We start from the raw sequence: 57,671 nt of genomic DNA on the forward strand, positions 1-57,671 counted from the left end.
CAACATTTATCGCTCCGTAGGAGCATAACATTTGTAGCTGATAGTAGCACAACAGCACAAGAGTGCGACGCAACCCGGATGCCATCCGCACCAGGGCCCGGATAAAAAATAAAGAACAAAAAATTAATGAATCATCTTATTTCAAAATTACAACCGATCGATTATGCTATAGTAGTGGTGTATCTGGTCGTGTTGTTGGTGATCGGCTACAGGGCCAGCTTTGGCAAAAAAAAGAAGCAGGACGAAACCCTGTTCCTGGCAGGCAAATCGCTGAACTGGTATAATATCGGGTTCAATATGTGGGGCACCAATGTGGGACCCTCGATGCTGCTGGCTTTTGCCAGTATCGGTTATGCCACGGGCATTGTAGCGGGTAATTTTGAATGGTATGCGTTTGTGTTCCTCATGCTGCTGGCGATGGTTTTTGCGCCAAGGTATCTGGCAAGCAATGTAACCACTATGCCGGAGTTTATGGGGCAGCGTTATGGGGAAGACACGCGTAGTATCCTGGCCTGGTATGCCATGGTGAAGATGCTCATCTCCTGGTTGTCGCTCGGTTTGTTTGCCGGGGGCTTCCTGGTCCGACAAATATTAGGTATTCCCATGTGGCAGTCGGTGATCGTGCTAGTATTGTTTGCCGCGTTGTTTGCCGTGGCCGGTGGATTAAAAGCCATCGCCCGCGTGAATGTGTTCCAGATGATCCTGCTCATTATTGTATCCTGTATCCTTTGTGTATTGGGTGTTCAAAAAGTGGGCGGACTTTCCGCCTTGTTTGCAAAAACACCGGGTTCTTATTGGAGCCTCGTGAAACCTGCGTCAGATGCGGGTTACCCGTGGCCGGCTATCTTGTTGGGTTACCCCGTTTCGGCGGTTGCCTTCTTTTGCACGGACCAGGCAATGGTGCAATCGGTACTGGGCGCGCGTAACCTGGAGCAGGGGCAGCTAGGTGTTAATTTTATCGGCTGGCTAAAAATATTTTCAATTCCGCTGTTTATTATTCCGGGAATTGTTTGCGCCGTGCTTTATCCAAACTTACCGAGCGCGGATGAAGCCTACATGACGATGGTCACCAATTTATTCCCGGCGGGATTGAATGGACTGGTGATCGTAGTGCTGATCGCGGTGCTGGTGGGCACTATCGGCTCTTCATTAAATGCATTGAGTACGGTGTTTACGACGGATATCTATGTAAAAAAGATGAACCCCACGGCAACCAATCGGCAGATTATTAAAGTAGGCCGGCTTACGGTGCTGGCGGGCTGCGGGTTTGCCATATTGATGGCTATTGCTATTGACAGCATTAAAGGTCTTAATTTGTTTGATGTGTTCCAGGCCGTGCTGGGCTTTATAGCACCGCCGTTGTCAGCGGTGTTCCTGTTGGCGGTGTTCTGGAAAAAGACGACGCGCCGGGCGGTCAACTTTACGCTTTCCTGGGGATCGGCCATTAGCCTGGGGATCGGCGTTATTTATTTGTGGGTGCTGCCGGTAAAAGAATATCATTTCTGGCCGCATTATTTGCTGTTGTCATTTTTCATTTTCCTGTTGCTGGTGGTACTGGCGGTATTGCTCTCCGTTACGGACCGGCAACCGGTGCGCACGGCAATCGCTGTACAGGAACTGGCAAAACCCACGCGCCGCGTAAAAATTGCCTGGACGGCTTTATGTATCGTAATGATTGTATTGTATTTAATATTTGGTTAATAGTATGAAAAATAGTTTTTTTTGTTGGCGGGCTGTAGTACAGGTATCATCTGCGTTGTGTCACTCACTTGTGCACCAGTGCAAGGGGCAGCTTTCTTTGCTTTCAGGTAATAAAAGGCACGTCGTCATTCCGAACGCAGTGAGGAATCTCGCCCTCAATGGAAACGTCGTTTCCCGGCTGATGTCTTCACACACCACCAAATCTGCCATGGCCCGTGTCCGCATGCGCCTTTCGCCATGGCCCGTGTCACCACGTGCCATCAAAACTTTCATTCTCCTTTGCGTCTTCGCGTCTTTGCGGTTAACCAGCGCTGCTCAAACCTGGATCTGGTATCCCGGCGATTACGAGATATGGCTGGCCAATCAAATGCAGAACCGGCGCACCGAACGGGGTACTTTCTTTCCGGTATTCTGGAAGGTGGATAGTCATTATCCGCTGATGGATTTTCATAAAATAGTGGAGCTCAATCAACCCGAAACGGTGCGTATTTATGCGGAAGGGAAATACAATATAAAACTAGATGGGAAACCCTTTGAGGGCACTCCGGCTATGATCACGGTTCCGGCAGGGAAACACAAGCTCAATGTGAAAGTGTTTAATCAGGCCACGCCGCCGGCAATTTATGTTGAGGGAAAAACAATTAAAAGTGACAGCACTTGGTTGGTAACTTTTGAAGATAAGGAATGGATCGATGAATCGGGAAAGACCTCTGATGTTTCTACCACCAAATGGCTGCAGGCCGGGCAATGGAATTTTAATACGCCGGCGCAAAGACCTTCGCTGTTTAAATTACCCACACAACCGGTCCAGGCAGTAACCTCTCAAAAAAACGGGAATAATCTGCTGGTAGACTTTGGAAAAGAAACTTTTGGTTTTGTAAAGTTAAAAGGCGTTCAGGGCAAAGGCAGACTGACTGTGTATTTCGGCGAAAGTAAAGAAGAAGCGCTGGACCCGGAGCATGCCGAAACCCTGGACCGGATTGATATAGATCAGAAAACTTCAAAAGATACCGTCCTGCAATTATCCAAAGCATTCCGGTATATCAATATTGTTCCCGGGGGGTCGGTAAAAGTCAAAGGCGCATCTATGTTATATGAATACAGTGATCTGCCGGATAAGGGAGGTTTTAAATGCAGTGATGAAGAAATTAATAAAATTTACGAGGTGGCAAAATATACGTTGCACCTGAGCACCCGCGAATTCTTTATCGACGGCATAAAACGCGACCGCTGGATCTGGAGCGGAGACGCATACCAGAGTTACCTGATGAATTATTATTTAATGAATGATAATGCTACGGTAACCCGCACCATGTATGCATTGCGTGGCAAAGATCCCGTTACCAGTCATATCAACACCATCATGGATTATACGTTCTATTGGTTCCTTGGTATCTATGATTATTATCTTTATTCAGGCGATAAAAGTTTCATAGTACAAAACTATGACCGTATGAAGAGTCTTATGGATTATGTGCTGGGCCGCAGGAATAAAGACGGATTACTGGAAGGGCTCCCCGGCGATTGGATCTTTATCGACTGGGCGACAGGGCTGAGCAAGAAAGGGGAGGTTAGTTTTGAGCAGTTGTTATTTGCGCGCAGCCTGGAAACAATGGCATTGTGTTCCGGACTAGTGAATGAAAAAGATGCTGCTGCAAAATATCAATCGCTGGCAGCAGACATAAAGAAAAAATTGTTTGACTATTACTGGAATGAGCAGAAGCAGGCCCTGGTGCACAGCCGGATCAATGGCAAGCCAACTGATAATGTAACCCGCTACGCCAATATGTTCGCGGTGTTCTTTGATTATTTTAATGGACAACAAAAAGCTGCTGTAAAAAACTCAGTGCTGCTCAACAAAAACGTGCCGAAGATCACAACGCCTTATATGCGCTTTTATGAGCTGGAAGCCTTGTGTGCGTTGGGTGATCAGGGTATTGTACTGAAAGAAATGAAGGATTACTGGGGTGGCATGCTGCGGTTGGGCGCTACGTCGTTCTGGGAAGAATATGATCCTTCTAAAAAAGGGGCGGAGCATTACGCCATGTACGGACGCAAATATGGGAAAAGTCTTTGTCATGCCTGGGGTGCCAGCCCCATCTATCTCCTGGGTAAATATTACCTCGGGATAAAGCCCACAGCGCCGGGTTATGTGCAATACACGGTGGCGCCGGTATTGGGCGGCTTGCAATGGATGGAGGGGGCGGTTCCTACTCCTGCGGGAAATATTAATATGTATTGCAGTACATCTGAGATCAGGATCAGCGCTCCGGTTGGAACAGGGAAACTGGTTATTACCAGCAAAACCCAGCCTGAATGTAAAGAGGGTACTATTGTGAGTAAAGGAAATAATGTGTATGAGTTAACAATAGAGAAAAATAAGGAATACAAGGTTTTGTATAAAGCGATTTAAAATAGAAAAAGTGAATGTAACGCTGTCCTGGATTGCTATCGGGATGAGAATGGGTGAGGATGTTGTGAAATCGTGGTTTGGCAAGCTCAGCACGGCGCATAAAATAATGTCGTCATTTCGACAAGTCCGCTGAAGGCGGATGAGGAGAAATCTCATAAGGCTGAAGATTTCTCTCTCCGTTCCACTGCGTTCAAAATGACGCTTAATTTAATAGAGAACATGAAAAAATTAATATTAATCATTACAATAGCCTGTTGTACTTCGGGCACGGTTGGGCTCTTCGCCCAGCAGGGTTTAATAAATACAACCCGCAGTCCCTATGCGGCTTTAACTACCCTGGGTCTGGGGGACGTCCATTTTACCAATGGCTTTTGGGCCGAGCGTTTTGCGGTTTGCCGGGAGTCGATGGTGCCCACACTTTGGCGTACTTATACCAGCGATACGATCTGCTACTCTTTTGAAAATTTCAAGATCGCAGCAGGGTTAGAAAAAGGCCGCTTCCGTGGACCTTCTTTCCATGATGGTGATTTTTATAAAACATTGGAGGCTGTCGCTGCGCTGTATGCATCTACTAAAGACCCGCAATTAAACAACTGGATGGAGATGGCCATAAATGTAATCGGTAAAGCTCAGCGTGCTGATGGCTATATCTATACCAAAAATATTATTGAACAAAAAACAACGGGGCAGTCAAAAATGTTTGATGACAAGCTCAGTTTTGAGGCTTATAATTTTGGGCACCTGATGACCGCTGCCTGTGTGCATTACCGGGCAACAGGCAAAACGGACCTGCTGAATATTGCAAAAAAAGCTGCGGATTTCCTGATTGGATTTTATACAAAAGCCACGCCGGAACAGGCCCGTAATGCCATCTGCCCATCGCATTATATGGGACTTGCAGAGTTATACCGCACCACCCGTGAAAAAAAATACCTGGATCTTTTAACAAAGCTGATTGACATCCGCGGCACTGTGGAAGGTACTGATGATAATAGCGATCGTGCTCCTTTCCGGGATATGAAGCAGGTGGTAGGACACGCCGTTCGAGCCAATTATCTGATGGCCGGCGTTGCCGATCTGTATGCGGAGGAGGGGGATAAAACTTTATTGAAGACATTGGACACTCTTTGGCACAATGTTATCCTGACCAAAATGTATGTAACCGGCGGCTGCGGCGCATTGTACGACGGTGTTTCCGTGGATGGTACTTCCTATAATCCGGATACGGTCCAGAAAATACACCAGGCCTATGGAAGAAGCTACCAATTGCCTAATTTCTCCGCGCATAATGAAACCTGTGCCAATATCGGGAATGTGCTATGGAACTACCGGATGTTTTTGCTGACAGGCGAAGAAAAATATTTCGATATTGTAGAGCTGGCTTTGTACAACAGCGTGCTGAGCGGGATCAGTATGGATGGCACCAAATTTTTTTATACCAATCCCCTGGCACATACGGCTACATACCCCTACCATCTGCGCTGGGAAGGGGGCCGCGTTCCATATATCAGCAAATCCAATTGCTGTCCGCCCAATGTGGTACGTACCATTGCAGAAGTAAGCAACTATATGTATAGCGTGGGGGATAATGGGTTGTATTTTAATATGTATGGCGGCAATGAACTGCATACAAAGCTAAAAGATGGCAGCGCCTTTTCCCTGCGCCAGACAAGCAATTATCCGTGGGATGGTGCGGTGTCCGTTGTGATCAACAAGGCGCCGGTTACCTCTGTGCCACTTCATTTCCGGATCCCCGGCTGGTGTAAAAAAGCGAGTGTAAAAATTAATGGTAAAATAATCAATGCAAATATCATCGGCGGAAAATTTTTTGTGCTTGACCGGAAATGGGAGAAGGGAGATAAGATAGACCTGGCGCTTGACATGCCTGCAACGCTGATCGAATCGAACCCGATGGTGGAAGCAACGCGCAACCAGGTAGCGGTGAAACGCGGTCCGGTCGTGTATTGTATGGAATCTGCCGATATGAGCAGGAAGAATATCTTTAATGTAGCCATACCATCGGGCATACAATTAAAACCGGTGCAGATGAAAATAGCGAACGGTAATGTTGTGGGGCTGACGGGCCAGGCGGCACTAATGGATCAGGGAGACTGGGCGAGCCAATTGTATAAAGAAGTTAATGATAAAGAAAAACCGGTAACGGTGAAGCTGATTCCCTATTACGCCTGGGCCAACAGGGGCGAAGGAGATATGACGGTGTGGATGCCGTTGATAAGAAAATAATATAATGCCAGGTTAAAGGTGCGGCTCTCACGTTTATCGTTTCACGATTAATGCTGCAGTAGTGTATTAAACAAACAATAATGAATTTAGATACAGGACACGATGCTTCATCGCTACGGGAAGCAGAACGCATAAAAGCGGTTTATTATATAGAGACGCCTTATGAGCCGGAAGCTGCTGCAGCAGTGCTGGCGGGGGAGCAGTCATCGGGGACTTTCGTGGCAGTGCCGGGAGAAACGGAAGCATTAAAGCAGCGTTTCGCGGCACGGGTGGAAAAAGTGACACTTTTGGAAACAGTGCAGCAGCCGGCTATTCCGGGAGCCATAAGTAAAACGGGTGTCTACAACCGGGCAAGGGTGGAGGTTTCCTGGAGCATTGAAAATTTTGGTTATAATCTGCCCGTAATGCTATCAACCCTGCAGGGGAATTTATACGAGATCACCCAGTTTACGGGGTTAAAGCTGATGGATATTGAATTACCGCCATCATTCGGTGCTCATTTCAAAGGGCCGGAATTTGGTGTGGAAGGATGCCGTAAGCTGACGGGTGTTGCCTCCCGGCCGTTGATCGGAACGATCATCAAACCCTCTGTCGGTTTATCGGTAACAGAAACGGCCGACCTGGTAAAGACCTTGGCGGCGGCCGGTATCGATTTTATAAAGGACGATGAATTATTATCCTCATCGGCCAATTCAAAATTTGAAGACCGGGTGGCCGGAATCATGAAGGTGATTAATAAGCATGCGGATAAAACGGGCAAAAAGATCATGTATGCCTTTAACCTTAGCGGGGAAATGGATGAGATGCTCCGGCGCTATGAAACAATTGTAAAACACGGGGGCACCTGTGCTATGATCAGCATTAACAGTGTGGGCTTAAGCGGGGTTAAAAAGATCTGTGATCAGCGGCAACTGGCTATACATGCGCACCGCAACGGCTGGGGCATGCTTACACGCCATCCTCTACTGGGAATCGATTTCAGGGCTTACCAGAAAATATGGCGTCTGGCAGGTGTTGATCAACTACATGTAAACGGAATTCAGAATAAATTCTGGGAAACGGATGACAGCGTTGTGGCTTCTATTAATGCCTGTTTAACCAAACTATTTGATCAACAAAATGTGCTGCCCGTTGTATCCTCAGGGCAGTGGGGCGGACAGGCTTTTGAAACCTGGCAACGTACACAAACGCAGGATCTGCTCTATATGGCGGGCGGCGGCATACTGGCCCATCCCATGGGACCTGCCGCAGGCGTTACGGCGTTGCAGCAAGCCTGGAGTGCGGCTGTTGAAGGGAGTACACTACAGGAGGCTGCAGCGCAATATAGGGAGTTTGGAAAAAGCGCGGAAAAATTCGGAGGAAAATAGTGCATGCAACAAACGGGAAAAAATAAATTACTGGCTTTCTATGGCGATGATTTTACCGGTGCTACCGATGCGCTGGAATGTATCTGTAAAGCGGGAGCCAAAGCCCTGCTGTTTATGGAACTGCCGCAGCAGCTCGATGCAGAGCGGCTGAAAGACCTCGATGTGATAGGTATTGCCGGGAAAACAAGGTCGCTACCGGTTGCGGGGATGAAAGCAATCCTGAGCGAAGCATTTGAAAAAATAAAAGCAGCAGGAGTAAGGCAGGTACATTATAAAGTGTGCTCCACATTTGACTCATCTCCGGCTATCGGGAGTATTGGATGTGCAATGGAAGTTGGGCAGGCTGTTTTTAATACGAACACAATACCGGTTTTGGGTGGGGCACCATCATTGGGCAGGTATTGTGTTTTTGGAAATCTTTTTGCTGGAATGGGGACGGGGGGCAACAGGGAAATGTACCGGCTGGATCGGCATCCGTCCATGAGCAAACACCCGGTAACCCCTGCGGACGAAAGCGATTTGCGACTGCACCTCTCCCGGCAATTAAGCAGGACCTTCGGGTTGATCGATATACTACAGCAGGATAAGCCGGTGCAGGAATGGAGTGCTACACCTGACGGGGATGCGGAAGTGATACTGATTGATGCCCTGTATGGGCGACAGTTGCCAAAGATCGGCGAATGGCTGGACACTGGGGTCCCGGGCGCTATCGTATTTTCGGTAGGAGGTTCGGGGGTGGAAACAGCATTGGGCGCTTACTGGAACCGGACGGGGATCTTGCAACGAAAAGAGCAATGGCCCGCCGTTGCTGTAGCGGACCCGCTGCTGGTGGTATCCGGGAGCTGCTCTCCTGTAACGGCGAAGCAAATCGCTTATGCGCGGTCTTGTGGATTTAATGAAGTGATCATCGATGCGATCAGCGTTTGTAATAATGGCGTGCCTTCCAATGTATTCGAAGTAATAAATAAAGCGTTAGCGTCCGGCAGTAGTGTGATCGTGCATACGGGCAGTAAAGCTGAAGAAAATGTACCCTCAGAAAAATTAGGAACGGCATTGGGTACGATCGTAAAACAGGTACTGTATCACAATAAGCTGAAACGCGTGGTGATTGCCGGCGGAGATACCAGCAGCTACACGGCCAGGGCGATGGAAATAGCAGCGGTTGAAATGATCGCCCCAATCGTCACCGGCGCGCCGCTTTGCCGGGCTATTTCATCAAATAAATATATTGATGGCCTCGAATTGAATTTTAAAGGGGGGCAGGTAGGCGATGAAGATTATTTTGAAGTGTTGCGGGCAGGCAGAGAATAATTGAAAAGACGAATTAAGCTCCATCGGAGCAAAATATCTATATAAAAAGAACATTTATTTGAAAAAAATATAAAAATGGCAGCATCAAAAACATTAGGATTGATCCACACATCGGCCACCCTGGTGCCGGTATTTGATGAACTATGCAGGAAACATATTCCGGACGTTAAGGTTTTTAATATTGTGGATGACAGTCTCATTAAAAATACCATTGCCTGTGGCAAACTGACGCCCCAAACGGCAAAGCGGGTAGTAGGATATGCAAATGCAGCAGAAGAGGCGGGAGCTGACTACATAATGTACACCTGTTCCTCTATTGGCCCGGCGGTGGAAACGGCAGCGGGTTTAACGGGTGTGCCGGTGTTACGGGTAGATCAGCCAATGGCAGATGCTGCAATAGCCGCGGGCAGCCGGATCGGTGTGGTGGCTACCTTGTCAACCACCCTGGAACCCACGTCAGACCTGGTGCGCCGTAGGGCAGTTGCGGCGGGGAAAGAGGTAACGATCCTCTCCCGGTTATGTGAAGGTGCTTTTGAAGCCTTAATGAAGGGAGATGCCGCAACACATGACGCGGTTGTAGCAGCCGCTTTAAAGCGGCTGGTGGATGAGGTAGATGTAATAGTATTGGCACAGGCCTCCATGGCGCGCGTGGTGAGCGGTTTGCCGGATCAGGAAAAGAAAGTGCCCATCCTTGCCAGCCCGCCCATTGCAATGGAGTATTTAGCAAAACTGTTGGGATAAATCATGCAAAAATTGTATAAGAGCTGCTTTTATGGATCTTGCATCGCAGCAGCGGTTTTGCTGGCAGGGCTCCTGTTGCAACAGCCGGCAATTGTAAAACCATGTGCTATCATAACGGCCGTTGCTTTTGCATTAGGGCTCGGTGCCTTTCCTTTATTAAAGGGATACCGGTATACCGCGTGGATCATTGTAGCCGTGGTTGCAGGAATGGTTTACCCGCAGGCGTTTTTGAACTGGGGACCCATCAACCTGCGCGATAAAACACTGATACTGGTTATTATTCAGTTGGTCATGTTTGGTATGGGCACCCATATCAGCATCAGGGATTTTAAAGGATTAGCCTATACGGGCAAAGGCGTGCTGATCGGACTGCTTTGTCATTTTTCAGTGATGCCGATGATGGGCTTGCTGCTTACAAAAGTATTTCACTTCGAACCGGAAATAGCTGCCGGCGTGATATTGATCGGGAGTTGCAGCAGCGGGCTGGCATCAAACGTAATGGTATACCTGGCGCGTGCGAATCTTGTATTATCTGTTATTGTTACGGCGATGGCTACCCTGGCGGCCCCATTTCTTACGCCGTTGCTAATGAAAATACTGGCAGGTACGCTCATCGAAGTAAGATTTGTGGATATGATGGTGGAGATCATAAAGATCGTGATCGTGCCGATTGGAGCCGCGCTGCTACATGATTATTTGAAAACCGCTTCTGAGCAAACGCGCCGGCGTATTTATATAACGGCTGTTGTCTGCACCGCCTATGCTGTATTCCTTTTAGTGGTAGCATATCCTTTCCTGGAGCGTAATGGGGCAAGTCATGCGGCACTGCAGTCGCTGGAACTGTCCGGGTTTTTGACCTGCGCAGTAAGCGGCGGCGTGGTCTATCACCTCATATATAATCGTTTTGAAAAAATTGATAAAATAATGCCTTATGTCTCGATGTTTGGTATTATTTATTTTACGATGGTCACCACTGCTGCCGGCCGGGATAATCTGATGAAGATCGGCCTGCTGTTATTTGTTGCTTCGGTTATTCATAATGCCGCGGGCTATTTTTTTGGTTACTGGTTGAGTCGTTTGTTTGGCCTGGATAAAAATTCCAGTCGTACTATCGCCTTTGAAGTTGGCTTACAAAATGGCGGCATGGCCAGCGGCCTTGCGGGGACTATGGGTAAGCTGGGTACGGTGGGGTTAGCGCCGGCCGTATTCAGTCCCTGGATGAATATCAGCGGAAGTATCTTAGCTAATTACTGGCGGCGCAAACCTGTTGAGGTGAAAGGTACGCAAGAGGAGGCTAAAGCTTTTAAGAATTAATCAAAGGGGGCATGATCTGCATGTAAAGAAAATAGTAGTAGAATAAAAATGTCAAACAGTCCCGTAGGGACGACCGATCGGTAGAATAAGAAAACGCCACCGGTACATTGCGCTCCGTAGGAGCGACCTGTTGGAGTGATCAAATCGTAAAGAGTTTAAATAAAATGTAGTATTGAATATGTATAGAACGGTTCTTGTTTTTTTATTTTATATGCTTTGTTCCGGTTCGGTGTTACAGGCGCAATTGGTTGATAAAACGCCTGCTCCGGTGCCGGTAGCGCCATCGGTTTACCATACGGAACCGTATGAAGACCCACTGGTAAGCGGTATCAACCGGGACCTTTCCCGGGCTACGGCTTACTCCTTTGCCAGTGTAAATGATGCACTGGACGGGGATCGTGAAAAAAGCGGGCGGTATCTTTCCTTAAACGGTCTTTGGGATTTTGCCTTTGCATTGAAACCCGGTGATGCGCCTGCAGATTTTTATAAGAAGAAAGTGTCTGGATGGAAAAAAATAACTGTTCCCTCCAATTGGGAAATGCAGGGTTATGATAAACCGATCTACAAAAGTGCCGTTTACCCGTTCCGCCCCGTAAACCCGCCATCGGTACCAAAGGATTACAACGGAACGGGCTGCTATCAGCGTTCGTTTATGATCCCCAAAAACTGGAAAAACAAAAATATCACTTTACATTTTGGAGGGGTGAGCTCTGCATATAAGGTCTGGATCAATGGTCAGTTCCTGGGCTATGCTGAAGATAGTTTTATGCCTTCAGAATTTAACATCACCCCATACCTGAAAGAAGGGGAGAATATTGTATCGGTATGGGTATTGCGCTGGTGTGACGGCAGCTTTTTGGAAGACCAGGATCAGTGGCGCCTGAGCGGGATCCATCGCGAAGTGTACCTGATGGCAGAACCCAAATTGCGGATCGCTGATTTTTTTTACCAGACAAAACTGGATAAACAATATAAGGACGCCGTGTTAAGCATCCGGCCCCGGCTGGAAAATCTCAGCGGAAAAAAAGTGCCGGGCTGTATAATTAAAGCGCAACTGTATGATGCAGGTAAAAAGCCTGTATTGAAAAAGGCATTGCAGATCACGGCCGATGCTGTTGTCAATGAAATTTATCCCCGGCTGGACCGTGTGAAATTTGGCTTGCTGGAAACTACGATCAGGGATCCAAAAAAATGGAGCACGGAAGAACCCAATTTGTACACCCTGGTGCTGAGCCTGGAAGATAGTACCGGGGCGGTTTTGGAGGCAAAGAGCTGTAAGCTGGGTTTTCGAAGTATTGAATTCAGAAAAACAGATAGCAAACTGCTGATCAATGGAAAGGAAACCTATCTGTACGGTGTGAACCGTCCCGATCACCATCCGCTTAAAGGAAAGGCCCTTTCCCGGGAAGATATTTTAAAAGATATTACAACTATTAAACGGTTTAATTTTAATTGTATCCGGCTGAGTCATTATCCAAGCGATCCTTATTTGCTGGATCTGTGCGATGCATTCGGGATTATGGTTATTGATGAAGCCAACCTGGAAACGCATGGGCTTGGCGGTAAGCTGGATAATGATCCCCGGTGGACGGGCGCTTACCTGGAACGGGTTTCAAGAATGGCATTACGGGATAAAAACCATCCTTCCATCATTTTCTGGAGCCTGGGTAATGAAGCCGGCAGCGGCCCCAATCATGCTGCTATGGCGGGCTGGATCAAGGATTATGATATGACGCGCCCGCTGCATTATGAACCCGCCATGGGCAGTCCTAAAGAGGAAGGGTATATCGATCCTTCTGATCCCAGGTACCTGAAAGCAAACGACCATTCCCATCGTATTCAGAATCCCAGAGACCAGTATTATGTGGATATGATCAGCCGGATGTATCCTGCGCTCTATACGGCGCCGTTGCTGGTGTATCAGAAAAATGGCGACCATCGTCCCATTTTCTTTTGCGAGTATGCGCATGCCATGGGTAACAGTGGCGGCAACCTGAAAGAGTTCTGGGATCAGTGGCGGGCATTACCCCGGGTGATCGGCGGTTGTATCTGGGAGTTTAAAGACCAGGCCCTGGTGAAGAAAGACCCGGCAACCGGGAAACCGTTTTATGCTTACGGCGGCGATTTCGGGGAAAAATATTTCGACAACTTTACGATCAAAGGGATCGTGAATGCCGATGATACACCGAAGGGAGTGATGTATGAATGCAAAAGGATCTTTCAGCCGGTACAATGCGAATGGGCCGATTCGGCAAAGCGTATTATAAAAATCATCAACAGGAGCCCGGTACGCAATGTGAACAGCTATACCTGCAGCCTTTCTGTACTGCGGGCCCAGGATCATGAGTACGCCTATTCCTCAACAAAATCTTTTGATATTGCCCCGGGCGATAGCCTGTATTATGATATGGGAAAAGCTGCTGCGGTGCTGTCCGGAAACGGGGAGTATTTTGTAAATATTTCTTTCCTGTTAAAAGAAAAAACGGACTGGGCGGATAAGGGATTTGTTATCGCCTCAAACCAGTTGCATTGGGGAGCGGTGAAAAAAACACCACCGGCTTTTTCGGCAATACCTTTTAAAGAGGATGGCCATTATTTTACTGCGGCCGGCCCGGATTTTTCTGTAAAGATTGATAAAAAAACAGGTGGTCTGATCTCGTGGACCGACGGATCAGGGAAAAGTGAAAAAGTGGCGATGCCCTTACTCCCGCATTTTACAAGACCGCTGACCGATAACGACAGGCGGGGATGGAAACCGCAAAAGATCATGGCGCAATGGTATACGGACAGCCCTGTTTTAAAAACGATTTCGCTGGAAACAAGGAACGGCGTGGAGGGAGTGCTATCGCGGTATACGATGCTGCAGGATAGTGTGCGGGTAGCGGTTTTCTATGCGGCAAACAAATTGGGAAGTATTAAAGTGGCGTATGAACTGGAAGCAGATCCGGCACTGCCCGATATTCCGAAGATCGGGATGCAAATGGGGATTAATAAAAATTTTACAGACCTTTCCTGGTTTGGGAAAGGGCCTATGGAGAATTACATCGATAAAAGTTACGGCGCTGATGTAGGCTGGTACCGGATGAACCTTTCAGCATTTATCGAAAATTATGTGGTGCCGCAGGAGAATGGCAACCGGACGGATGTGCGCTTTTTTCAACTTATGGATCAGCGGGGGCAGGAGGGCATGGCGGTCACCACCGATAGCCTGCTCAGCATCAGCGTATGGCCTTATACCGAAAAAAATATCCAGTCGGCGAAACACACAACGGATCTGCATACTCCCGGATTTAATACGTTGAATATTGATCTGATCCAGATGGGTGTAGGCGGAAATGATAGCTGGAGCCCGGTGGCAGCGCCGCTGGAACAATACCGGATAAAAGCAGGTAGGTATCATTATTCATTCTACCTGGATCCCCGGCCGGTCCGGTAAAATTTTTTCAGAAAAACTAACCGGTATATTTGAAAATTGATAAACAGAGCAAATGAAGGGACGTTTGAAAATAACCATAATAATACTTGCATTCTTTTTATTGCATAGCGCTTGTTGGGGGCAAAAGGAAAAGCCGGCAACACTTGAATCACTGTTTAAAGCCCCACCACAGGAGGCCAGCCCCTGGGTATTCTGGTATTGGATGTATGCGGCCGTTTCAAAAGAAGGGATCACCGCAGACCTGGAAGCCATGAAACAGGCAGGGATCGGAGGTGCTTACCTGATGCCCATTTATGATACAACCTCAAAAGTTCCTTACCCGAAACCGGCACGGCAGCTGACGCCGGAATGGTGGGCGATGGTGAATCATGCGATGGCAGAAAGCAAGCGGTTAGGACTAAAACTGGCCATGCATGTAAGCGATGGTTTTGCGCTGGCGGGCGGCCCCTGGATAAAACCGGACCAGTCGATGCAGAAGCTGGTATGGACAAAAACCTATCTGCGTGCCGGAGAAATAAATATACTCCGCTTGAAGCAGCCGGAAACCCGTGAAAACTTTTATGAGGACATAGCCGTCTTTGCCTACCCGGCTAATGCGAATGCTGCTTTTGAAAAGATAGCGCCCATACCGGTTGTAACGGCAAGTACGGGGGAGAAGGTTTCCTGGCTCGCTACAGAAAATAATGATGGGGGGACTTTCAGAAGCGACACGGCTTGCTGGATCCAATACACTTACCCAAGAAAGTTCACACTGCGCTCAGTAAGAATCCATACCGGTGGTAATAATTACCAGGCGCAGCGATTGCTGGTACAATACAGCAATAACGGGGTTGGGTTTAAAACATTGATGCGACTGGAACCTGCACGCCACGGGTGGCAGGATACGGATGAAGATAACACTTACGCTATTCCCGCTACTACTGCAAAATACTTCCGGTTTGTTTATGATAAAAAAGGAACGGAGCCCGGTGCTGAAGACCTGGATGCTGCCAAATGGAAGCCGGTATTAAAAATAAAAGGGATTTACCTGGGCGATGAACCGGTGATCAACCAGATCGAAGCAAAGAATGGCAGCATGTGGCGGGTAGCCGGAAATACAACGCCCGAAATAGTGCCGGATAACGGTGCAGTGCGGTTAAAGAATGTTATAAATCTTACCGGCAAAATGGACAAAGAGGGCAACCTGGATTGGCAGCCACCCAAAGCAGGCAACTGGATCATTTTACGGATGGGGCATACTGCTACAGGCCATACCAATGCAACCGGCGGCGCAGCAAAAGGGCTGGAATGCGATAAGTTTAATAGAGATGCGGTAACACTTCAATTTGAAAACTGGTTTGCAAAAGCATTTGAGAAAACAAGCCCGGGCCTGGCGGCGGAAGTGCTAAAAATATTTCATGTGGATAGCTGGGAAGCAGGGAGCCAGAACTGGGGGAAGAACTTTGCGGACGAATTTAAAAGAAGACGCGGTTATGACCTGATGCCCTGGCTGCCGGTAATGGCGGGCGTTCCCGTTGAAAGCGCTACTACTTCTGAAAAAGTATTGCACGATGTGCGGGAAACCATTGCAGAATTGATCAATGATGTATTTTATAAGACCCTGGCACAACTGGCACATGAAAAGGGATGTACGTTTAGTGCGGAAAGCGTGGCGCCTACTATGACGAGCGACGGTCTGTTGCACTACAAAACAGTGGATATACCCATGGGTGAGTTCTGGTTAAAAAGCCCTACGCATGATAAGCCGAACGATATGCTGGATGCCATAAGCGGCGGCCATATTTACGGGAAAAATATTATACAGGCAGAAGCCTTTACAACATTGCGGATGAACTGGAGCGAGCACCCGGGAAATATAAAGGCATTAGGGGACCGGAATTTTGCAATGGGGATTAATAAAATGGTGTTGCATGTGTTTACACACAATCCCTGGCTGAACCGGAAACCTGGTATGACCCTGGGAGGCATCGGTTTGTTTTATCAGCGGGACCAAACCTGGTTCCGGCAAAGCAATGCCTGGATCACTTATCTGGCAAGGGTTTCAGCAATACTGCAACAGGGGAAGCCCGTGACGGATATTGCTGTATTTACAGGAGAAGAAGTGCCGCGCCGTTCCGTATTACCCGACCGGTTGGTTGCTACATTGCCCGGAGTATTTGGAGCAGCGCGGGTGGCATCGGAAAAACTAAGACTGGAAAATGTGAATCAACCACTACGAACGATACCGGAGGGAGTAACACATTCCGCAAATATGGCCGATCCCGAAAACTGGACGGATGCGTTGCGCGGCTATAAATATGATTGTTTTAATCCGGATGCGCTGCTGCAGGCAAAAGTGGTGAACGGGAAAGTAGTACTGCCCTCTGGTGCCCGTTATTCCATATTGGTATTTCCCGGTAAAACAAAAATGAACCCCAACAGCAGTTTAATGTCTTTGGCGGTTGCAAAAAAGATTGAGGAGCTGCAACGCGATGGGGCAGCGATTATTATTGATAAACAATCCTGGCAACCCATCAGCTTTAACGAAAGTCAAAAGGAATTAGACGCGGTTTGGCAAAGGATAGCGGCTTTTAATGGAAAAAATAGAATGATAGCAGCTCCCTATAATGAGGCTTCTTTTGATAAGCTGGGTGTGTCAAAAGATGTAGCTGTCTTGTCAGCAAATAACAGGGTTGCATGGACACACAGGGAATTGAGCGACGGGGATAGTTATTTTATTTCAAATCAGGAGAACCAACCGCAAACACTTACTTTATCCTTCAGGGTGGCGGGCTATGTGCCGGAGATATGGGATCCCGTTACCGGAACGATTAGCGTTAGCGGGAACTGGGAAATCAAACAGGGTAGAACGATTATTAACCTGCCGTTGGCCTCCAATGGGTCGGCATTTATAGTGTTCCGCCAGCCAACAACAGCAAAACAAAAAAAGACGGTTATTGATGGACCCAAAACAATTGCGAAAATCAGCAATGCCTGGAACGTACAGTTTGACACGGCTTACGGAGGCCCACGGGAAGCGGTGGTATTTGAAAAACTGGAGCCCTGGAATAAAAACGGGAATATAGCTATAAAGTATTATTCCGGAACCGCCGTCTATAAAAATAATTTTAGCATTACTGATCTTAAAAAAGGCAAGCCGGTTTTTATACGTATCGATAGTGTTTATAACTGCGCTACAGTGCGCATTAACGGAATGGATTGTGGCACTATTTGGACGGATCCCTTTCAGTTGGATATTTCAAAAGCAGTTAAACAAGGACAAAATAGTATTGAGATCACAGTGAGCAATACCTGGGCCAACCGGCTGATCGGGGATCTTTCACTGCCTGAAAATAAACGCGTAACCTGGACGACAGCGCCCTTATTGCTACAGGGGAAACCCTTGCTGAATGCGGGTTTGGGAGGAGAGGTTAAGGTTGTTCAGTAAAGAGAATGCTTCTTTATGGTGCCGTCATTTCGAGCGTACCGCAGGGAAGCGAGAAATCTCGTTCTTTAATAACGGGATTTCTCACCCTCCTGGCGTCGGGTTCGAAATGACGTGAACCTTTATTTCAACTCCTGTTTAAAAAAATCGATGGTCCGTTTCCAGGCCAGTTCAGCAGCTTCTTTGTCGTACCGTGGTGTGGTATTATTATGAAAACCGTGGTTAGCGTTGGCATAAATATAGGCCGTATACTTTTTATGGTTGGCTTTTAAAGCCGTTTCATAAGCAGGCCATCCTTCGGTGACGCGGGTGTCCAGTGCAGCGTAATGCAATAAAAGCGGGGCCTGTATTTTAGGAACGTCCGTTTCAGCAGGCTGGGTGCCATAAAAAGGAACGGCCGCTGCCAAACCAGGAATACGAACAGCCATCATATTGGCGATCCACCCGCCAAAGCAAAAGCCTACCACGCCCACTTTACCATTACAATCCGGGTGGTTCTTAAGATAATCGTAGGCAGCAATAAAATCTTCCAGCATTTCATTTTTATCCCGTTTGGCCTGTAGCACCCGTCCTTCATCATCATTACCCGGATAACCGCCCAGGGGTGTCAGGGCATCGGGCGCCAGTGCAATAAAACCTTCTACAGCGGTTCTGCGCGCCACGTCTTCGATATAGGGATTCAGTCCCCGGTTTTCATGTACCACCACTATGCCACCAACTTTCTTTTTTAACCCATCGGGTTCGGCAAGCAGGCCTTTAATGGACCCGCCGCCCTTAGGCGACGGGTAATGAATGTATTCCGTCTTGAGTCTTTTGTCTTCCGGGCCTACGGTAGCCGTTGTTTTATAATCCGGCATTAAAAAACTCAGCAGTGCGGGAACGGTGAGGCCACCAACGGCATAGAGCGACAGTTGTTGCATAAAACCGCGCCGGTCTATTCGGTTATGCGCATAGTCATCATACAGATCGAATACTTCCTGCCGGATATTTTCTTTTTTTACAGGGTCCATATGTATGGTTTTATAAGGTTGAAAGCTTGTTCAAATTTACATTGTTTTCCCGAAGTTTATCAGTGCAGAGCAGCTATTTCTTTGCCACTGAAACACAGAATGCACTGAGATTTTTCAGTGGCTCTGTGGCAAAATAAAAGTGCCGTGCATCCTTCAGCGCAGCATGTTTATCACATCTTTTTCTCTGCTTTGAGGGATAACTTTAAGCGAAACAAATTTTCCCCTTTTCAAAACACCTTCAACCGTTGTATGCCGGGGGGCATGTAATTTGAACGCTACATCCCATTCCTTTGGCCAGGCGGGGAACAAATAAATTTTATCGCCTGCCGCCTGCAGCAGCATTTCCTGCAAGCCGGTCATCCCGGAGCCCCCCCAGTTATGATCCGGAACCCAGTCGTAGCCAGGTCCCCAAAACGCTGGAAATCGCCGCCCGCCGTCTTTTAATTTCTGAACAGTTAGCTGCTGTGCTTCGCGGGTTAAACCCAGCCGGGCGGCAAAAATATTGTCCTGTTTCCAGCCAACGGCACTGCGGAATTTCAATGCAAACGTGTCCAGTTTATAAGTGTTTATGGCGGTATCCAGTCCCGGGCGGCCAATGCCAAAGAGGCCCCACGGAAAAACAGGATAGAGCATAGAGGATTCGGTATTATTCACCCGCGCCCACAGCTTCGCAGGGGCAATAGTGGTCTTGCCATTGTATTGCATAAAAGGGACCGGTGGGATCCTTTGAAGTAACCCGTTAAAATATATTTTTTCGGTATTGTTTAAATTGCCGGCCGGTAGTGCTAAAAGCGCCGCTGTTACTGTTTTTAACGCAGCAATGGTGGAGCTGGAATTATAAGCCATCTTAAATGTTTCTGCCCCGGACCCGGGATACAATATCAAATGCCCCTCCTGGTCCAGCGCTTTAATGCCCCGCTGCTTTGCCAGGTACTGATAATGTTCATCAAAAAAACGCAAACAACTTTTTATTAAAGGCAGGTAGTTTTTTAAGACGATGGTACCATAGTCGTTGGCATCCAGCAGCATTTTGCAAAATTCGAGCACGGTATCCCATTCATATTCCAGCCAGGCATTGTATTCCATGCCCGGGTCGAATCCTGCCGGCCGTTTCCAGCCATATTCTGTTGGATTCGGTAAGCCAAAGTTTTCTAGCTGTTCATTAAAATTAGCGCCGCCGTGGCCCCAATAAATTTTACTTCTTAATTCCGCCGTAGCTAAAAGCCGGTTGTAAAAATCAAACTGGGGTTGCATCATATCAACATCGCCGCTTTTAAGCAGGGGCCAGTACACCAGTCGTTGGTTTTGTGCGGTAAAGGTGCCGCCGCCCCAGTTGCGATGGTCGGGTGTACCTTTTATTGTGGAGTCCGTAAAAACGGGGTCAACCGTAAAAAGGCCGCCGTTAAATTTAGTGGGGTAACTGCCATAAGCATTTGCTGCCAGCATATAACGGAACAACTGGTAATTGCGGCCCAGTTGCCAGGCCGTATCGGCTGCATTTTTTATACCAGGGTTGATACAAATATAACTGCGCTCCCAAAACTGTTTCCACCACTTTGCTGTTTGCCATAACGCATTTTTGTTTTGCTGAATGGTTTGGGCAATTTGACGGAGCTGTTGCCTCCAGGCCTCCGTAGTTGGGGTTTGATCATTATGTAAAATGATCTGGAGCTCCTGGTGCTTTTTTGCTTCCCGGCTGTGCAGGCTCCAGCTTTTAAAAAGGGTAGTCGCATAAATACCTTCGCCGGTATTTCCCGGTACAAAGCCTGCTCCCCGGATCATCCCGCCCGAGGTCAGCCGGCGCAGGGGATTAAAAAGCTGCTGTTTTACGTTGCTGAGCCCCTGCTGGGCAACAGTTGCGTCAAAAACAGTAGAATCGGCATTACGATGATAAAACAGGATATTGTTTTTATCATATTCTATATAATCTTTTTGGGTAACCACTTTTACATGGCTGGCCCATTTCCAGGAATTGGCATTGTTTTCTTTGCCTTTCAGCAGGCGGTCTTCAAAGCGCCAGTTTTCATAGACGGCTTCGGCACGTATGGGTTTTGAACTCTGTATATCCAGGTGAATCACCGGCTGCAATACATCTACCCACACAGTGATGCGTACTTTATTGGTGGCGGTGGAGGCGTCAATAGTGGCGCTGCCGTTTTCCAGGTGCAGTTGCTGCCGGAAACGGGCATTAGTAAAGGGATTTGGTAACAACTTTAGCCGCAGTCTGCCTGATTTCAAAAAAGTATTGTTTTCATCGAAAGCGCCGCTTTTAGAAAAATAAAGGAACACTTCGTTATGCTCCACCCATAGGTTCGCGCCAATACTGCCGCCGCCCACGGGCATGGATCCGGAAGCGTTGTTGCTTTCTGTGGTCCAGTCGACACTATAATCGCTAACAGAAAATTGTGCAAAGCTTCCGTTCGTTGCTAAAAGGAACAAAAAAATACAAAAACAAAATTTAAACATGAGTCTGTTTAGACTTTTTAAACTTCATAATTTCTACTAAACCTATGTGCCCGCCCCCGCCAGAATGAATCTTTCGCCCGCCCGTACCGAATGGCACATTCGGGCGGGGGCGGGCGTGCCGGTACGGATGGGGTTCAAAATAAGTTGAAGCAACATTATAATTGTAAATATTACAATTATTTCAATGAAAATCAAATTTTTAAGAAGGAATCCTGCATTTTGCTCGTCTAATGTAACAAAAGGGCGCCATAAAACGGGGAATAAGCGAAAAGTTTATTATTATTGAATTGATTTTTGTCTTGAGCCAATGAAAGAAGCGGAAAATAAACAGGGATCATTTAAAAATATCTGGTATGGGATCGGGCGGAAACGTATCGAGATCCCGAATCAGGTATTGCGTGATAAGGTAATAGACGATCCTTTGCTGAATAGTTTGTACATCTCCAGCCTTGGGTACTATCCGAATGCGAAAGCGCATTTTACCAAGCGAAAAAAAGGGCTGCCGGGGAATATGCTGTTTTATTGTGTGGCAGGGCATGGATTTTATGAGCTCAGGGGAGAGACGCATACAGTGAATCCTAATGAATTTTTTATCCTGCCTTATGACGAAGCGCATGCTTATGGATCGCAGGAAAAAGACCCCTGGAGTATTTACTGGATCCATTTTGAAGGAAAAAATCTTCCCGCTTTTAATGAGATCAACGCGGTTAAGGATTGTTTTAAATCTACACGGATAAAAGATAATGGAGAGATAACGGCGCTGTTTAATAAAATGTATGAATCGCTGGAACTGGGGTACAGTGCGGATAATCTTTATTTTTCGAACCTGAGCCTGCGCCAGTTTTTTTCCTATTTTATCTATAATAACCGGCATCACCCGGTGGTAGAGAATAAAGAGCTGGACAGCGTGGACCGCGTCATACTTTTTATGCAGGAGAAATTGCAGGAAAGTCTGACACTGGCTGACCTGAGCCGGTATTCCAACTATTCCGTTTCCCGGTTTTCTAATTTATTTAAACAGAAAACCGGCTATGCTCCCATGGATTATTTTATGCATATGAAGATCCAGCAGGCCTGCCAGCTCCTGGACTTTACGGACCGGGCCATTAAAGACGTTGCACTTACGATGGGATTTGATGATCCGTATTATTTTTCAAAACGATTTAAACAGGTAATAGGAATGCCCCCCCAGCAATACAGGGCTATTAAAAAAGATTAAAAAATTATTATGAGAGGATCACTGAGTCGATTACTGCTTTTGATAGTATTACAGATTGCTGTTCTTATTCCCTGTGGCGCCACTGTTCCCGGAGATCCCGGTGCTATAAAGTTTATGACCTACAATGTCCATCATTGTAATCCTCCGTCAAAGCCAGGTGTAATTGATGTAGCAGCCATTGCCCGGGTTATTAAAAAAGAAAACCCTGATATCATTGCCCTGCAGGAAATTGACGTAAATACCGGTCGCTCCGGCAAAATAAACCAGGCAGCGTTATTAGCAGAAAAAGCGGGGTACCATGCGTTTCATTTTTCCAAAACAATTGATTTTGATGGCGGCGAATACGGGATCATGATCCTTTCCAGGTATCCACTATCGGATATGGAAACACATAAACTGCCTACCGACCCGGCAACCGGGGGAGAACCGCGCGTTTTATCCGTGGCAACGGCAACCTTACCCAATGGAAAAAAGATCCGCGTAGCCAGCGTGCATCTGGATTTTAAGGGAAAAACAAATAGCAAACTGCAAATGACCGAAGTGAATAAGATCTTAGGGAAAGAAAAGCTCCCGGTGATCATCGGGGGGGATTTTAATGCTACAGAAAACAGCGAAACCATTGGTTTGCTGGATGCGGCATTTACCCGCACCTGTAAGCACTGTGCTTTTACGATTGAAGAAGGAAAGGGAAAAATGGCTATAGACTTTATAGCCTACAAACCAGGCACAGCATTTTCGGTGATAAAGCATCAGGTGATCGATGAAACCTACGCGTCTGATCACCTGCCGGTTATGGCTGAATTGAAAATTCATTAGCTACTATATGCGAAAAATAGTTTTCGTTGCCCTTTTATTGTTGACGCTGGCCGCGTATGGCCAGTCAAAAAAGGATTCACAAAAGCCAAATATCATCTTTATCCTGGTGGATGATCTGGGCTATGGGGATGTGGGCGTATTCAATCAAAACGCGCGGAAAGCCAAACACGATCCTGCGGTTCCTTATTTAATTACCCCCTCGCTGGATAAGATGGCCGCGAACGGAGCGGTTTTTACACAACAGTATGCCAATGCTCCGGTATGCGCTTCTTCTCGTTCGTCGTTCCTGACGGGCGTTACACAGGGCAATGCAGTAGTAAGAGATAATCAGTTCGATAAAGCGCTGGAGGATAACTATACCATTGCTAATACCTTAAAGCGATCGGGCTATACCACCGTTGCTATTGGCAAATGGGGCTTACAGGGTACGGCTACTCCATGGCCGGCACACCCTATGAAACGGGGATTTGATTATTATTTCGGGTATATGCGGCACAGCGATGGTCATGAACATTACCCCAAAGAGGGGCCTTACCGGAAGCCAAAGGAAGTATATGATGCCTACAAAAATGTAGCGAACGACCTGGATAAATGTTATACCGGGGATCTGTGGACGGCCAGGGCAAAACAATGGATCATTGAGCACAGTAAACAAAAAGGATCCGAACCTTTTTTCATGTATCTCGCCTATGATACGCCTCATGCAACTATCGAATTACCCACTCAGGAATATCCAAAAGGTGCGGGGCTGAATGGCGGGGTACAATGGCTGGGCACGCCGGGTAAAATGATCAATACCGCAACGGGTACGATCGATTCCTGGCAACACCCGCTGTTCCGGAATGCTACCTATCTGGATAAAACAACCGGAACAACAAAGCCCTGGATGGATGTTGATAAACGATACGCAACGGTGGTGCAACGGCTGGACCAGGAAATCGGGGATGTGCTGCAATTATTAAAAGACCTGAAAATAGATCAGCATACGCTGGTGGTTTTTTCTTCGGATAACGGCCCCTCCCAGGAGTCGTATTTAAAAGAACCGTATACGCCACAGTTTTTCGACGGCTATGGTCCTTTTGATGGTATCAAGCGGGATCTGTGGGAAGGAGGAAGCCGTATGCCGGTAATTGTGCAGTGGCCGGGAATGGTACAACCGGGAAAGACGATAGCGCTTCCCTCGTTATTGTCAGACTGGATGCCTACCTTTTTAGATGTGGCAGGTGTAACAGCTCCTGCACGGACCGATGGCGTTTCGCTGCTGCCGACCCTGACCGGCAAGGGAAACCAACGGCCCACCACGGTCTATTCTGAATATTATTTTGAAGGCCAGACGCCGAAATATCCCGAATTTGAAAAAGATCATGCGGGACGGATCAGGAACCAGATGCAAATGATCCGGCTGGGCGATTGGGTGGGCGTGCGCTATGATATAAAAAAACAGGCAGATAATTTTGAGATCTACAATGTGATCAAAGATCCGAAAGAAAAAGAGAACCAGGCCGCAAGGATGCCCGCGGTACAACAGGAAATGAAAGATAAAGTACTGCAATTACGATCTGTAAATGCAAGTGCTCCCCGCCCTTACGACGGAGAATTGGTTCCTCCTGTTACCACTGTGCCGGCTAAGGGTATAAAGTGGGCTTTGTATAAGGATGCTGCAGACTGGGTACCGGAAATGGGGTCAATGCTACCGGTAAAGACAGGGAGTATAAAACGGCCGGATGTAGCGGTGCTAAAGGGTTCGGGGGCAACTGTTGTTACATTCAGGGGATATATTCATGCGCCGGCAGACGGTGCTTATACTTTTTACCTGGCCTCCAACGGTAAGGCCTTTTTCAGGATACACCAGATCCCTTTAATTGACGCAGATTACCATTATAAGAAAGGGGAGGAACGATCCGGGAGAATGCTGTTAAAGGCGGGATTGCATCCGTTTACACTTTCGGTAAAACAAACGGAAGCTACTCCGGAACTACAACTGCTGTGGAGTTCAGGGAGCTTTGAAAAAAAAGCGATAGATTTTTATTAAGGTTATTTAGTCAGGATAGCGGTACCTCCGCTGTCGGGAAGTGGCGTATAAGAGAGCTGCTGCTCGTTACAGAACTGGATGACCGCTTGCCGGGCGCCTTTGTATTGTTCATTGTTAAAGTCATGAACAAAAATATAACCACCGCTCACCAACCGGGGATAAAAGAATTGAAGCCCTTCATATATCGGGGCATACAGATCTGTATCCAGGCTTACAAAACAAAAAGTATCTTCTACATCCTTTGCGGTATCAGGGAAAAATCCTTTTTTAAAAATGCAGTTTTCCGGGTGTATCATTTTCGCCTTTACCAGGGGTATGCTTGTTTCCGAGAAATTCTGATCACCGGCGGAGAACCCGCGGGAGCGGTCTGCGGCAATATCGGCAGTATTGAATCCTTCAAAAGTATCAAAGAGATATAGCTTTTTATCGGGAAATAACCGGTTCAACCTTTTGGCAAAATCACCTTTAAAAACACCCACCTCTGCAATATTTCCATCCAGGTGCCGGCTAAGGATCTCTTCAGCACAAAGTTCCAATGTGGAATAACGGATATAATCCAGATTAAGGGGAAGCAAGCGCTCTTTCTTTCGGTAGGTTAAAGAACGGGTCAAATAAATATCCCTGTCTGCTAAAATGCCTGATACAAACCGGAATAGTCTTTTTGATAGTGTCATATAATTTTTACAAGTGTATAAAAATAGCTAATAATACCCGAATTGACGGAAATACGCCCACCTGCAAAGGCCTCTTATTTTTTGGGTGAGCGCTATCGTGCAGGCGTTATTTTCCCGATGCATCTTTGTTTTGCCTTGTCGTAGGCCCTGCTACGCGCAGTACCCCGTTTTTGTCAATGGTCATCGGGTCAATAAATACCACCCGCTCATCCCCGGTTTTGCTGGTACGCCCGTGGTACACGCAATACATCTGTTTGCCGTCTGGAGAGAAGGTAATGCTGTTATGACCGGTTCCGGTAACGATACCGCCCTGTTCGATATTTTTTTGCAGTACCGGGTTGTTGGCGGCCTTTGTAAACGGACCTAACGGGCTTTTGGAAGTGGCATAACCCACTGCATAATTCTTTCCGCCGAAATAATTGGCGGAATACATCATATAATAAAGAGCGCCGTGCTTAAAGATCAATGAGCCTTCGGTCCAGCGCCGGTTTACTTCTTTCGAGGTCACCGAACGGCTTTCCCATTCCGATTGCCGGTCGCTCATTTTTACCGGGGGACGCAGTAAGAGAACGGGTGCGCCGGTAACGCCACTAAAATCCGGTTTTAATTCAACGCCATACACCCAGCTTTCTTCGATCTCCTTAAACCAGCCTTTTTTGCGCGCCCAGTCTGCTATTTCGCTTTTAACCGGGTGCTTATAACAACAGCGGGAGTAATAGAGGTATACCTTCCCATTGGGCTCAAATAAAACATCGGCGTCAATAATGGGGTACCCTGGATCAAAGATCGGCCGGGCATAAAGATCGGTAAAAGGGCCTGTAGGCCGATCGGCAACCGCCACCCCTATTTTAAAGTTTTCCAGCTCCTTGCGGGGATTGTCTTTCCATTGCGCACTGTAGAACATATAGAATTTGCCGTTGCGCTCGAATACCTCCGGCGCCCAGTACGAATCAATACCCCAGCCGTTTTTATTGTCGCCAAAATAAACCTGTCCTTCCGGCTTCCAGTTTACCAGATCATTGGAGGAGTAGGCACTAAATCCTTTTTTTGCTCCGCCACCGGTTCCATACATATAATATTTATCTCCTTGTACATGTAGTACAAAGGGGTCCCCTAACTGTACCGGCAGCGGGTTATGCGAAACAACAGGAGCGTTCTGAGCTGTTGCAGACTGCAGAAAGAGTAAAAAAAAGATTACCGGGATTATTGGTTTCATGTTCAAACGGGTTTAATGAATGCCCACAATATAAACAACTCCTGCTGATCTGTGTGGCAGAAATAGGATCATTACCCATACCACATTATAGAAAAAATCATTTTTGCTTATAATTTTTAAGGAAGCGCTTTATAAAGTCGGCCAGGTTTGTGAACTGTATAACTTTAATCAGTTAATTTAGTGCCAGATTAAACGTGAAATGTTATCCTGAGTTATTTATTTGCGTATTTGCGCTGCCTGCCCGATCTGCACTCATTCAGGCGGGCAAAACAATGAGGCAATGACACATTAAGGCAGCGTCATTTTAAAAAGCCTGGAAATGATTAGTACAGCGATTCCGGCGGCAGACGGGCGTTGTTGTATTGCAACAACGATTGAATAAAAATCTGAATATAAAAAAATGAAAAAGGCAAAATGGTTTGTTTTGATTTTAGCAGGCCTGTGGGCAACGATTACTGAAGCGCAGCGGCAACCCAACATTATTTTTATACTGGCTGATGACCTCGGTTCATCGGAATTAGGCAGCTATGGAAATACCTTCAATGAAACCCCGAATCTGGATAAACTGGCAGGTGAAGGGGCAAAGTTTACGCAGGCCTATTCTGCTGCCCCAATATGCTCCCCATCCCGCGCGGCCATTATGACGGGTCAATACCCGGCACGAATACGTATTACAGATTTTTTAGATGATAATGCGCCGCGGTATCTCGATCCCTCAAAATATTTCACCATCAACCGGGCATTGACGGCCGCCGGTTACCATACCGGCATCATCGGCAAATGGCACTTAGATACGCGCTTTAAAGATCCAATTGGCAACCCGAAGCAACATGGTTTTGATGAAGTGATCGGCTCCGAAACAAAATACATCGCCGACGGGGATTATTTTTACCCTTATGATAAAATAAGCACTTTTGATACAGGTGCCGAAGGCGAATACCTTACGGACAGGCAAAGCAGTGAGGCGGCCAGCTTTATTCAACGCAATAAAAAGGCTCCTTTCTTCCTGTACCTGACCTTTTATAGTGTGCACACCCGGCTGGATGCGCCCGGGGCCCTGGTAAATAAGTACAAGGCCAAGTTCGACAAAAAGTATGGAGCGGGAAAAGCGGAGGCTTTATATGGCCCGCAAAATAAACGACATGAGGCGAACCACCTGGACAATCCGTACCTGGCCGCCATGATTGAGCGGATTGATAATGGGGTGGGACTTATAATGGAAACACTAAAAAAAGAAGGCATTGATAAAAATACGATTGTATTCTTTTTTTCAGATAACGGCGGGGTGTGGAAGCTGGGCAATAACGGGATTTTACGCGCCGGAAAATCCTGGTTGTATGAAGGGGGTGTCCGGGAAAATTTATTGGCAAGATGGCCCGGTGTTATTAGACCCAATACGGTTGTGAATACACGGGTGATGGCAACTGATTTTTACCCTACCTTCCTGGAGTTGGCTAAGACTAAAAAGAAAAAAGATATACTGCTGGATGGCAAAAGTATCCTGCCTTTGCTGAAAGGGAAATCCCTGCAAGAGCCCCGGGAGCCTTTTTACTGGCATTATCCTTCTGAAACCGGCAGATGGGTGCCCCGCATGTGCAGTGCTGTTCGGGATGGCGATTATAAATTATTGTATTTCTATAAAGCCAACCGCACAGAGTTGTATAACTTAAAAGATGATCCGTCGGAGCAGAAAGATATTGCAAAAGAAAATCCTGAAAAAACAACAGCACTGAAAAGAAAGCTGGATCAGTGGTTAAAAGATGTAAATGCGGAAATGCCCGATGTAAGCGGGGCTAAACCACAGTTGTAACTTATTGCAATGCTGCAAAATAAAACGGGCCCTTTTACAGTTTCTATCTATTTAAATTGCATCAGTTATGCCGGATGTTTACGAGTTAAAAAATCAATACATTAATATTGCCGTTGCCAGCCATGGTGCAGAACTGCAAAGTATAACGGACGTTACCAATGGCCAGGAATATATGTGGTCCGGCGATCCGGCTGTTTGGGGAAAGCATTCTCCCGTATTGTTCCCGATTGTGGGGGCGTTAAAGGATAATACCTATTTCTTTAACGGTAAGGCCTACAACCTTAACCGGCATGGCTTCGCAAGGGACATGGATTTTTCATTATCGGACCGGCAGCCGGATCAGTTGGTTTTTTCACTGAAGAGTTCGGCGGCTACGTTAAAAAATTACCCGTTCCCTTTTGAATTAACTATAAGCTACCGGCTCAGTGAAAAATCAGTGCAGGTTACTTATGCTGTAAAGAACTCCGGAGACGGGGATATGTGGTTTTCAATTGGCGGGCACCCGGCCTTTAAACTGCCGCTCTTTACTGGTGATGCTTATGTCGAATATCATCTTGAATTTGAACAGCCGGAAACAACAGGGAGATGGCCTATAGCAGCGGGAGGGCTCATTGCTGCGATGCCGGCTCCTTTTTTAGAAAATAAACAGCGGCTGGACCTTGATAAAAGTTTATTTGCAAAAGATGCACTGGTGTTGAAGCACCTGCGATCTGAGCAGATAGCCGTTGTTTCCAACAAAACAGGCAAAGGTTTTTTATTTTCCTGGAAGGACTTTCCTTTTTTTGGGATCTGGGCCGCTTCCGGAGCGGATTTTATTTGCCTGGAACCCTGGTGCGGCATTGCAGACGGTGTCAATTCCAGCCAGGATATTACACAGAAAGAAGGGATCAACCGTTTGGCACCCGGTAAACATTTTGAGCGTAGCTGGGCGGTAACGATCAATAATTGAAGCAGCAGTTGAGGTCGTTATGCTTATAGTTTGGCAAAGCGCGGCGACGATAAGCTCAATCGATAAAAACAAAACCTTTCTGTGGCCCGTTGATCTGCGCAGCTCGTTCGTACAACACTCATCCGCGAAAATCTGCGGAGAACTTATGCCAAGTCTGCAAAATCGAAAGAACCTTTCTCGCCGGATTCCGGTAGCTGCTGCCCTGTGTGCTGCAGTACAAGAGTGCGACGCAACGAAGCTGATAGAAGTATTGCTGCCGGGCCCATAACAAAAACAGCCGTTTACGGGCGTTTGACAAATTCACTCTTAATGAAGCAACGTTATATTCAAACGGAGCGGCTATGGCTCCAGAGGGCCCTGTGTTTATAGGATCGTTGTTATGAATCGCATCGGCCCCGGCAGGAGGCCGCGTGAACACGGGGGCGTACTACGGAGCCCAATCCCTCCCTTGCATATTTTCTATAAACACGTCGCTCCTGTCGGAGCTGAAGCGGTAAATTTGTTATACCTCCCCGTTTACCGATAACCCAATGTTCCCTATTTTTGTTAGATTGAGTTGTCTACGTTGATGATGAAACGATTTATTGTGATTACCATATCGCTCCTGAGTGTATTTGCTGCGGCCGCGCAGGAAAAATATACGCTTAGCGGTACCATAAGAACAGCTAAAGCCGGCGAAACCGTTATTGGCGCAAGCATTTCCGTAGACAGTGCCGGTGCGAACACCGTTTCCAACGAATACGGATTTTATTCGCTCACGCTTCCCAAAGGAAATTATGTGATTACCTATTCCGCCGTGGGATTTGAAAGTGTTACTGATACGATCCATTTAAATAGTAATAAAGTGCAACCGGTTGTATTGGCAGATCACGTGGTAGATCTGGAAGCCGTAACCGTAGCCACCAATACTAAAGGAAGAACGATCTCCGGAACCCAAATGGGCGTGGAACATCTGAATATGAAAGAAGTAAACACCATTCCGATGCTGCTGGGGGAGCGGGATATTTTAAAAGCGATCCAGCTATTGCCGGGAATAAAATCAGCAGGGGATGGTAACAGCGGGTTTTATGTAAGGGGCGGATCAACGGATCAGAACCTGATCCTGCTGGATGAAGCAAACGTGTACAATGCGTCGCATCTTATGGGTTTTTTTTCAACATTCAATTCGGACATCGTAAAGGATGTAACCATTTATAAAGGCGGCATGCCGGCCCAGTATGGCGGCCGTTTATCTTCGGTGCTGGATGTAAAGATGAATGAAGGCAACAACCAGCATTATGTGGTGAGCGGCGGGATAGGCCTCATCTCCGCCAAATTAAACGTGGAAGGCCCGATACAACAGGATAAATCATCATTTCTTGTTTCAGGAAGAAGGTCCTATGCCGACCTGTTTTTACCCCTCCTGGGCGATTCTGCCAATAAAGGCACCCGCCTCTACTTTTATGATCTGAATACAAAAATGAATTATATCCTTGGGAAAAAAGACCGGTTGTATCTTTCCGCTTACCTGGGCAGGGATGTGCTGAAACTGGAGAAACAATTTGGACTGGATTGGGGCAACAAGACTGGTACGCTGCGGTGGAATCATATTTTTAATGACCGTGTATTTTCCAATACCTCCCTTATCTATAGTAATTTTAATTATAATATTGCTATTGACAACCCCAATAATAACCTCAATATTTTTTCCCAGATCAAGGACCTGAATTTAAAAGAAGAAATACAGTGGTATGCGGGAAGCGCACATGCACTGCGTTTAGGGTTCAACTCCATTTATCATACCATTACTCCTGGCGAAATAACCAGTTCAGGAAAAGAAAGTTATAATGATTTGATATTACAGAACCGCTACGCATGGGAAAATGCAGCTTTTGCTACGGATACCTGGAAAATGTCAAACAGCTTTAGCCTGACCTATGGTTTGCGGGTATCCTCTTTTGCCATTATGGGGCCTGGAGATTACTACCGCCTGGACGCCGAGGGTAATGTTAAAGACACACTCCGGTACAAAAAAGGTGACCTGGTGGAAAACTATTGGAACCTGGAACCCCGTCTGGCGGCGGGTTTTAAGCTGAGCAGCACTGCATCAATAAAAATTTCCTATGCAAGGAACGCCCAAAATATGCACCTGATCTCTAACTCAGCAACTAATGTGCCTACGGATAAATGGATCGCCAGCACCAATAATATAAAACCGGAGATAGCGGATATCTACTCGGCGGGCTGGTATAAAAATATGGGGAATAATGTGTATGAGCTTACCGTGGAGTCCTATTACAAATGGCTGCAGCACCAGATCGATTACCGGACCGGAGCAGATGTTTATACCAACAATGCCATTGAATCGCAATTATTAACCGGCATCGGCAGGGCTTACGGAATTGAATTTTTGATGAAGAAGAAACGAGGAAAACTAACGGGCTGGCTGGGCTATACGCTTTCCAAATCTGAACGGAAAATTGACGGTATTAATGATGGCGAATGGTACAATGCCCGGCAGGATCGCACGCACGATATTGCGGTAGTGGCCAATTACCAGGTAAGCAAAAAATGGAATTTGTCTGCCAACTGGGTATATTACACCGGGGATGCCGTAACGTTTCCTGCCGGAAAATATGTGATCGACAAGCAGATCGCTTTTTATTACACGAAACGGAATGCCTACCGGATGCCCGCCTATCACCGGCTCGATCTGGGCGCCACCTTGCAGTTAAAAACAAGGCACAGGGGCTTTTCTTCAGAGCTGGCGTTTAGCTTATATAATGCTTACGGCAGACAGAACGCCTTTGTAATTACCTTTCAACAAAGCGATACCAATCCGGATGTTACCGAAATCGTTAAAACATCGCTGTTTCGTTTTGTGCCATCGGTATCCTATCATTTTAAATTTTAAGAAAATGAAACGATTCAAAAGAAACTTGTTACTGCTGATCGTTTTAGGGGCAATGAGTGCAGGCTGCCAAAAAGTTATTCATCTTTCTATTGAGGGCGTTGCTAAAAAATATGTTATCGAAGCAACGGTTGCTGATAATACTGATTTCTACAATGTCATTATTTCACAAACGCTCAATATTGCAGATTCCAATCTTTTTAGGGGCGTCCCTAATGCGTTGGTAACGATTAGCGAAGACGGCAAGACCCCCGTACCGCTTGCGGATAAAGGGAATGGGATCTATCATGCCAATGTAAGCGGCCGCCCGGGGCATACGTATAATCTTGTGGTTAAGGTTGACGGACAGGTATTTACGGCAAGTTCCACCATGCCTGTAAAAGTTCCGCTGGATTCCGTTTATATCAATGAGCGGCCGTTTTTGGGACGCATGCAAAAAATTGCGGCAGTTGCTTTTACTGACCCTCCGGGGGAAGGCAATGCCTATCGCTTTACGCAATATGTGAACGACCGGAAAGAAATTACCATTTTTGTAACCAATGATAAGCTGTTTGACGGCCGGAGCGTATCCTACGAACTGCTGGTTTTTTCCAGTGACGAGGAGTCGGATCTGAAAACCGGCGATCATCTGAAAGTGGAGATGCGCTGCATCAGTATGGATAATTATATGTATTGGTACAGCCTTTCGCAAAGCGCATTAGGGCAGAACCAAAGCGCATCCCCGGGCAACCCTGTTACGAATATAACGGGAGGGGCGCTGGGCCATTTCAGCGCAAACACCTATGCCACCAAAACAATAATTGTACGTTAACTTTATAAGATGAATCCAACACATATTGAACATATCGGCCTTGCCGTAAAAAATCTGGAGGAGAGCATCCGCTATTGGGAAACGATTTTTGGACTAAAATGTTACCGTGTGGAGGAAGTGGCGGATCAAAAAGTGCGCACAGCATTTTTCCGGGTAGGCGCTACAAAAATTGAGCTGCTGGAATCCACGGATCCCGCTGGCCCCATTGGAAAGTTTATTGAAAAACGAGGCGAGGGGATGCACCATATTGCCTTTGCGGTTAATGATGTAAAGGAGGCGCTGGCAGATGCGACGGAGAAAAATATAGCCGTAATTGATCAAGTGCCCCGTTCGGGTGCGGAAGGATTAGAGATCGCGTTTCTTGATCCGCGCGCTACTTATGGCGTGCTTACCGAGTTATGCTCAACACCCCAATCCGAAAAATGATTCCTATGCAAATGAAACGGTTGTTTTTTTTCCTGGCATTTACCTGGATTGTTTCCGGGGGGAACGCCCAGAAAATGGATTATGCGCAAGAGTACCGGCAATTGAGCGATAGCATTCAACGCTATTTTTATAAGGCAGGAAATGATTTTTATAAGGAACAGCTACCGGCAGCGCCTAATGAACGGCAGGCTTCTTACCTATGGCCCCTTTGTGCCTTGTTTGAAGCCTACCAGGTGGGGGGAGCGCTCAACGGCGACTTTAAGAACTTTGACCATGTTGCAACCATAATAAAAAAATATCACACGGATAAATCTCCGGCACCCGGCTTCGCCTCCTTCCCGCCGGTATATGGCGGTGGCGACCGGTTTTATGATGACAACCAATGGATCGGCATTACCGCGATGAATCAATACGGGCGCACCCATGATAAAACCTGGCTGGCGCTGGGGGCGGAGATCTATAATTTTATGATGACCGGTGCTGATACGGTTTCCGGCGGCGGATTGTACTGGCAGGAGGGCGTTAAAAAAACAAAAAATACCTGCAGCAACGGACCGGGGATATTGCTGGCCCTGCAATTATATAATGCTACGAAAGACCAAAAATATCTGAATACCGCAATGGGGTTATATACATGGGTAACTACCCGTTTAATATCGCCGGAAGGCCTGTTTTACGATAACCTGCGGATGAAAGACGGTACTATTGATACACATTTGTATTCTTATAATACGGGAACGATGCTGCAGGCGGCTATTTTCCTGTATGAGATCACCAAGGACGAAAAATATCTTCGGGAAGCGAAGAAGACGGCAAATGCTGCCGCTTCCTATTTTTTAGCCGAAGGAAAATTCCGGGATAACTATTGGTTTAACGCTGTATTGCTGCGGGCATTGGAGCAGTTGCTGCAATATGATAAGAATACCTGGTACCTGCAGCTTTTTCAGAAAGCGGTGAACCGGGCGGCGGCAGAAAAGGATATACATGGTTTTTGGGGAGCCGCCACAACGAAAAACCTGGTGCCCCAGGGCGGCATGCTCGAAATACTGGGCCGGCTGGCCCTGCTCCGCAAACAGGGAGTATTATAATAAATGTTGTTTTTTTCTCTCACAGATTTCGCAGATTTACACAGATTTTAAAAAGCGTTCTGTGAAAATCCGTGCTCCTGTGAGATCCTTTAGCACTTTTGAAAGCAATCCGCTGCGCCGTTGCTCCGCTGCGTTCGCCGCGAGAAATTTAAGCGTGAAAGCATCTGTGAAAATACGTGCAATCCGTGAGCCTCTTTAGCGCTTTTGAAAGCAATCCGCCGCGCCGTTGCTCCGCTGCGTTCGCCGCGAGAAATTTAAGCGTGAAAGCATCGGTGAAAATCCGTGCAATCTCCTGTGAGTCCTTTTAGCGCTTTTGAAAGCAATCCGCCGCGCCGTTGCTCCGCTGCGTTCGCCGCGAGAAATTTAAGCGTGAAAGCATCTGTGAAAATACGTGCAATCCGTGAGCCTCTTTAGCACTTTTGAAAGCAATCCGCTGCGCCGTTGCTCCGCCGTTTTCGCCGCGAGAAATCTAACCACAAAGAAGTTTGTAAGAAAACAAAAAATACGATGCGTAATAATGCTGTAGGATAGCTTTATATTTGCAGTGGAAAAGCACAGGCAGGTGTTTGTTTTGTGGCTAACCAGACAGAAAATTGATTATGAAAAATTATTTGATGCGCCCGTATTCCGGAGCTGCACGTTTTGTCACTTTTGTTTTTATTCTTTTGGGTTGGTGCGCGTGTAACCCTTCGGGCAATACTGATACAACCAATCAGGCGGCCACTGCTGATACGGCAGTCGTTCAGGCGGCTCCGGCGGATTCATTACGGGAAGCCCTGGCAGATACCCTGCCACCCTCAAATAAAAAAAGGATATATCTTACTTTTGATGATGGCCCCAACCTGGGTACGAAGAATTTGCTCACTATCCTGCAAGACGAAAAAGTGCCTGCAACCATGTTCCTTATCGGCTTGCATACCGGCGCCAGCCCCGAACAGAAACTGATGTGGAATAAATTGCAGACCTTTCCGGGAATAGAATTGTGCAACCATAGCTATTCTCATGCCTGGCGGAATAAATTTACCCCCTTTTATCAGCATGCTGATTCGGTAATTGCAGACTTTAACCACGCGGAAACATTGATGGCATTGAAGGCGCCCATAGCCCGTACGCCCGGAAGGAATGCCTGGCGGATCGATAGCATTACCCGCACAGATCTGCTCAAAAACAAAAAAACCATTGATACATTGCAATCAAAAGGAGGGTATGTGCTTATTGGGTGGGACCTGGAGTGGATGTTTAATCACCGGAATAACCAGGCCGTTCAGACCGCGGACCAGCTATACGCCCAGGTGAATCATTTATTTGGTAGCAATAAAACCCTGATCCCCAATAACCTGGTGATCCTGGCGCATGATCAGATGTGGCGGACATCTGTAGATTCACTGCGGTTAGTGGATTTTATCCGCAAACTGAAAGCAAGCCCTGACTATGAATTAGCGCTGATCAGCAATTACCCGGGCGTGAGGCGCGCACTTTTGAAAGGCAAAGGGATATAAAGTTTTTCATTAGCGAACGTTCGGCATCCACTGTTGGGCGTTCAGCATTTTGCATTTCGCATTGGGCGTTCAGCATTCCGCTGTTTTTCTATAAATTCGTTTGTTATAACAAGTTAACAAATGAAGTATATTTTTTTATGGCTCGGCCTCCTGGCCGGTATGTTCTCTGCATCTGCAGCAAAAGTGGATACTTTGGAAGTGTATAGTCCTTCCATGAAAAAGAATATAAAAACCGTAGTAGCCCTTCCGGATAATTATAACCCTGCAAAGAAATACCCCGTGGTTTACCTGCTGCACGGGTATAGCGGCAATTATGCTGCGTATGCCAGGATGCCCGGCGTAATGGAGACGGCCGATCTATACCAGGTGCTGCTGGTATGCCCCGATGGCGGGTACGGCAGTTGGTACTGGGATAGCCCGGTGGATCCTGCTTTTAAATATGAAACATTTGTATCGGATGAGTTGGTGCATTGGGTCGACAAGTCCTATGCAACCATTGCGGCCCGCACCGGCCGGGCGATCCTGGGCCTGAGCATGGGCGGCCATGGCGCGCTGTACCTGGCAATCAAGCACCCGGATGTGTTTGGCGCCACCGGCAGTATGAGCGGTGGAGTGGATATCCGGCCCTTTCCTGATAATTGGGATATGGCAAAAAGATTGGGAAAATATTCAAAGTATCCCGAACGCTGGGAGCAAAATACCGTTATTAATTTATTGTACCGGATCGAACCCAATACGCTAAAAATAATTATTGACTGTGGCACCAGCGATTTCTTCTATCCGGTGAATGAGGCGTTGCATAAAGAATTATTATTGCGCAATATTCCACATGACTATATTACCCGGCCGGGGGCACACAACACGGAATACTGGCAGAATTCGATCCAGTATCAATTGCTGTTTATGCACCGGTTTTTTGAGAACGGGGCAAAAAACAAAAAATAACGGTGTTATGGAGTTGTATTTTTTTTAAAAAGCTCATCTTTTTGTTTATTTTATGAATGATCCGAAACAAACATACTCTGAAGCCTTTGACCGGCTGGTTGCAATAATGGATGAATTGCGGGTGAAATGCCCCTGGGATCGTAAGCAAACCACCCAGACCCTGCGGCAGATGACGATTGAAGAAACCTATGAACTCGGAGACGCGATCATTGAAAATGACTGGAAGGGCATCAAAGAAGAGCTGGGAGATCTTTTATTGCATATCGTTTTTTATACAAAGATCGCTACGGAGCAAAACGCGTTTACACTTGAAGAAGTAATTACGGGCATTAGCGAAAAGCTCATCAGGCGCCACCCGCATATTTATCCCCCGGACGGCGGTATGGCCGGACTGAAAGCCGTGCAAACGGAAGAAGACGTAAAGCAGAACTGGGAACAGTTGAAATTAAAAGAAGGTAAAAAATCAGTGCTGAGCGGCGTGCCAAAATCATTGCCCGCACTGGTAAAAGCCATGCGCCTGCAGGAAAAAGCAAAACAGGTGGGGTTTGAGTGGGAGACACCCGCGCAGGTGTGGGAGAAAGTAGAAGAGGAATCCGGCGAACTGCAGGAAGTGGTACAATCCGCCGATGCGGAAAAAATTAATGAGGAATTTGGCGACCTGCTCTTTTCCCTGATCAATTATGCACGTTTTTTGAAGGTTGATGCTGAAGCGGCGCTGGAGGGCACTAATAAAAAGTTCATCAACCGCTTTACCCGGATGGAAGCGCTGGCGGCAGAAAAGAAAACCACTTTAGCAGCATTATCATTAGTGGAAATGGATACATTGTGGAACAAGGCAAAGGCCGAAGCGCGCAAATAAAAGATTGAAAACAAAGAATAAATATCGCTGGGAATTGACCCTTTTGATAGCTGCCGTGATCATCTTTATGACCGGCATGCTGCTCAGTTCCCGCTTTGTCAAAAATACTTCCCTTGCCCAGCAGACGGTTTTTTTTGAAAGGGAAATTGCCAAGCGGGTTAGCTATTTTGAAGATCTGGTAAAGGATGAGCAGTTGATGAACCGGTTGACACAATCGAGGGAAAGCCTGAATGATTTAAAGAATATTTATAACAGCCCGTTTTATTTTTTTCTCTATAAAAAAGATGAGAACAAGCAGTTTCTCCGGTTTTGGAACACCGGGATCGTCATTCCTTCAGATGAGTTGCTGTACGACAGCAGCAATGAACGCGTGCTGAAACTGCCCAACGGGTACTATTATTCACTGCGTAAACCGGTACCGGGTTACGACGATTTTAACGTTTACTGCCTTATACTGATCAAATCATCTTTTTTTATCGAAACCGAGTATTTTAAAGATGATTTTCCGTTTGATAATACAATGGATAACCTCATGGACGTTTCGCTGAGCCCTACGCCCTACGCGGTAAAGAGTGTCAGCGGAGCCCCCCTGTTTTATTTACAGTATAAACCGCATATTACCGTTGCAAAAGATTCGGAGGCCTCTGTAATAATGAAGATTGTTGGATTGTTTCTGATCTTCCTGGCATTGTACCTTATTTTGGCCAAACGTTTTACAACACCCGATCCTTTATACCAGATCTATCTTTTTGTAGGGTGCCTTTTGGTGTTCCGGGTTGTCTTATATCTCATGGAGGCGCATTGGTGGTTCGCCGAATTCTCTCTTTTTAACCGGGAGGTCTACAATGCCGGGTACCTATTGCCTACTTTGGGTGATCTGCTTATTAACAGCCTTCTGTTTTGCTGGGTCAGCGTGTTTGTATGGAACCGGCTTTCGGTACGGTCATTTAATGTAGCCAAATATTCACGCCGTGTGGTGGTGGTAGCGGGGGTGAGCTGGCTGATAATATTGATCGCCACTACATTCAGTATCGCCGGTGTTATAAAAAGTTTGATCGCATCACCAAAAATATCTTTTGATGTGACCAATGTATCCAGCCTGTCTGTTTTTACCGCAGTCGGCTTTATCGTACTTGCCTGTTTATGCCTGGGGTTCTATTATTTAAGCCGCACTATTTATAAATATGTATTAGTAGTCTTTAAGAACAGCTACCGCCTGATCTATTTCTCCATTGCCGTTATTGGGCTATTGTTTGTTACCATGGTTAGTAAAGAAGACCTGGTTGTTTTTTATTTGCCGGTACTGGGCTGGCTGCTGGTATATACTTTTATTTTTATTAAAGAAGCGGTCATCTACCGTTATATCCAGGCCAGTGTTTCAGGGACGGTTTTGTGGATCTTTGTCTTCTCTGTAAGTGTATCCCTGCTGATGCTGAAGGAGATCAACAAGACAGAACTGTTGCTTCGAAAAAAATATATTGAGAAACTGGCTACCCAAACGGACCCCGCCAGTGAGCGTCTGATCAGTATCGCGAACAAATACATGGACAGCACCTATTTTCAGAACAATTTCTGGAGGCTGTATAACCAGCGGGAGAACGGGTATATGCGCGATAGTATCCGTAACCGTAACTACATCGGCTACCTTAATAACTATATAACCAACCTGTATTTTTTTGATAGTTTAAATAACCCGCTGTTTAATGAGTTCCCTTATACGGCTGCAGCATTGGATAACATTATAGCCAATAAATCGAAACCGACTTCTTTTCCCGATATGTATTTTTATGAATCGGAGGCAGATAATTTCGCGTATATAACAAGAAGAGTCATCTGGAATGAAAAAAACGACCGGCTCATCGGTACTATTTATATTGTTTCCAACCCCCGGAAATTTGCTGTGGCCAACCTCCGGCCGGAGCTGTTCCGGCAATTCCGGCAATGGGAATATTCCAATTCATTAGTATATCAATATGCCATTTACCAGGACAATCAATTAAAATCCTCATCAAAAAAATATCCGTTTACCTCCTATCTGACGCCGGGCCAGATACCGCAAACACGCTTTGAGATCCGGGAGAAAGAAGGGTACAGCGAAATGTGGTACCACGCCAGCGCTTCAAAAGTGATCGTGATGGTGCGTAAAAGCGAGCTTTTTTTAGAGGCGATTACGCTTTTCTCCTACACCTTTTGTTCTTTCCTTTTGCTGATGGCGCTGATCAACCTGCTGATCATTATCCTGAATGCTTTTATCAGCCGGAAGTCAGTAAAGAATGCTACCATCTTTCCCACTATCAAAAGCCAGATCCATGGAACCTTTGTATTAATTAATGTACTGGCATTCCTGATCGTGGGTGCCGCAACCATATCCTTTTTCGTAAACCGGTTCGAGGAGTCCAATAATGATAAGCTCAGCCGCACTATGAACATCATGTTAAATGAATTGAATTTGCATGATAGTTTGCGAAATATTTTGAGGGAAAAAGGAAGCCAGGAAGATCTGTTCAGTGCCAACGCATTAACGGAAGTGATCAAAAGGATCTCTGATATTCACGGGGTGGACGTAAACGTATACGACCGCACCGGGGAACTGCGCGCTTCCAGTCAGCCGGACATTTACAGCCGTGGGGTATTAAGTAACCGGATGATGCCCAAGGCTTTTTATTATTTGCTGCGTTTACGAAGGGTGGAGTACACGCAAAAAGAAGAAGTTTCCAAACTCTCGTATAATACGATCTATGCACCGGTGGGAGAGAATAGTGCACAACCCTACGCTTATATAAGTATTCCTTATTTTACGTCGCAGCAGGAGCTGAGCCAGGAGATATCAAGCTTTTTGATCACGTTGATTAATTTGTATGCTTTTATCTTCCTGCTAACCGGGCTGCTGGCATTGCTGATCACCAACAGGATTACGGGGTCGTTTACTGTTATTGGTAATAAAATGAAACAGATAAGCCTTTCCAGCGATAATGAAGCAATTGTATGGGACCGGAATGATGAGATCGGGCAACTGGTAAAAGAATATAACAAAATGGTTTCAAAGTTGCAGGAAAGCGCCGATGCCCTGGCGCGCTCTCAAAGAGAAGAGGCCTGGAGAGAGATGGCACGGCAGGTGGCGCATGAAATAAAAAACCCGCTGACGCCTATGAAGCTGAGTTTACAATATCTTCAAAAGGCGATCAAAGAAAAAAGCCCGAATATACAGCCGTTAACTTCCAGTGTGGCGCGCACGTTGGTAGAGCAGATCGATCACCTCTCAAAGATCGCAGCAGATTTCTCACAATTCGCGAATATTAATCATGTAAAGGCCGAGCTCTTTGATCTGCATGAAGTATTGCAGCCGTTGGAAAGTATTTACAGTAAGAACCCGAACGTAGCGTTTAAATGGAACCCCCTGCCCGGCCATGTTTTTATAATGGCCGATAAAACACAGCTAAACCGGCTGTTTACCAATCTTTTTGTAAACGCTATTGACGCCTGTGAAGACAAATCCAAGTGCATGCTTACCGTTACCGAACGTTTGGAGGCGCAATATGTAATCATAAGCGTGGCGGATAACGGAAGCGGCATCAGCGAAGTGATGCAAACGAAGATCTTCATGCCCAATTTTACAACCAAAAGCTCCGGAACGGGTCTTGGACTGGCGATGTGCAAAGGCATTGTGGAAAAAGCCAATGGCAGCATCTGGTTTGAAACCCAGCCAGGTAAGGGAACAACGTTCTTTGTTACGTTTCCGGTGGTTTAGATGCCGAGCGCTTAATGCGGAATGCTTAACGCAGAAGGCCTGGAACCTGTAACCAGCAACCAGCAACTCATCTTTCAATGCCCGCTTTACGTTTTGTAACAAACGCCTCAAACTCGGCCAATGAGAAACTGCTCAGGTTGGAGGCGGCCGTCAGCCCTCCTTTTTGCGAAGCGATGGCGCCGTATACAATATCATCAAACCCTTCGATGGTATGGGCATCGGGATTAATGGATAACAATGCGTTTTTGCTTAAAGCATATTCGATCCAGCGCCAGTCCAGATCCAGCCGGTGCGGGTTGGCGTTTATTTCAATAACCACGTTATGCGCCACGCAGGTATCTATTATCTTTTTATGATCGATAGGATAGCCATTCCGGCTTAGTAATAACCGGCCCGTCAAATGACCTAATATAGTGGTGTAGGGGTTTTCAATGGCTTTGGTTAACCGCTCCATGGCCTTTGTTTCATTCATATATAAGTTGCTATGCACGGAAGCGATCACCAGGTCAAAACTCTTTAAAACATCATCGCTGTAATCTAGGCTGCCGTCTCCCAATATATCGCATTCTATACTTTTAAAGATCTTAAATGGCGCCAGTTTCTGATTCAGTTCATCTATGAGTAATTGCTGTTGAACGATCCGCTCTTCTGTAAGGCCATTGGCATAAGCGGCGGATTTAGAGTGGTCGGAGATGACCAGGTATTCCATGCCCTTTGCTATGAGTGCAGTTGCCATTTCTTCAAGGGTAAAAAGTCCGTCGGACCAGTTACTGTGGTTGTGAATAATCCCTTTTATATCGCCTGGCTCAATCAGCTTCGGCAAGGTATTATTTGCGGCGCGTTCAATGATGGTGGGCGACTCCCGCAAGGCAGCCGGGATAAAAGGTAATTTGGCGTTTTCGAAAATAGCCGCTTCATTTTTAAAAGCGTTTGTTTCAAAATTATCAGGGTAATAGTTTTTGATAAATGCATCAGCGAATTCCGGCGCGGAAGCAGTTCGAAAAAGAAATTGCGGAATATTTTTTTGAACAGAATGGATGCGTAACCGCAGACCGTTATTCAATTTATACAAGATAGCATTTTCCGTTTCTTCTAAAAGTTCCGGAGGATAAGCCGTCTGAAATTTTTGTTTGATGGTAGGCATATCTGCGGTAACAATATATTCCAGTTCATACAGCGTGGGCAGTTGGCGGTAATAATTGCCCGTATTCCACAAGGCGTCTTTCCCAAAAAGTTTTTCAAGATAAGCTTGTATCGATGGGTAGATCTGGTGTATTTGTGAATAAAGAAAATGCCCTTTGTTCTGGTTATAGAAATTAATAGACTCAAGAATTTTTACCTGGGTTTTTTCACCAAATCCTTTATAACGGGTCAACCGGTTCTCGTTGCAGGCATATTCCAGTTCCCCGATAGATTCAATGTTCATTTCTTTCCAGATGATGTGGATCTTTTTAGGTCCCAGCCCCTTAAGCTCCAGCATTTCGATGATGCCCTTGGGTGTTTCCGCGATCAGTTCCTCCAGGGCCTGCATATGACCGGTATCGATCAGCTCTGCGATCTTGGTCGCAACGGACGTTCCCAAACCCTTTATGCTGCTGTATTCCCGGCGATCGGTCACCGTTAACTGTTCTTCCAGCCGTTCAATATGAAACGCGGCTATAGAATAGGTTTTAGACTTAAACGAGTTGGCCCCGTGTATGTCCATTAGTTTGGAAAGCAGGGTGAAATGATCGGCTATGGCACTGTTGTTCATAACTGCAAAGTAGGAAAGAGGGCGCAATAAAAAAAGCCCTCCGTAAAGGAGGGCTTCAATTCGTATAAGAAATTTAAATTCTTATTTTTTCTTTGCTGCTGCTTTTTTAGGAGCTGCTTTCTTAGCAGGAGCTTTTTTTGCTGCTGCTTTTTTAGGAGCTGCTTTCTTAGCAGGAGCTGCTTTTTTAGCGGGAGCTTTCTTTGCTGCTGCTTTTTTAGGAGCTGCTTTTTTAGCGGGAGCTTTTTTTGCTGCTGCTTTCTTAGGAGCAGCTTTTTTTGCTGTTGCCATTTTTTTTGAATTTAATGTTTAGTAAAAAAATTGGGTTGTCGGCGTAAAATTATACAATTATTTAGTCCTGCCAAATTTTTTTTCCACAATTTATTCAGTAGCAACAGCTAAAGACATTTATTATGCCTGTGCTTCGTTAACAGAAACAAAGGTTCTGTTCTTTCTTCCTTTTCTGAATTCAACAACACCGTCAGCCAGTGCGAATAAAGTAAAGTCTTTACCAACACCAACATTTTTTCCGGGATGGTATTCAGTACCGCGCTGGCGAATGATGATGTTTCCGGCAATAGCAGGCTGGCCTCCAAAAATTTTAACGCCTAAACGTTTGCTTTCTGAATCGCGGCCATTTTTTACACTACCTTCTCCTTTCTTATGTGCCATTTTTTATGAGTTTAAAAGTTGATAAGTTTAAATGTTGATAAGTTGGAAGGTCTCTTAAGTATGCTCTACTTATTAACCTGTTTACTTGTCAACCCGTCAACTATGATTAAGCAATATTAGTTACCTTAATTTTAGTATAAGCGGTACGATGGCCTTTCTTTTTGTGAAAGCCTTTTCTTCTTTTTGTTTTATACGCAATAACAGTGTCCCCTTTAATGTGGTCTACAATTTCTGCGCTTACCTTAGTGGCAATAGCACCACCTACAGATAATTTTCCATCGGCATGTGCTAATAAAACATCAAGGTTTATAGCCTCACCGGTTTTGCCTTCGATATGTGGTACAAACAGGGTTTGATCTTTTTCAACCTTAAATTGCTGACCTGCTACCTTAATAATTGCTATCATTGTCTAAAAATTAGGACGGCAAAGGTAAGGAGATTTTTTAATTTCGCAAACAGATCTTACAAATATATATTCCGGCTCCTTAAACAAACAGTATATTTGTAGTTACTGTTGCGCACAGGCGCAGATAAAATGGATTAATGCAATGAAAATCAAATCGTTCCTGGCCAAGCCCTTTGCATCGATGGTGTCCAAAAATATAAAAAAAGGGATGTTGACGGCTGTGGAAGACCAGGAAGCTATTTTAAAGTCGCTGATCAAAACGGCAAAGACCACCCAGTTTGGCAAAGAGCACAAGTTTACCGAAATAAATGATTATAAAGATTTTGCACAGGCCGTACCCGTGCGGAGTTATGAAGGATTGAGGCAGTATATAGAAGAAATAAAGGCCGGCCGGCATAATGTTTTGTGGCGCGGACAGCCCATTTATTTTGCAAAAACATCGGGCACGGTAAGCGGTACCAAGTATATTCCCATAACAAAAGATTCTATCAGTAATCATATCAATGGGGCCCGCAACGCCTTATTATGTTATATGGCAGAAACGGGAAATTCCGTATTTGCAGACGGGAAACTGATCTTTTTAAGCGGTTCACCCGTGCTGGAGCGAGTGGGCGGCATCCCCACCGGACGCCTTAGCGGTATTGTGAATCACCATATTCCCCGCTACCTGCGCCGGAACCAGTTACCTGAATATGAGACCAACTGTATTGAAGATTGGGAAACCAAGCTGAATAAAATAGTAGATGAAACCATTAATCAGCGCATGACCCTCATCAGCGGCATACCCCCATGGATGCAGATGTATTTTGATGAATTGATCAAACGGTCCGGGAAACCGGTAGGGGAGCTCTTCCCTGATTTTTCGGTGATGGTATATGGCGGCGTTAATTTTGAACCGTATAAGCCCAAATTATTCGAAAGTATCGGCAGGAAAGTAGATGGCATCGAAACCTTTCCCGCCTCTGAAGGTTTTTTTGCGTTCCAGGATACGCAAACAGAACCAGGTTTATTGCTGAATACCGACAGCGGTATTTTCTTCGAATTCATCCCGCAAGAGGAGATCGGCAAGGAACAGCCTAAAAGATTGTCATTGGGAGAAGTGGAAACCGGCGTTAACTATGCGCTCATCATCAACAGCAATGCGGGCCTTTGGGGGTATGATATAGGGGATATGGTCAAGTTTGTTTCTACCAACCCCTACCGGCTGGTGGTTACAGGAAGGACCAAGCATTTTATATCCGCCTTTGGCGAACATGTAATAGGGGAAGAGGTAGAATACAGCCTGCTGAAGGCAGCTACGGCGGCAAATATTCATATTACGGAATTTACGGTTGCGCCTTTTATCAGTACCGATAAAGGAAAATCGTATCATGAATGGTTTATCGAGTTTGAGAACGAACCCGAAAACCTGCAGCGCTTTTCCGAACAGATCGACCAGTTTCTGCGTGAAAAAAATTCTTATTATGATGATCTTATTGCGGGAAACATTTTACAAAAATTGATTATAACCCCCGTAAAGAAAAACGGGTTTATTGATTATATGCGCTCTATTGGCAAGCTGGGCGGACAAAATAAAGTGCCCCGGCTGAGCAACGACCGCAAAATAGCAGACGGATTAACCCAATGGGCAAAAAATTAGGTTTTTTATTCTTAAAACGGCGCTTAACTTAGCCGCTTTGTAAAAAACAGTAATGGAAGAACAACGGATAAAGAAAAGAATAGCCATTTTTGGCTCAACAGGTTCTATTGGCCGGCAGGCTTTGGAGGTCATTCAAAGTCACCCGGATCTTTTTACGGCGGAAGTGCTCACCGCTTTTTCAAATGATGCACTGTTGATTGAACAGGCGCTTGCCGTTAATCCGAATATTGTTGTAATTGGCGATCCGGCTAAATATGGTGCAGTGAAAGATGCCCTGGCCGAAACCGATATTAAAGTTTTTGCAGGCGATGAAGCGCTGGAAGAAGTGGCTGCCATGGACGTGTACGACCTGATGTTGGCCGCCATCGTTGGTTTTGCGGGATTTAAACCTACCATCAAGGCCATTGAAAATGGTAAAGCCATCGGCCTGGCCAATAAGGAAACATTAGTGGTAGCCGGGGATATCGTTATGAATATGGCCGTGGAAAACCGCGTGCCCATTATACCGGTGGATTCGGAACATTCCGCTATTTTTCAATGCCTCATCGGGGAAGTGCGCAATAAGATTGAAAAAGTATACCTCACCGCTTCCGGCGGACCGTTTATAGGACGTAAACCCAATTACCTGGTGAATGTGAAACGGGAGCACGCGTTGCAGCACCCCAATTGGGAGATGGGGGCCAAGATCTCTATCGATTCGGCAACTTTGATGAACAAAGGGCTGGAGATGATCGAGGCGAAATGGTTGTTTAACCTGGAACCGGATCAGATCGATGTGCTGATCCATCCCCAAAGCGCCATCCACAGCATGGTGCAGTTTGAGGACGGAAGTGTTAAGGCGCAGATCGGGCTGCCGGACATGCGGCTGCCGATCCAGTATGCCATGGGTTTTCCCTACCGTATAAAAAACGACCATCCGCGGTTCGATTTTAAGCGCATGAACAACCTCAGTTTTGAAGAGCCCGATACAAAAACCTTCCGGAACCTCGCCCTGGCTATTGAAGCGTTAGAGAAGGGAGGCAACCTGCCTTGTGTGATGAATGCCGCTAACGAAATAGCCGTATATGCATTTCTCAGAAACCGGATCGGTTTCCTGGAAATGACCGATGTTATTGAAAAAGTAATGAGCCAGGTGGCCTTCATTCAGAAACCTTCCCTTGCCGATTATTTCGACAGCGATGCCGAAGCCAGGACCCTGGCAGCAGACATTATCAAATTATAACGGGGCGCTATTGACTATTCACCATTGCCTATTCACTGTTATCTTTGCGAACATTAAAAATTCTTATATTAAAAATACATGGTCTTATTAGCATTTAACTGGTCAGCGTTTGGAGCCAATGTGGGTCAGTTTATTTTGTCATTTTCCATCCTGATTGCTTTACACGAATTTGGACATTTTATCACGGCCAAGTGGTTCGGATGCCGGGTTGAAAAATTTTATCTGTTCTTTAATCCCTGGTTCTCTCTTTGGAAAAAGAAGATCGGGGAAACAGAATATGGGGTTGGCTGGGTACCACTGGGCGGCTATGTGAAGATCAGTGGTATGATCGACGAAAGCATGGACAAGGAAGCCATGAAACAACCGGCCCAGCCCTGGGAGTTCCGCTCCAAACCCGCCTGGCAGCGGCTGATCATTATGCTGGCAGGTGTCATTATCAATTTCGTGCTGGCATTGATCATTTTTTCCATGATCCTTTTTAAATGGGGCGAAGAGAAATTGCCGGTTGCCAATATGAAATATGGTATTACCGCCGATTCGATGGCCCTGAAAGTGGGGCTAAAAGACGGGGATCTGATCACGAAAGTGAACGATAAAGAGCTGAAATATTTTGACGATCTGCCCAAAGCATTGCTGCTGAATGAAAAGAATACGCTTACGGTAAACAGGAACGGGAAGGATACGCTTATTAGCTTTCCTCCGGGATTTTTGAGCGAGCTCACAAAGAATCAATTGAAGAATTTTGTTTCGGTACGGTTCCCGAATGTGGTGGACAGTGTAGATGCGTCCAAGGCTAAATTTACGTCGGGCAAATTAATAAACGGCGATAAGATCGTGGGTATTGATGGTAAGCCCGTGGAGTATTTTAGCGATTTTGCAAAAGAACTGCGGAACTACAAAGGCAAAACGGTAACCCTCGCGGTGATCCGGAATAATACCGATTCAATCAAGGTAGGTGCCGCTATTGATGATGCGGGCAAGCTGGGCTATTATCCAAAACCCGGGATCGACTTTATTTCATTTGAGACAAGGAAATACGGCTTCCTGGAATCGATCCCCGCAGGGATACGTTACGGGGTCAATCGTCTGGTAGAGTATGTTGAGAACCTTAAATTATTATTTACTTCCAAAGAACACAAAGTAAGTGATAACTTGGGCAGCGTCATCAGCATTGGCAAAACCTTTGGCGGTACCTGGGATTGGGAGCGCTTCTGGACGATGACGGGCCTGTTTTCCATTATCCTTGCCTTTATGAACGTGTTGCCCATACCCGCATTGGATGGGGGCCACGCGTTGTTTACCCTTTATGAAATGATCACCGGCCGCAAACCCGGCGATAAGTTTATGGAATACGCCCAAATGGTTGGGATGATATTACTGTTAGGGTTGATGGCCTATGCCCTCGGGCTGGATATATTCCGGTTGTTTAGGTAGCAGCACCGATTTTGGCCGGTAAGGCGTGGAAGCGGTAAGGCTGAGGCAATTAAAAGCCCTGGTCTTCCCGCTTTTCCGTCTTCCCGGCTGAATAATTGCTCGGCGGCTTTCAGTTAGGTTCGTCCAAAAACTGACAATATGACCAACCCTCATGCTGTGGTATTGCATTTGATACCCATCACAAAAATAAATTATGATTCAAGAAAAAGGTTCCATCTCCATACATACGGAGAATATATTCCCTATAATTAAAAAATTCCTCTATTCCGACCACGAAATCTTTCTTCGTGAGCTGGTTTCCAACGCAGTAGATGCTATTCAAAAAGCAAAACGCCTGGCTTCCCTGGGGCAATTCAACGGCGAAATAGGAGCGCCGCTGGTGCAGGTAAAAGTGGATAAAGAAGCCAAAACCATCACCGTTTCTGACAACGGTATAGGGATGACGGCTGACGAAATAAAAAAATACATCAACCAGATCGCTTTCTCCGGTGCTGAAGAATTTATGGAGAAATTTAAAGAAGCCAAAGACGCTTCTGAGATCATCGGTCGTTTTGGATTGGGCTTTTACTCGGCTTTTATGGTGGCCGATAGGGTCGAAATTCAGACCCTGAGTTACCAGCCCGGCGCCGAGCCTGCCCAATGGACCTGCGACGGAAGCACCGAATTCGAGATCAGTGCGGGCAGCCGTACTACCCGCGGCACGGACGTGATCCTTTATGTGAATGAGGAGAACAAAGAATTCCTGGAAGAGGGTCGTATCGAAAGCATCCTGAAAAAATATGCAAAATTTCTTCCGGTGCCGGTTCAGTTCGGAACAAAAACCGAAAGCGAACCGGATGGGGAAGATGCCGAAGGGAAACCGAAATACAAAGAAGTGGAGGTGCCTAATATCATTAATACCGGCGTGCCTATCTGGACCATCGCGCCCAGCGAACTGAAAAAGGAAGACTACCTTAATTTTTACCGCGAACTGTATCCCTTTAGCGAAGACCCGTTGTTCTGGATCCATCTGAATGTAGACTATCCTTTTCATTTAACAGGGGTATTGTATTTCCCGAAAATCAAGAATGATATTGAGCTGCAGCGCAACAAGATCCAGCTATACAGCCGTCAGGTGTTTATTACCGATGAGGTGAAGGATATTGTTCCCGAATTTTTGATGCTGTTGCACGGGGTCATCGATTCACCGGATATTCCGCTGAACGTATCGCGTTCCTTCCTGCAGTCAGACAGTAATGTAAAAAAGATCAATACTTATATTACCCGTAAGGTAGCCGATAAATTGGCAGAATTATTTAAAAGCGATCGTAAAAGTTATGAAGAAAAATGGGGCGATATCGGCATATTTGTGAAATATGGCTCCATCAGCGATCCGAAGTTCTGGGAACGGGCCAAAGATTTTGTGCTCCTTGAAAATACCAAAAAAGAGTATTTTACTTTAAGTGAATACAGCGAAAAAGTAGCGCCCACACAAACCGATAAAGATGGAAACGTAGTGTACTTGTACACCCCGAATCCCGAGCGCCAGGATGGATATATCCAGGCGGCCAATAAAAAAGGATACGATGTATTGTTGATGAACAGCCCGCTGGATAATCATTTCATCAGTCACCTGGAACGCGATCTGGAAAAAACGCAGATCAAGCGCGTGGATGCCGATGTGTTGGAAAAGCTGATTGATAAAGGGGAGGAAGTGGCCAGCAATTTATCGGAAGAGCAGACAAAAGAAATAAAGGATATTTACGAAAAAGCGATCACCCAACCCGGCATGGAGGTGTCTGTAGAGAATCTTTCGCCGGAGGCGATGCCGGTAACGGTAACTATGGATGAGTTTATGCGCCGGATGAAAGATATGGCGGCGCTGGGCGGCGGTATGAGCTTTTATGGCTCGATGCCCGACCGGTATAAAGTAGCGGTAAATGCGAATCATCCATTGGCAACAAAGATCCTTTCGGAAACGAATGACGATACCCGTAAGGCGTTGGCGCAACAGGCATTTGATCTGGCGCTTTTGGCACAGGGAATGCTGACGGGTGCGGCATTGACTTCTTTTGTGGAAAGAAGCATGAAGATGATATAAAAACAAATTAATAGCCGGGAAGTCGGAAATGCGGGAAGTTGATTTACCGCGGCACCGTCTTCCCAGCTATTTGCTATTTTTTAGTAACCGTATAAGCGCCCACTTCTTTGCCCGAATCATCCAGCATTACTACTTTAATTTCTTTTTTGGTAGCGGTTACCTGGGTCAGCGTCCGGTTGCCGTCCTGCGGGCCTCCGCCGATAATAATAGGGTAATGGTTTGCATTTTTATCCGGCTGGTGGATCTTATACCGGTGCGTATGGCCGCTTAAGACCAGGTCCACTTTTCCCTTGTTCATTAATGGCTCAAACAGTTTCGTGCAATGGGTAGCGCCATGCCACTCGCCCGAATACCGGGGCGGTATATGCATTAAAACAATCCGGAACGGAGCCGCTTTGAATTCCCTGCTGTTGATCTCCTGTTCCAGCCACCGGGCTTGTTCCTCACGATAAGCATCAAAATCTACTATCCCTGCATAAACGGGATGGGTATCTTCCTTGTCTTCACCGGTATCCAGGATCACAAAACGCACCGGCCCCTGGGTAAAGGCCGTGTAGCCCACATGCTGAAAATAATCCGCCATTTGCCGGCAAAATTTCCCCCGGGTTTCATGGTTGCCGCGCACATAAACAAAGGGTATATTTTTGGCAAAGCTATCCACACAGGGCTGCAGCATATGGTCGATAATTTGCTGCTCATCTGTATGGTAGTTAAAAACATCGCCGTTAAAGAATACAAAATCCCGTTCCTTCCCTTTATCCAGGTTCATCAGGAGCGGTATGGACTGGGGCCGGTCGTGTATATCATTGATCATTACGAACGACACTTCTTTTTTTGAGGGATCTGTATTTACAAACTGTTCCACCGTACCGCTCAGTTCGGGACCATAAGTTAATTTGTAGGGCTGAAAATCACTGATCTCTTTTGACTGGATTTTATAGTAATAAGTAGCACCGGGCTTTAAGCCGCTGAGTGTAACGCAATTGATACGTCCGGCGGGCTTTAACCCTAATTCGCTTTTTCCAAAGGCTTTTAAATCCAAGTTGTCTTTATCAGTTCCATAAGTTACCCAACTGGCGGCATTCTTATTGGTGAGCCACAAAATAGCAATCGTGTTGCCAAAGGTAGTTTGCAGGTAAGGACCGGCAATAATTTTAAAGGGTTCCTCTGCAACTGTCTTTGGCGCTGCTGCAATAGCTCCGGGATGCATCAGCGTTAAGCCGCCAATGGTCAATCCATTTTTTAAAAAGGAGCGTCTGTTGTTTTTAGAAATATTTTGTTTCATAATAAGTTTTTAAATAAACCACATAATTACATAGCTTTTGTATAGCTCAGGGGGAAAGCAACACAAATATTTTTATTAAAATAGGTACACATAAGTGGTTTGTGAAGACACAAACCATTGCCCTGCCCCGGTCAGTGTCTTCACTGACCGAGAAGAGAGCCGGTTCATTATTAGTGTATACTTAATTCATCCACCAGCTTGCCAGCCGGGTCAAAAATACGGAACCGGGCTTCTTTATCCGATATGCTCGCTTTAATAATATCATTGTTGGAATTAACAATGATGGGGAATTTTGCGAAAGATTTATCGATCCGGTGCCGGTGCTCATGTGCGCTCAGCATGACCTGGATACCCGCTTCATTCAATAGCGGCATAAATTTCTTCGTGATCTCCTGATTGCCATGCCATCCGTTTGCGGGAGGAATATGACAGATAGCGATCTTGTATTTCGCTTTTTTAAAAGCCTCCGTCTTTACAATTTCGCTCAACCACTTTGCCTGCTGCGTTCTGTAATAGTCCATATCGGTAATACCGCTGTATTCAATATCAGTGTCGGGTTTGTCTTCCCCGCCATCCAACACAATAAAGCAGGCATCTCCTTTGGTGAACATATAGTACAGGTGCCCGTTGGGGCTGGGAAAATAATTGGGGAACTGCGCGGCAAAGGGACCCCGCGTTTCATGATTTCCCCGGGCATAATACATGGGTGTTTCACTGGCAAATAAAAGGGTAGCGGTGTCCATAAAACCACGAAACAGTTGTTCCTCGCTCATAGAGCTATTGATCATATCACCATTAAAAACAATAAAGTCTGTTTTTGAAAAATTCACCTGTTTCAGCAATTGTGTCAGCAGATTATTCCGTTCATGAATATCATTCACCACCGCAAATTCAAAAGGCCCCGGCCTTCCGTTCGTAACAAATGTCAACGGCTTCTTTTGATACACACTGGTAGCGGCTACTTCGCCATATTGCACGATCACCCATTCATGCTTCAACACTTCCTGACTATACACACGATAACGATACTTTGTGTTAGGCATTAGTCCTTTCAGCTCCACACTATGAACGGTACCAGTGTTCTTTAATCCATTGGATGCGCTGAAAAATTTTGGCCGCTCTTTCTGGTAAAAATTACTGCCGTCATCCGGCGCCAGCTCCACCCAGGCGGTTGCCTTTTTGTTGGTTGTCCATACGATAGACACACTGGAATCGGTCATTGCCTGCAGGTAAGGGCCATGCGATATCCTGATTTTTTCCTGCGCATTGCTTTGCAGGCTACTTGTAAAAACCAAACAGAGCAGCCACCCAACCGGCAAAAAGTACTTTCCTGATTTTTTAATTTTCATATGTATCTGTTGTTACCGTTCCCGTTAAATCATTTACCTGCCAGCTCCAGGGTCACCAGTACCGGCTTATGATCCGATGCATCTTCATTATCGATCACCTCTACTTGTTTCACTTTCCAGGTAGTTCCTTGGTTCAGGAAAACATAATCCAGCCGAACCCTGGGTTTGGTATATGGGAAAGTGAGTTGCGGATTACCAAACCGTACCGCTGCATCATCCATTCGTTCGGTGATCGCACCGTAGGCCTTTGTGTCCGGTGTAATATTAAAATCGCCGGCTATGGCTACGGGCATATTTGTCTCCAATAATATGTCAGTAATGGCTTTTGCCTGCACCAGCCGGTTTGCCTCAAATTCATGACAGAGATGCGTTCCGGCGAATACCATTTTTTTCCCATTGGCAAACCGGTGCTCTATGGTGATGAGCGCCCTGCCTTCTCCACCCGCAGGCGTAGGTAAGTGGTGCACAACCGGCCGGGCTGCGTCCCTCGACAATAAGCCTTCACCATACCCGCCATCACTGTAGTCCATGGCCTTGCCAAAATAGCCGTGCATGCCCGTTAATTTTGCCAGTTCTGCAACCAGGTCCTTTTTCACGCCGTTATTAAAGGTTGCGGTCCTTTTGGTCATGCTGTCCACCTCCTGCATGGCCACAAAGTCTGGCTTATAGCGATTGATCACCGCCGCAATTTTTTTCAGGTTACTTTTCCCGTTGGCATAATTTTCCTCTCCATGATAAATATTATACGTAAGGATCTTTATGGTTTGGGCATTGGCCCAATTATTTGCTACACAAGCCATCAGCAGCAGGGCGGCGATTATACTGTTCTTTTTCATTGCGATTGGGTTTCGTTCATTTAATAGTAGTGCTTATTAACGCAACTGTTACACAGCACTAATAAAAACAAGGGAAATACTGGTGCAAAACACACCGGTATTTCCCTCTGTTTCCTGATTATTTCCAATTGGGGTTTTGTACCAGGCTGGGGTTTAACTGCATTTCCTGAACCGGGATGGGATTCAGGTAATCCCGCGTTTCATCAAACACTTTGGCGATCTGCGGGTTTACTACAATCAAGCCTCCGGTATTATTTTCAAGGATCACTTCGCTACCCAGTTTCAGGTATTGCGGTCCTGTTGTGGTAGGTTTTGTTCCCGTATAAATATATACATCAACTTTCCCGTCGCCATCCAGGTCGTAAGGGCCTACGCCGGGGAAATACATCCCCTTAAACTGCTCGGCAAAAAGGTGGCCTTCTTTCCATCTTAGCAAATCGCGGCGACGGAAGCTTTCCATTACCAGCTCAATCCGTCTTTCCCGGCGGATCTCCAATATAACCCCTTTATTGGTTCCCGAAACATTGGTGTACTGGCCTGCCAGGTAACTATCCGGGTTGGCATTAGCTGCTGCCATATCCATATCGGGCATAGCTACCCGGTCTCTCAGGAGTTTGATAGATTTATTAATATCTGCCTGGGTCAGCGTTCCTAACTCGGCTTTAGCCTCTGCAAAATTTAAAAGCACTTCCGCATAGCGCACAAGCGGCATATCGTTGGTGGAGCGGTTATAAAAATCCTCGGCTTCAGAAGTTACAAATTTCACCAACTGGTACCCCGTAACCGTACCTGTAAAATCAGGCGCCAGTTTTTTGGTATTCCCAATGCGCGTGTAGCCGGGTGTTCTGATGGTTTGAGAAAGACGCGGATCACGGTTCTGCGTTTCATCAAAAAATTGAAGCGTGCTATAACCCGGCTTGTCGGTAAAACGGGTGCCGTCTTTCATCAGGTAACTGTTCACCAGTTTTTTTTCGAGGCCCGGCCGGCCATAAGAAGCGGTTAATGTGTAATAATTAACGTTGTGCCATATCTGCAGGTCATTACTATACCTGCGGGTAAGAATGACTTCCACATCCTTGGCGTCTTTTGAAGAAAACAGTTCAAGATAGGCTTTATCCGGAGTACTTGTGTACAACTTATATGGGCCTTTGTCAATCAGCTCTTCCGCGGCCTTGGCTGCTTCTGCCAGGAACTTGTCTGCATTCGGCAGGTTAAACTCCGGGTGGTATTTCCGGAAAGTGCCTTCAAACAAACAGATCCTCGATTTATATGCCAGCGCCGTCCACTTGGTAACTTTTTCAACAGATTTTGTGGTGTTCATCCAACTGATGGCGCTATCCAGGTCAGCCAGTACACTGTCCATCACCAATGTCCGCTTATCACGGGGCCGGTTCAATAAAGAGGAATCCTTAATATCGATCACCGCACTATACCAGGGCACATCACCAAAAGTGGCCACTTTATCATAATAAAACAATGCACGGAACAGGCGTGCCACACCGCCATAATGTTTTGCGGCAGGAACCTGTGCCTTTTTATAGTTCATTAAAAAATAATTGATATTTCTTAAGTCATACCAGCTCCAGCCACCTCCGGAAACCGGAACCACCCGCTTCCCGGTTAAAAAATCACTCAGGCCGTTTTTTATAACATTGTCATCATCTTCATTATATACCCCTTCTGCGTTGGGTATAACCGCACTATTGTTATAGAAAGAATTGGTGTAAAGCTCCAGGTCTTTTTCTCCATTAAAAAAGATATCGGGAGTAATTTCACTTTGGGGCGTTCTGTCCAGGAATCCTTTTTTGCATTGCACCAGGAACCCCGATAAAAAAACAAACAGCACCACTATTTTATATTGCTTCATATTATTTGATATTTTAAAAAGAAAGATCCAAACCAAATGAATAGATTTTGCTGATCGGGTAAATGCGCCCGTTTGCTTCTGCAGCGGCCATTTCCGGATCGATGTATTTTGTTTTTAGTTTGGTTGCCGTAAAGATGTTATCCCCGCTCAGATAGATCCGGCATCTTGAAATTTTGGCTTTGGACAATATGCCCGCCGGCAGTGAATATCCAACGGTCAGGTTCTTCAAACGGATGTATGCCAGGTTCTGAAGGTAGCGATCGTTCGGAGCATTTAAAGATCCCCCGGCATTCAGGGCTTCATAGCCCCGAAGCTTTGGAAAATAAGCATTGGGATTGTCTTCACTCCATACTTTTTCGGGGAAATCAACCGGGACAAAAGAGTAGTAAGGACGGGAATAGGGCCCCCAGAACTTATCCGCATTTGCTCCCGGGTACCAGTCCTGCTTTCCAATACCCTGAAGGAAAACGGATACGTCGAATCCACTCCAATCTGCTCCTAAATTCACTCCAAAAGTATAACGGGGCTGCTTGTTGCCGATTTTTACCAGGTCTCCATGGTCGGCCAGGGTATTCTTCCCGTTATTCACAAATCCGTCTCCGTTTACATCCACAAACTTCATATCGCCGGCCATCAGCTTCGCCCAGTTGCCGGGCGCACCCAGGCGCTGTTTGTTTACAAAATCCTGGTTCACTGTTTTTTGATAATCCGTGGCTTCGGCA

Annotated in this window: 39 protein-coding genes (1 of these 39 cut by a window edge); 26 read left to right on the forward strand and 13 right to left on the reverse strand. The window is 46.2% G+C overall.

Annotated features, from left to right (window positions below; all coding sequences use genetic code 11):
• Positions 1 to 126: 126 nt before the first annotated feature.
• The 9 genes from NIASO_RS18760 to NIASO_RS18800 all read left to right on the forward strand — a co-directional run bounded on the left by NIASO_RS18760 (position 127) and on the right by NIASO_RS18800 (position 17,954).
• Positions 127 to 1,701: an SLC5 family protein gene (locus NIASO_RS18760; protein WP_008582673.1), complete on the forward strand. Its 1,575-nt coding sequence runs from the start codon at positions 127 to 129 to the stop codon at positions 1,699 to 1,701.
• Between the two features lie 181 nt (positions 1,702 to 1,882).
• Entirely contained in the window at positions 1,883 to 4,114 is a 2,232-nt protein-coding gene (locus NIASO_RS18765) for an alpha-L-rhamnosidase-related protein (RefSeq protein WP_245605202.1), read from the forward strand.
• A gap of 219 nt (positions 4,115 to 4,333) precedes the next feature.
• Entirely contained in the window at positions 4,334 to 6,358 is a 2,025-nt protein-coding gene (locus NIASO_RS18770; protein WP_025299148.1) for an aceric acid hydrolase, read from the forward strand.
• 80 nt (positions 6,359 to 6,438) lie between these two features.
• The gene (locus tag NIASO_RS18775) at positions 6,439 to 7,725 is read left to right on the forward strand and encodes a ribulose-bisphosphate carboxylase large subunit family protein (RefSeq protein ID WP_008582670.1); all 1,287 of its coding nucleotides are present in this window, start codon (positions 6,439 to 6,441) and stop codon (positions 7,723 to 7,725) included.
• Positions 7,726 to 7,728: 3 nt separating this feature from the next.
• Complete coding sequence (locus NIASO_RS18780; RefSeq protein WP_008582668.1) at positions 7,729 to 9,036, forward strand: four-carbon acid sugar kinase family protein; 1,308 nt, start codon at positions 7,729 to 7,731, stop codon at positions 9,034 to 9,036.
• 75 nt (positions 9,037 to 9,111) lie between these two features.
• Positions 9,112 to 9,777 (forward strand): aspartate/glutamate racemase family protein, encoded by a 666-nt coding sequence (locus NIASO_RS18785; protein WP_008582667.1) that lies wholly within the window; start codon positions 9,112 to 9,114, stop codon positions 9,775 to 9,777.
• A 3-nt stretch (positions 9,778 to 9,780) separates the two neighbouring features.
• Positions 9,781 to 11,091 (forward strand): bile acid:sodium symporter family protein, encoded by a 1,311-nt coding sequence (locus tag NIASO_RS18790; RefSeq protein ID WP_008582665.1) that lies wholly within the window; start codon positions 9,781 to 9,783, stop codon positions 11,089 to 11,091.
• Positions 11,092 to 11,269: 178 nt separating this feature from the next.
• Positions 11,270 to 14,527 (forward strand): glycoside hydrolase family 2 TIM barrel-domain containing protein, encoded by a 3,258-nt coding sequence (locus NIASO_RS18795; RefSeq protein WP_008582664.1) that lies wholly within the window; start codon positions 11,270 to 11,272, stop codon positions 14,525 to 14,527.
• A 52-nt stretch (positions 14,528 to 14,579) separates the two neighbouring features.
• The gene (locus NIASO_RS18800; protein WP_008582662.1) at positions 14,580 to 17,954 is read left to right on the forward strand and encodes a glycosyl hydrolase; all 3,375 of its coding nucleotides are present in this window, start codon (positions 14,580 to 14,582) and stop codon (positions 17,952 to 17,954) included.
• A gap of 119 nt (positions 17,955 to 18,073) precedes the next feature.
• Here NIASO_RS18800 and NIASO_RS18805 read toward each other — a convergent pair whose 3' ends face one another.
• Both NIASO_RS18805 and NIASO_RS18810 read right to left on the reverse strand, forming a co-directional pair.
• On the reverse strand, positions 18,074 to 18,961 hold the full coding sequence (locus NIASO_RS18805; RefSeq protein WP_008582660.1) for a dienelactone hydrolase family protein: 888 nt from the start codon (positions 18,959 to 18,961) through the stop codon (positions 18,074 to 18,076).
• Positions 18,962 to 19,114: 153 nt separating this feature from the next.
• Entirely contained in the window at positions 19,115 to 21,427 is a 2,313-nt protein-coding gene (locus tag NIASO_RS18810; RefSeq protein ID WP_008582659.1) for a DUF5703 domain-containing protein, read from the reverse strand.
• A 307-nt stretch (positions 21,428 to 21,734) separates the two neighbouring features.
• Here NIASO_RS18810 and NIASO_RS18815 point away from each other — a divergent pair, with 307 nt between their 5' ends.
• From NIASO_RS18815 to NIASO_RS18825, 3 genes are read left to right on the forward strand one after another with little or no spacing between them, the layout of a single operon-like run.
• Entirely contained in the window at positions 21,735 to 22,646 is a 912-nt protein-coding gene (locus NIASO_RS18815) for an AraC family transcriptional regulator (RefSeq protein WP_008582657.1), read from the forward strand.
• A 9-nt stretch (positions 22,647 to 22,655) separates the two neighbouring features.
• Positions 22,656 to 23,462: an endonuclease/exonuclease/phosphatase family protein gene (locus tag NIASO_RS18820; RefSeq protein WP_008582656.1), complete on the forward strand. Its 807-nt coding sequence runs from the start codon at positions 22,656 to 22,658 to the stop codon at positions 23,460 to 23,462.
• 7 nt (positions 23,463 to 23,469) lie between these two features.
• Positions 23,470 to 25,494, forward strand: coding sequence for a sulfatase-like hydrolase/transferase (locus tag NIASO_RS18825; RefSeq protein WP_008582655.1), 2,025 nt, complete (start codon positions 23,470 to 23,472; stop codon positions 25,492 to 25,494).
• 2 nt (positions 25,495 to 25,496) lie between these two features.
• On the opposite strand, the gene NIASO_RS18830 is transcribed toward NIASO_RS18825, so the two are convergent.
• Both NIASO_RS18830 and NIASO_RS18835 read right to left on the reverse strand, forming a co-directional pair.
• Positions 25,497 to 26,168, reverse strand: coding sequence for a TylF/MycF/NovP-related O-methyltransferase (locus NIASO_RS18830; RefSeq protein ID WP_008582654.1), 672 nt, complete (start codon positions 26,166 to 26,168; stop codon positions 25,497 to 25,499).
• A gap of 106 nt (positions 26,169 to 26,274) precedes the next feature.
• Positions 26,275 to 27,384, reverse strand: a complete 1,110-nt coding sequence (locus NIASO_RS18835; RefSeq protein WP_008582653.1) for a glycoside hydrolase family 43 protein — start codon at positions 27,382 to 27,384, stop codon at positions 26,275 to 26,277.
• A 400-nt stretch (positions 27,385 to 27,784) separates the two neighbouring features.
• On the opposite strand from NIASO_RS18835, the gene NIASO_RS18840 reads away from it, so the two are divergent.
• From NIASO_RS18840 to NIASO_RS18885, 10 genes are all read left to right on the forward strand, one after another.
• Positions 27,785 to 29,194, forward strand: a complete 1,410-nt coding sequence (locus NIASO_RS18840; protein WP_008582651.1) for a sulfatase — start codon at positions 27,785 to 27,787, stop codon at positions 29,192 to 29,194.
• Positions 29,195 to 29,261: 67 nt separating this feature from the next.
• Positions 29,262 to 30,143 (forward strand): aldose 1-epimerase family protein, encoded by an 882-nt coding sequence (locus NIASO_RS18845; RefSeq protein ID WP_008582650.1) that lies wholly within the window; start codon positions 29,262 to 29,264, stop codon positions 30,141 to 30,143.
• Between the two features lie 568 nt (positions 30,144 to 30,711).
• Positions 30,712 to 33,036, forward strand: a complete 2,325-nt coding sequence (locus tag NIASO_RS18850) for a TonB-dependent receptor (RefSeq protein ID WP_008582648.1) — start codon at positions 30,712 to 30,714, stop codon at positions 33,034 to 33,036.
• 4 nt (positions 33,037 to 33,040) lie between these two features.
• Positions 33,041 to 33,844 (forward strand): DUF4249 domain-containing protein, encoded by an 804-nt coding sequence (locus NIASO_RS18855; RefSeq protein ID WP_008582646.1) that lies wholly within the window; start codon positions 33,041 to 33,043, stop codon positions 33,842 to 33,844.
• Between the two features lie 9 nt (positions 33,845 to 33,853).
• A complete protein-coding gene (gene mce / locus NIASO_RS18860) occupies positions 33,854 to 34,270 on the forward strand; it encodes a methylmalonyl-CoA epimerase (protein WP_008582645.1) in 417 nt (138 codons plus the stop codon).
• An 11-nt stretch (positions 34,271 to 34,281) separates the two neighbouring features.
• On the forward strand, positions 34,282 to 35,358 hold the full coding sequence (locus tag NIASO_RS18865; protein ID WP_245605203.1) for a glycoside hydrolase family 76 protein: 1,077 nt from the start codon (positions 34,282 to 34,284) through the stop codon (positions 35,356 to 35,358).
• Between the two features lie 599 nt (positions 35,359 to 35,957).
• Positions 35,958 to 36,857 carry a polysaccharide deacetylase family protein gene (locus NIASO_RS18870; protein WP_008582642.1) on the forward strand — a complete coding sequence of 300 codons (900 nt, stop codon included), beginning with the start codon at positions 35,958 to 35,960 and terminating at the stop codon, positions 36,855 to 36,857.
• A gap of 120 nt (positions 36,858 to 36,977) precedes the next feature.
• Entirely contained in the window at positions 36,978 to 37,802 is an 825-nt protein-coding gene (locus tag NIASO_RS18875; RefSeq protein WP_008582640.1) for an alpha/beta hydrolase, read from the forward strand.
• 52 nt (positions 37,803 to 37,854) lie between these two features.
• Positions 37,855 to 38,661, forward strand: a complete 807-nt coding sequence (mazG, locus tag NIASO_RS18880) for a nucleoside triphosphate pyrophosphohydrolase (RefSeq protein ID WP_008582639.1) — start codon at positions 37,855 to 37,857, stop codon at positions 38,659 to 38,661.
• Positions 38,662 to 38,665: 4 nt separating this feature from the next.
• Positions 38,666 to 42,409 (forward strand): sensor histidine kinase, encoded by a 3,744-nt coding sequence (locus NIASO_RS18885; RefSeq protein ID WP_044046354.1) that lies wholly within the window; start codon positions 38,666 to 38,668, stop codon positions 42,407 to 42,409.
• A 67-nt stretch (positions 42,410 to 42,476) separates the two neighbouring features.
• On the opposite strand, the gene NIASO_RS18890 is transcribed toward NIASO_RS18885, so the two are convergent.
• The 4 genes from NIASO_RS18890 to rplU all read right to left on the reverse strand — a co-directional run bounded on the left by NIASO_RS18890 (position 42,477) and on the right by rplU (position 45,237).
• On the reverse strand, positions 42,477 to 44,162 hold the full coding sequence (locus NIASO_RS18890) for a helix-hairpin-helix domain-containing protein (RefSeq protein WP_008582627.1): 1,686 nt from the start codon (positions 44,160 to 44,162) through the stop codon (positions 42,477 to 42,479).
• Between the two features lie 81 nt (positions 44,163 to 44,243).
• Positions 44,244 to 44,450, reverse strand: a complete 207-nt coding sequence (locus NIASO_RS18895; RefSeq protein WP_008582626.1) for a hypothetical protein — start codon at positions 44,448 to 44,450, stop codon at positions 44,244 to 44,246.
• A gap of 120 nt (positions 44,451 to 44,570) precedes the next feature.
• On the reverse strand, positions 44,571 to 44,831 hold the full coding sequence (rpmA, locus tag NIASO_RS18900; RefSeq protein WP_008582625.1) for a 50S ribosomal protein L27: 261 nt from the start codon (positions 44,829 to 44,831) through the stop codon (positions 44,571 to 44,573).
• Positions 44,832 to 44,937: 106 nt separating this feature from the next.
• Positions 44,938 to 45,237: a 50S ribosomal protein L21 gene (rplU, locus tag NIASO_RS18905; protein ID WP_008582624.1), complete on the reverse strand. Its 300-nt coding sequence runs from the start codon at positions 45,235 to 45,237 to the stop codon at positions 44,938 to 44,940.
• Between the two features lie 142 nt (positions 45,238 to 45,379).
• Between rplU and NIASO_RS18910 the strand changes: the two genes are divergently transcribed.
• The 4 genes from NIASO_RS18910 (at position 45,380) to htpG (ending at position 51,612) form a co-directional block, all read left to right on the forward strand.
• Positions 45,380 to 46,876: a GH3 auxin-responsive promoter family protein gene (locus NIASO_RS18910; RefSeq protein WP_008582623.1), complete on the forward strand. Its 1,497-nt coding sequence runs from the start codon at positions 45,380 to 45,382 to the stop codon at positions 46,874 to 46,876.
• 52 nt (positions 46,877 to 46,928) lie between these two features.
• Positions 46,929 to 48,098 (forward strand): 1-deoxy-D-xylulose-5-phosphate reductoisomerase, encoded by a 1,170-nt coding sequence (locus NIASO_RS18915; protein ID WP_008582622.1) that lies wholly within the window; start codon positions 46,929 to 46,931, stop codon positions 48,096 to 48,098.
• 78 nt (positions 48,099 to 48,176) lie between these two features.
• Entirely contained in the window at positions 48,177 to 49,532 is a 1,356-nt protein-coding gene (gene rseP / locus NIASO_RS18920) for an RIP metalloprotease RseP (protein ID WP_008582621.1), read from the forward strand.
• 193 nt (positions 49,533 to 49,725) lie between these two features.
• On the forward strand, positions 49,726 to 51,612 hold the full coding sequence (gene htpG, locus NIASO_RS18925; protein ID WP_008582620.1) for a molecular chaperone HtpG: 1,887 nt from the start codon (positions 49,726 to 49,728) through the stop codon (positions 51,610 to 51,612).
• 73 nt (positions 51,613 to 51,685) lie between these two features.
• Here htpG and NIASO_RS18930 read toward each other — a convergent pair whose 3' ends face one another.
• The 5 genes from NIASO_RS18930 to NIASO_RS18950 form a co-directional block, all read right to left on the reverse strand.
• Positions 51,686 to 52,897, reverse strand: coding sequence for an FN3 domain-containing metallophosphoesterase family protein (locus NIASO_RS18930; RefSeq protein ID WP_008582613.1), 1,212 nt, complete (start codon positions 52,895 to 52,897; stop codon positions 51,686 to 51,688).
• Positions 52,898 to 53,067: 170 nt separating this feature from the next.
• A complete protein-coding gene (locus NIASO_RS18935) occupies positions 53,068 to 54,246 on the reverse strand; it encodes an FN3 domain-containing metallophosphoesterase family protein (protein ID WP_008582612.1) in 1,179 nt (392 codons plus the stop codon).
• Between the two features lie 29 nt (positions 54,247 to 54,275).
• Complete coding sequence (locus NIASO_RS18940; protein ID WP_008582611.1) at positions 54,276 to 55,082, reverse strand: endonuclease/exonuclease/phosphatase family protein; 807 nt, start codon at positions 55,080 to 55,082, stop codon at positions 54,276 to 54,278.
• A 118-nt stretch (positions 55,083 to 55,200) separates the two neighbouring features.
• Positions 55,201 to 56,949 (reverse strand): RagB/SusD family nutrient uptake outer membrane protein, encoded by a 1,749-nt coding sequence (locus NIASO_RS18945; RefSeq protein WP_008582610.1) that lies wholly within the window; start codon positions 56,947 to 56,949, stop codon positions 55,201 to 55,203.
• A 13-nt stretch (positions 56,950 to 56,962) separates the two neighbouring features.
• Positions 56,963 to 57,671: the 3' portion of a TonB-dependent receptor gene (locus NIASO_RS18950; RefSeq protein ID WP_008582609.1), read on the reverse strand. The gene runs 2,804 nt beyond the window's last position; the window shows 709 of its 3,513 coding nt (coding positions 2,805-3,513); the start codon falls outside the window, past its right edge; the stop codon is at positions 56,963 to 56,965.

This window comes from Niabella soli DSM 19437 (assembly GCF_000243115.2).
Lineage (GTDB): Bacteria > Bacteroidota > Bacteroidia > Chitinophagales > Chitinophagaceae > Niabella > Niabella soli.

What these genes read in the sequence shown, in the direction of transcription:
- mce (WP_008582645.1), top strand. Translation starts at nt 33,854, where the DNA reads ATGAATCCAACACATATTGAACATATCGGCCTTGCCGTAAAAAATCTG.
- NIASO_RS18775 (WP_008582670.1), top strand. Translation starts at nt 6,439, where the DNA reads ATGAATTTAGATACAGGACACGATGCTTCATCGCTACGGGAAGCAGAA.
- rseP (WP_008582621.1), top strand. Translation starts at nt 48,177, where the DNA reads ATGGTCTTATTAGCATTTAACTGGTCAGCGTTTGGAGCCAATGTGGGT.
- NIASO_RS18760 (WP_008582673.1), top strand. Translation starts at nt 127, where the DNA reads ATGAATCATCTTATTTCAAAATTACAACCGATCGATTATGCTATAGTA.
- NIASO_RS18785 (WP_008582667.1), top strand. Translation starts at nt 9,112, where the DNA reads ATGGCAGCATCAAAAACATTAGGATTGATCCACACATCGGCCACCCTG.
- NIASO_RS18840 (WP_008582651.1), top strand. Translation starts at nt 27,785, where the DNA reads ATGAAAAAGGCAAAATGGTTTGTTTTGATTTTAGCAGGCCTGTGGGCA.
- NIASO_RS18930 (WP_008582613.1), bottom strand. Translation starts at nt 52,897, where the DNA reads ATGAAACAAAATATTTCTAAAAACAACAGACGCTCCTTTTTAAAAAAT.
- NIASO_RS18940 (WP_008582611.1), bottom strand. Translation starts at nt 55,082, where the DNA reads ATGAAAAAGAACAGTATAATCGCCGCCCTGCTGCTGATGGCTTGTGTA.
- NIASO_RS18790 (WP_008582665.1), top strand. Translation starts at nt 9,781, where the DNA reads ATGCAAAAATTGTATAAGAGCTGCTTTTATGGATCTTGCATCGCAGCA.
- rpmA (WP_008582625.1), bottom strand. Translation starts at nt 44,831, where the DNA reads ATGGCACATAAGAAAGGAGAAGGTAGTGTAAAAAATGGCCGCGATTCA.
- NIASO_RS18865 (WP_245605203.1), top strand. Translation starts at nt 34,282, where the DNA reads ATGAAACGGTTGTTTTTTTTCCTGGCATTTACCTGGATTGTTTCCGGG.
- NIASO_RS18910 (WP_008582623.1), top strand. Translation starts at nt 45,380, where the DNA reads ATGAAAATCAAATCGTTCCTGGCCAAGCCCTTTGCATCGATGGTGTCC.
- NIASO_RS18935 (WP_008582612.1), bottom strand. Translation starts at nt 54,246, where the DNA reads ATGAAAATTAAAAAATCAGGAAAGTACTTTTTGCCGGTTGGGTGGCTG.
- NIASO_RS18765 (WP_245605202.1), top strand. Translation starts at nt 1,883, where the DNA reads ATGTCTTCACACACCACCAAATCTGCCATGGCCCGTGTCCGCATGCGC.
- htpG (WP_008582620.1), top strand. Translation starts at nt 49,726, where the DNA reads ATGATTCAAGAAAAAGGTTCCATCTCCATACATACGGAGAATATATTC.
- NIASO_RS18825 (WP_008582655.1), top strand. Translation starts at nt 23,470, where the DNA reads ATGCGAAAAATAGTTTTCGTTGCCCTTTTATTGTTGACGCTGGCCGCG.
- NIASO_RS18875 (WP_008582640.1), top strand. Translation starts at nt 36,978, where the DNA reads ATGAAGTATATTTTTTTATGGCTCGGCCTCCTGGCCGGTATGTTCTCT.
- NIASO_RS18835 (WP_008582653.1), bottom strand. Translation starts at nt 27,384, where the DNA reads ATGAAACCAATAATCCCGGTAATCTTTTTTTTACTCTTTCTGCAGTCT.
- NIASO_RS18870 (WP_008582642.1), top strand. Translation starts at nt 35,958, where the DNA reads ATGAAAAATTATTTGATGCGCCCGTATTCCGGAGCTGCACGTTTTGTC.
- NIASO_RS18915 (WP_008582622.1), top strand. Translation starts at nt 46,929, where the DNA reads ATGGAAGAACAACGGATAAAGAAAAGAATAGCCATTTTTGGCTCAACA.
- NIASO_RS18895 (WP_008582626.1), bottom strand. Translation starts at nt 44,450, where the DNA reads ATGGCAACAGCAAAAAAAGCTGCTCCTAAGAAAGCAGCAGCAAAAAAA.
- NIASO_RS18855 (WP_008582646.1), top strand. Translation starts at nt 33,041, where the DNA reads ATGAAACGATTCAAAAGAAACTTGTTACTGCTGATCGTTTTAGGGGCA.
- NIASO_RS18795 (WP_008582664.1), top strand. Translation starts at nt 11,270, where the DNA reads ATGTATAGAACGGTTCTTGTTTTTTTATTTTATATGCTTTGTTCCGGT.
- NIASO_RS18850 (WP_008582648.1), top strand. Translation starts at nt 30,712, where the DNA reads ATGATGAAACGATTTATTGTGATTACCATATCGCTCCTGAGTGTATTT.
- NIASO_RS18820 (WP_008582656.1), top strand. Translation starts at nt 22,656, where the DNA reads ATGAGAGGATCACTGAGTCGATTACTGCTTTTGATAGTATTACAGATT.
- NIASO_RS18770 (WP_025299148.1), top strand. Translation starts at nt 4,334, where the DNA reads ATGAAAAAATTAATATTAATCATTACAATAGCCTGTTGTACTTCGGGC.
- mazG (WP_008582639.1), top strand. Translation starts at nt 37,855, where the DNA reads ATGAATGATCCGAAACAAACATACTCTGAAGCCTTTGACCGGCTGGTT.
- NIASO_RS18780 (WP_008582668.1), top strand. Translation starts at nt 7,729, where the DNA reads ATGCAACAAACGGGAAAAAATAAATTACTGGCTTTCTATGGCGATGAT.
- NIASO_RS18830 (WP_008582654.1), bottom strand. Translation starts at nt 26,168, where the DNA reads ATGACACTATCAAAAAGACTATTCCGGTTTGTATCAGGCATTTTAGCA.
- rplU (WP_008582624.1), bottom strand. Translation starts at nt 45,237, where the DNA reads ATGATAGCAATTATTAAGGTAGCAGGTCAGCAATTTAAGGTTGAAAAA.
- NIASO_RS18800 (WP_008582662.1), top strand. Translation starts at nt 14,580, where the DNA reads ATGAAGGGACGTTTGAAAATAACCATAATAATACTTGCATTCTTTTTA.
- NIASO_RS18815 (WP_008582657.1), top strand. Translation starts at nt 21,735, where the DNA reads ATGAAAGAAGCGGAAAATAAACAGGGATCATTTAAAAATATCTGGTAT.
- NIASO_RS18890 (WP_008582627.1), bottom strand. Translation starts at nt 44,162, where the DNA reads ATGAACAACAGTGCCATAGCCGATCATTTCACCCTGCTTTCCAAACTA.
- NIASO_RS18845 (WP_008582650.1), top strand. Translation starts at nt 29,262, where the DNA reads ATGCCGGATGTTTACGAGTTAAAAAATCAATACATTAATATTGCCGTT.
- NIASO_RS18805 (WP_008582660.1), bottom strand. Translation starts at nt 18,961, where the DNA reads ATGGACCCTGTAAAAAAAGAAAATATCCGGCAGGAAGTATTCGATCTG.
- NIASO_RS18810 (WP_008582659.1), bottom strand. Translation starts at nt 21,427, where the DNA reads ATGTTTAAATTTTGTTTTTGTATTTTTTTGTTCCTTTTAGCAACGAAC.
- NIASO_RS18945 (WP_008582610.1), bottom strand. Translation starts at nt 56,949, where the DNA reads ATGAAGCAATATAAAATAGTGGTGCTGTTTGTTTTTTTATCGGGGTTC.